The organism is Pseudoxanthomonas spadix (assembly GCF_003703395.1).
In the GTDB taxonomy this organism is placed as follows: Bacteria; Pseudomonadota; Gammaproteobacteria; order Xanthomonadales; family Xanthomonadaceae; genus Pseudoxanthomonas_A; species Pseudoxanthomonas_A spadix.
Genome location: NZ_RDQN01000003.1, coordinates 112,962 through 169,150 on the forward strand (window position 1 = coordinate 112,962; position 56,189 = coordinate 169,150).

Below are 56,189 nucleotides of genomic sequence, written 5' to 3' on the forward strand. Positions count from 1 at the left end.
CGCGGCCGATCTCGTCCATCAGCACCAGCGACTGGTGGGTGGCGTGGTGCAGGATGTAGCTGGTCTCGGCCATTTCCACCATGAAGGTGGACTGGCCGCGGGCCAGGTCGTCGCCGGCGCCGATGCGGGTCAGGATGCGGTCGATCGGCCCGATCTGCGCGCGTGCGGCCGGCACGAAGCTGCCGATTGCGCTGAGCAGCACGATCAGCGCGTTCTGGCGCATGTAGGTGGACTTGCCGCCCATGTTGGGGCCGGTGATGACCAGCATGCGCCGCGCCTGGAGCGTGTCGCTGCCGTCCAGGCGCAGGTCGTTGGGTTCGAACGGCTCGCTGCGCACCGCCTCGACCACCGGATGACGGCCGCGTTCGATCACCAGGCACGGCGCGTCGGTCAGCTGCGGGCGGTTCCAGTCCAGGGTTTGGGCGCGCTCGGCAAACGCGCACAGCACGTCCAGTTCGCTCAGGGCCAGGGCGCAGCGCTTGAGTGGTTCGATCACTTCGTTGAGCGCGTCCAGCAGCCGTTCGTACAGCACGCGCTCGCGCGACAGGGCGCGTTCGCGCGCGGACAGCACCTTGTCCTCGAAGGATTTCAGTTCCTCGGTGATGTAGCGCTCGGCATTGGCCAGGGTCTGGCGGCGGCTGTAGTGCACCGGCGCCCGGTCGGCCTGGCCCTTGCTGATCTCGATGTAATAGCCGTGGACGCGGTTGTAGCCGACCTTCAGGGTGGCGATGCCGCTGGCGGCGCGCTCGCGCGTTTCCAGCTCGATCAGGAACTGGTCGGCGTTGCTGGACAGCTGGCGCAGTTGGTCCAGCTCGACATCAAAGCCATCGGCCAGCACGCCACCATCGGTGAGCTTGAGCGGTGGCTGCTCGGCCACTGCGGCGACCAGCAGCTGCGCGGTGGCATCGTGTTCGCCCATCGAGGCGGCCAGCGCGTGCAGTCTTGGCGAATCCAGCGGGCCAAGCAGTTGGCGCAGGCGCGGCAGCTGCGCCAGGCTGTTGCGCAGGGTGGACATGTCGCGCGGGCGCGCCGAGCGCAGGGCCACGCGGGTGAGGATGCGTTCGACATCGCCGAAGGCGCGCAGCGCCTGGCGCAGCGCCTGGCCGGTACTTGTTGCGGGGTCGGCATCGGTGCCGTGCTCGATCAGGGTCTGGACCGCATGCTGGCGCTGGTTCAACACCGCGTGGTCGCGCAGCGGACGGTGCAGCCAGCGCCGCAGCAGCCGTCCGCCCATCGGAGTGATCGTGCTGTCCAGGATGCCCAGCAGGGTGTGGCGGGTGTCGCCGTCCACGCGCGTGTCCAGCTCCAGGTGGCGCCGGGTGGCCGCGTTCATCGCGATCGCCTCGCTGGATGACTCCAGCGCGATCGCGGTCAGGTGCGGCAGCTGGGACTTCTGGGTTTCCTCGACATAGCCCAGCAGCGCGCCGGCGGCGGCAATGGCCAGCGGCTTGTCCTGGATGCCGAAGCCGGTCAGGTCATGCAGCCCGAAGAACTGCAGCAGCTGGCGCCGACCGCTGTCGGCATCGAACAGCCATGGCGCGCGGCGACGGATGCCGCTGCGGGCGGCCAGAAACGCCGGCCAGCCTTCCTCATCGGGCACCAGCAGCTCGGCCGGTTCCAGGCGCGCGATTTCAGCTTCCAGCGCGTCTTCGGATTCGACCTGGTTGACCAGAAAACGCCCGCCGGCCAGATCGGCCCAGGCCAGGCCGTAGCCGCGCTTGTCACGCGAGAGCGCCATCAGCAGCGTGTCGCGGCGTTCGTTGAGCAGCGCCTCGTCGGTGACCGTGCCCGGTGTGACGATGCGCACCACCTTGCGCTCGACCAGGCCCTTGGCCAGGGCCGGGTCGCCGATCTGCTCGCAGATCGCCACCGATTCGCCCAGCGCCACCAGCCGCGCCAGATAGCCTTCGTAGGCATGCACCGGCACACCGGCCATCGGGATCGGCGCGCCACCGGAGCTGCCGCGCTGGGTCAGGGTGATGTCCAGCAGCCGCGCCGCCTTGCGCGCATCGTCGTAGAACAGCTCGTAGAAATCGCCCATGCGGAAGAACAGCAGCAGGTCCGGGTACTCGGACTTGGCTGCGAAGAACTGCTTCATCAGCGGGGTGTGTTCCAACACAGCCTTGCCGGCTGGCGAATCGTCTTTTTTTGTCATTGACTTCAGAACGTATCGCTTCTTTGTGCGGACAACCACTTGACCCGTCCCGCGCGCCCCAACGCCGTTTGGCTTGAGTCACGCCGCCATGGGCAGCGCGGCCGGTTGCCGATGGTGGGCTGCTTCGGATTGCGCCTGCGGGGTGTGCCCGATCGGCCCCGTTCCTTGCGGCGCACCTGCTCCTTGGAAGTGGCCACGGTGCGCATCGATGAACGCAGTCATGGCTTCAACCGGCAGCCCCGCTCGGACTGGACAGGATACGCCGACGCCTTGGCAGGATAGCGTTGGCCTGAACCGCTTGGGCTTTCGTGGAGGCCGGTTGAGAAGGTCCGGTTGTGGCAGCGGACCGCGCCGCTGGCTTAGCATCGGCGCGTCGATTGCGAGAAGGAGATTTGCATGTTGGGCCTGATTTCCCGTTCCAAGGATCCGTGGCCGTTGAAGTTCACGCGGCATAACTTCGAAGCGGCTTGCTACAACACGCAGCGTTGCAGCGTGGTCTACGACCGGGACCAGTTCACGCGTCGCTACGAGTTTGAAGCCTCTGGCCCTCCACCCGCTGGGGATTGGAAGCAGCGGTGGACGGCGGGAACGGGCGTCGACAAGTGTTTCCCCCCGCCTGCGCAGGTGGACTGGATCTCGCTGGACGGCACCGAACACCATGCCCGGATCGACATCGGCGCCATGTTCAAGGACCGGTTGGTGCGCCACAACGTGCCCAGGGAGGACATTCCGGAGGGCTGGCTTGCGGCCAATGCAATCGATCCGGTCTCCATTCACGTCCTGATGGAGATCAATGACCGCACGATTACGGTTTATACCCGGGCGCTAGTCGCCACCAAAGAACCTCAGATTCCTGGCAACCCTAGAAGCATGGGACGCAATGACCTGATAGAAGTCTGGACCCATACCTACTGACTCGGACAAGGAGCGCCGACATGGCGGACAACGACCAACAGCCAATCGTGCCGATGGACGATGACGTCACCTCGTTCCCCGCCGACCAAGCGCGGCTGCAAACCTTCCGGGACGCCAGCGCGCAGCTGTCACGCTTCCAGGTGCCGCGCCTGCTCGATGCGGCCAATCCGCGTGAGAAGCTCTTCTATGCCTTCTTCGACGGGACTGGCAACGACGCGGAGAAGGATCCGCTGCATGCCACCAATGTTGGACGGCTGCGCGATCGGATCATCGATCTGAAGAAAACCGATGCTCAGGTCGATTTTCACTATGTCGCAGGCGTCGGCACTCAGGACCAGGCACTTGCTCGGGCGCTGGATGGTGCGCTTGGCTACACCTACGAAACCCGCTTGGAGGAGATGTACGAGAAGCTCGTGGACAAGGCTTGGGAGTGGGATCAAGCAGAACCAGGCGTCAAGATCAGCGTCTGTTCGGTCGGCTTCAGCCGAGGCGGCACGCAGTGCGCGATCTTCACCAACCTGCTGGATCAACGCGGCATCGTCGACCCGACCAGCCGTGTCGAAGATGCCGAAGGACGCATCTCTTACACCCGCCACATCGCGCCCCCCGGACAGACGCCGCAGTCGGTGGCCCTGTTCGATCCGGTCTCCACCGGCGTGCAGGAGCTGGCCGATCGCAGACTGGCGCCGTCAGTGGTGTCCGGTTTCCAGATCACCGCGCTGGACGAACAGCGGGTGAAGTTCATCTCCGACCGCGTCATGCCGTTGGGGCTGTCCGAGGACGGACGTTTCCTCAACGTGGCGGTGGCGGGCGCGCACTCGGACATTGGTGGAAGCTACCTGCGTGATGGGTTGTCCAATCGCAGCCTCAACCTGACGGTCGATTTTCTCAACGCGCAGCGGCCAGGCGCGCCCATGTTCGAGAAGGTGCATGAGCCGGACGATCCGCGCCTGAACCGGGTGCACAACTCACACGAGGGCATGCCGATCTACCAGCTGGACCGCAAGGTCAGCCGGTCCATGCCCGAAGGCGTCAATACACGCCTGGCCCCTGAGCTGCCCGTGGCGGCCGGCCAGGTCGCCATGCCGGAGTCGGTGCCGCATGGTCCCAAGCCGCTTGCGCGGGAGCTCGCGCGTGAGGCGATGACCCAGGTGCGCATCGGTCCGGTGCCAGACCGGCCTGGCGAGCGCGCCGTGGCCAACCTGGAACGCATCGCCGCGGCCGAGGCTGCAGGCATCGGGCCGCTGACCGGCGAGCAGAAACTGGCCAACCTGGCCCGCGGGGTTGCCGGCGGGGCTGGCGTCGCGTTGGGTGTGGGCGCGACAGCCTACGACGGCGTGCAGACAGCGCGCCGCGTCTCGGAGCTGATGGAGCAGGGCAATCACACGGCCGCCCAGTCCGAGATCAACCATGCGTGGGCCAGAAACGCAGGCGGCTGGGTGGGCGGAGCTGCGGCGACCTATGCCATGGGTGCGTCCGGCTTCGTGCCTGCAGCCATCGTCGCCGGCGATGCATTGTTGATGAGCAAGGCCTTCGAACATGGTTCGGATCTGGTGGACAACCACAAGGTCTTCCGCCAGACCGACAAGGCCGGGGTGGACTGGCAGTTCACGGGGCGGGAATGGACACGCGAGGGCCAGCTCGACCGCGGCAACGGTGACGGTGACGATGCTGCCATCGACTCCTCTTTCGGCGCCAGCTACGAAAAGTCGCGCGAACTCAATGCCCATGCCAACGCGGCGGCCGTCGAACTGGCCCTGGGCAAGGTGCCGGCACCGCAAGACCCCTTCAGCGTGCCAGCCAGTGACGGCGAGCGCAGGCTGGACAATCCCGATTGGCGCTACGACGCCCGCTCCGATCAATGGTCGCGCTCGGTCAAGGTGGCATTGACGGGGGTCAATGACACGGGCGTCTACCAAACCCAGATCGCACTGCCCGAACGCAAGGTCGAACTGGACAGGCAAGCGCTGGGAATCATCCAGCACAACATCGCAAACAGCCGGGAAGCCATCGCCCAGTCATATCTGGAAAACGCCGCCGCGCAGCGGACACAGGATTTCATCGGCGTGCCTGCTGCGGTGGAAGCAGCCCGCGCCAAGCCCGATACGGTGACCGGTTCGGACAATCGCCTCTATCGCCGCGAGCAAGCCGAACAGACCGTGCAATGGGTCCGCAAGGACACTGGCGAAGCGGCAGAAGGCAACCGGGCATTGGAGCTGGAATTGACCTGGCAGGTGCGCCAGCCTGTTTTGGAGCAGGCGCAGCAGACCTTGGCCCAGTTGCAGGCCCGGCCCGCACCGACACCGGCGCAGGTGGAGCAGAACGAACTGCTGCACCGCTATCGGGTCGCAGGGACCGAGCTGAACCCTGACTTCCAGCAGGCCATCGAACTGGCCAGCCAGCGCACGCGCCAGGCGCACGGCATCACCGGTCAAGGATCGGTAAAGCTGTTGCGCAACGAGACCGGGCAGTTCGGTGCCGACAGCCCGATCGCCCACTATCAGCGGGGCACAGACGGCGTGGACCACCTGGTGGCGACCACCACCACACAAGAAATCCGGCAGGCGCTGGCTGAGGTCCGCCAGCAGCACGTCGAAACGGCAACGGCCACCTTGGCCACGGTCTCGGTGGTCGCACCCAGCACGGGTCATGGACAGTCCACTCGGCCGCCCGCGTTGACACGGGGCGAAGCGACGCCGCCGGACACGCCTACGCCACCGGCCAACGTGCCCGGCCCGGCGATGTCCGATACCGCTGGCCAGCCCGGCCCTGCGCTGCCGCAGGAGCCCCAACCCGCACCACCACATTCGCAGGAGCAGGCGACACCGGCGCCGATGCCGGCACGCTCGGCCAGCTTTACCGATCCCGGCCATGCAGGCCATGCCACCTACCAGCGCATCCTGCGCGAAGTGCATTACATGGAAGCCGGCCAGGGCATCGCCCCGGGTCCGCACAGCGAGAAGATCGCCGCTGCCCTGCTCAATGAAAGCGTGGCCAAGGGCTTGCACATCAGTCAGGTCAGGATGGGGGCGGATGGCAATGTGCGCGGCATCCAGCAGCTCAGCGCATTCGACACGCCACGCGAGGTCAGCATCGTCCCCAGGCAGGCGCAGGGGCTTTCGATGCAGGAATACGCCGTGCGGCTGGAAAGTACGCTTTCATCGCACCTGGCCGGCAAGGCGCCTGCGGCCGCGCGTGAACCTGCACAGGCTCACGCCATTTCGGCCATGTCGATGGCCGACCAGGTCATGTTCGCCCATCTGCGGCGAGGCACGCCGGGCCACATTGGCGACGATCAGGTGGCCCAGTCCATGCTGGCTGCCAAGCGGAGCGGCATCGATGACGCCAGCAAGATCGGGGGCATGACCATGGCCGGTGATCGGCTGTGGATCATTGGCACCGGTGAAGGCCAACGCGTGGCGATCGATGTCAGTCGACAGGCACCGCCGGTGCAGGACACCCTGCAGCAGCTGCAGGTGGTCAACCAGCAGCGCGAGCAGCAGCTGGCCATGGACCAGCAGCGCAGCCAGCAAGCTCCCGGGCGCGGCGCGCCAGTGATGGGTTGAGGGTTTTCAGCTGCGGCTTCAGGCAGCCAGGCTCATCGGTGCCGAACCGCGTCACTTGCCTGGCCGCGCGCCGGATGCTCGCTTGCCGTCTGGTCAACCACGGTGTCGCCTGAGGAACGAGCAAGCAGTCCGCCGATGCACGGCGCGATCCTCCGGTGCCGCTATTGCACCGGATCCAGGCGCGCAAATCGCGCCGCACCCGTGCTGGGCTTGTCCGGTGAGGGCGGTGGTGGCTTGGGTGTTGACCGGCCTTCGGCACAGAGGTCGGCACAGAAAATCGTATACATCGCCGCCAGCAGCTGCTGCACGCGCGGGTCGGCGATCCGATAGAAGATCGAACGCGACTGGCGCCGGGTGCTGACCAGCTTGTGCTGGCGCAGGTCGGCCAGTTGCTGGGACAGGGCCGGCTGACGGATGCCCACGGCCTGTTCGAGTTCGCCCACCGAAGCTTCTCCTTGCGACAGCTGGCAAAGCAGCAGCAGCCGCGAGGGGGTGGCCATCAGTCGCAGCAGTTCGGACACTTCCGGTGCCTTGGCCTTCATTTCCTCCAGTTCGGCGGCGCTGATGGCCCTCATGCCTTGCTCCAGAGGTAGTACCAGGCCTCGCCTTGGCCAGGCTGGAGCGCCAGGGCGGTGCCGGAGTCGACTGCGGCGGATTGCAACAGTCTGCCGCCCGGCTGCCAGCCCTCGGGGGTCCCGGTGTCGGTCTGGTCCACCGCCTGCAGCGCGGCGACCAGGCGCAGCAGTTCCTCGACCGAGCGGCCCACGTTCATCGGGTACCAGCTGATCGCGCGGATCACCCCCTGCGGGTCGATGACGTAGGTCGCCCGCACCGTGGCGCTGTCGCCGGCCTCGGCGCCGACCATGCCATAGCCGCGCGCAATGGCCATCGACGGGTCTTCGATCAGGGGAAAATTCACCGTCACCCCGAAGCGGTCGCGGATGTCACGGATCCAGGCCAGATGGGAGAACAGCCCGTCCACCGACAGGGCCAGCAGGTCGCAGCCGATCGCTTCGAAGCGTGGCTGGGCCGCGGAAAAGGCCATGAACTCGCTGGTGCACACCGGGGTGAAGTCGGCCGGGTGCGAGAAAAACACCAGCCAGCGGCCGCGGTAGTCCGCAAGCGACACCTCGCCAAGGGTGGTGCGCGCGTGGAAACCCGGCGCCACATCGTTCAGGCGAAGCGGAGTGGACGCATTGGCGAAAGGTTCGGTTCGAGACATGCGGGAGCCGGTGTGGGAAAGGCGCGCAAACAAGTCTAAAGCGCCGCCTGTCGACACGCGCGCTTCCAGGGGCGTCCAATAGTTGCATACTTTATGAGTATGTATAACTATAGCGCCACTCTGATCTTCATCGGTGTACATGCGCATGACTGGCGACACTCGGGATTCCGCACTCCTGCTTGCCCAATCCACCGTCGATGACGCCCTGCACGGACGCTCGCCGCGTCCGCAGGTGACGACTTTCTTCGACGAGGCCACCTTCACCGCCAGCCATGTGGTGAAGGATCCGGACAGCGCTGCCTGCGCGATCATCGACAGCGTGCTGGACTTCGACATGGCCAGCGGGCGGACCTCGCACGCCTCGGCGATGCAACTGGTCGAGTTCGTGCGCGACCAGGGACTGAAGGTGGAATGGCTGCTGGAGACCCACGCCCACGCCGACCATCTCTCCGCCGCACCGCTGCTGCAGGAACACCTGGGCGGGCGACTGGCGATCGGCTCCCACATCACCGTGGTGCAGGAAGTCTTCGGCAAGATCTTCAACGCCGGCACCGGCTTTGCGCGCGACGGCAGCCAGTTCGATCACCTGATCGCCGAGGGCGAGCGCTTCGGCATCGGTGGCCTGCAGGCCACGGCCCTGCACGTGCCCGGCCACACCCCGGCGTGCATGGCCTACGTCATCGGCGATGCGGTGTTTCCGGGCGACACGCTGTTCATGCCCGACTACGGCACTGCCCGCTGCGACTTCCCTGGCGGCAGCGCGCGCACGCTGTACCGCTCGATCCAGCGCCTGCTGGCCCTGCCGGGGCAGGCGCGGGTGTTCCTGTGCCATGACTACAAGGCGCCCGGACGCGACCAGTACGCCTGGGAGACCAGCATCGAGGCCGAGCGCAGCGGCAATGTCCACGTGCACCAGGGGGTGGACGAGGACAGCTTTGTGCAGATGCGCGAGCAGCGAGACGCCACCCTGCCCATGCCGCGCCTGATCCTGCCTTCGGTGCAGGTGAACATGCGCGGCGGACGCCTTCCCGAACCGGAGGACAACGGCGTGCGTTACCTCAAGCTGCCGCTGGACCTGCTGTGAGTACGGTACAGACCATCGCCTGGTACTGGCCGGTGGCCGGTGGCGCCCTGATCGGGCTGGCCGCCGGCGGCTACCTGATCCTGCTGGGCCGCATCGCCGGCATCTCCGGTCTGGTCGCCGCGGCCACCGGGCTGGCGCGCAACACCGCGCGCGGGCTGGCGGTGTGGTTCCTCATCGGGCTGCTCGGCGGCAGCGCCATTGCGATGCGGCTGCGCGGGATGCCGGACCTGCAGGTGACCGGCGCCTGGCCGGTGCTGGTCATCGGCGGCCTGCTAGTCGGCTACGGCACCCGGCTGGGCTCGGGTTGCACCAGCGGACACGGCATCTGCGGAATCGCCCGGCTCTCGCCGCGCTCGCTGGTGGCCACCGGCGTGTTCATGGCCTTCGGGGTGGGCACGGTCTGGGTCGTGCGGCACCTGATCGGAGGTGCGCCATGAAGGCCCTGGCCGCCTTGGCCTGCGGGTTGCTGTTCGGCGCCGGCCTGATCATCTCGGACATGGCCAACCCGGCGCGGGTGCTGGCTTTCCTGGACATCTTCGGCGCGTGGGATCCGTCGCTGGCATTGGTGATGGCCGCCGGTCTGGTGCCTTCGACCCTGGCCTACCGCTGGCACCTGCGTCGCCAGGCGCCGGTGCTGGAGGACCGCGCCCAGGTGCCCAGCGGCGGACGCATCGACGCCCCGCTGGTCATCGGCGCGGCGCTGTTCGGCATCGGCTGGGGCCTGGTTGGCCTGTGCCCGGGCCCGGCCGTGGCCGCGCTGGTGAGCGGGCGCTGGCCCTTCGTCGTGTTCGTCCTGGCCATGCTCGGTGGCATGGCCCTGTTTCGCCTTTTCCACGCGCGTCGCTGACGCAAAGGAACACCCTGCCATGACACCTCGCATGCTCGATGAGCGCCTTTCGGTGCTTCCGCAAATCCAGCCTGAGGATCTGCCGGCCCTGGCGGCAATGGGCTTCCGCTCGATCATCAGCAATCGGCCCGATGGCGAATCGCCAGACCAGCCCGCCACCGCGGAGATTGCCAGTGCCGCCAAGGCGGCCGGCCTGCAGTTCGAACACGTGCCGGTGGTCGGCGGCGCCATCTCAGATGCGGACATCGCCCGTTTCGGCACGCTGCTGGACACCTTGCCCGGCCCGGTGCTCGGGTTCTGCAAGACCGGCACGCGCGCGGCCACCCTGTGGGCGTTGTCGCAGGCGCGACAGCAGCCGGTCGCGCAGCTGCTGCAGGCAGCCGCCCAGGCAGGGTACGACCTGTCCGGGCAGGCCGAGCGGATGGCAAAGCTGGCCGCGCCGGACAAGGCGAGCTGACAGATGTACGACGTGGTGGTCATCGGCGGCGGCAGTGGCGGCCTGGCGGTGGCCGCCAGCCTGCTGCGGCGCGAATCCGGCCTGCGCATCTGCCTGCTCGAGCCGCGCCAGGAACACTACTACCAGCCCGGCTGGACGATGGTCGGCGCCGGCGTGTTCGATGCACCGCAGACCGTGCGCCCGATGGCCAGCCTGGTGCCCGCATGCATTGGCTGGAAGCAGGTGGCGGCCGAAGCCATCGATGCGCCGAATGACCGGGTCCACCTGGCTGGCGGCGGCTCGGTGTGCTACCGCGCCCTGGTGGTCGCCACCGGCCTGGAACTGGACTGGGATGCCATCCCCGGCCTGCGCCAGGCGCTGGGCCATGGCGGGGTGACCTCCAACTACCGCTTCGACCTGGCGCCCTACACCTGGGAGCTGGTCCAGAAGCTCCGCGGCGGCAAGGCACTGTTCACCCAGCCGCCGATGCCGATCAAGTGCGCCGGTGCCCCGCAGAAGGCGATGTACCTGTCAGCCGACCACTGGCGCCGACAGGGCCTGTTGTCCGATATCAACATCGAGTTCCACAGTGCGGGGCCGGCCTTGTTTGGCGTGGCCGACTACGTGCCGGCGCTGATGGAATACGTGGAGCGCTACGGCATTGAACTGAACCTTGGCTCGACCCTGGTCGCCGTGGACGGTCGCGCCAAGGTGGCCACGTTCGCCACACAGGCGGCCGATGGCGCGAGCAAGGAGAGCATCCGCCCGTTCGACATGCTGCACGTATGCCCGCCGCAGCGGGCGCCTGGCCTGATCGGCGACAGCCAGCTGGCCAATGACGCCGGTTGGCTGGAAGTGGACCCGGCCAGCCTGCGCCACCCCAGCCATCCCAACGTGTTCGGCGTGGGCGATGTCGTCGGCACGACCAACGCCAAGACGGCCGCTGCCGCGCGCAAGCACGCGCCGGTGGTGGCAGAGAACGTCCTGGCGACCCTGGCCGGCAAGCCGCTGACCGCGGTATACGACGGCTATGGCGCGTGCCCGCTCACCGTCGAGCGCGGCAAGATCGTGCTGGCGGAATTCGGTTACGGCGGCAAATTGATGCCGACCTTCCCGGAATGGCTGATCGACGGACGGCGTCCCTCGCGCCTGGCCTGGTATCTGAAGTCCGAGGCGATGCCGCTCCTGTACTGGGACGCCATGCTCAAGGGTCGCGAGTGGCTGTGCGCGCCCGATCGCGTCGCCGCCCCGGGAACCCTGTAAAGATGCCGACGCTGACGGTGTTGCAATACGTGCTCGGAATGGGTGCGGGCGTGCTGGTGGGCTTTACCCTGGGATTGGTCGGTGGTGGCGGCTCGATCCTGGCGGTACCGCTGATGGTCTATCTGGTCGGGGTGGACAACCCACATGTCGCCATCGGCACCAGCGCCCTGGCGGTGGCGGTCAACGCCGCGACCAACCTGGCCAACCACGCCCGGCGTGGCAACGTGAAGTGGGCCTGCGCGGGCGTGTTCGCCCTGGCTGGCGTTGCTGGTGCTTTCCTCGGCTCCAGTCTGGGCAAGGCCTTCGATGGACAGAAGCTGCTGATGCTGTTCGCGTTGCTGATGATCGTGGTCGGCGTGCTGATGTTGAAAAAGCGCGACGCCCAGGGCGACCCGGATGTCCACCTCAACCGGCAGAACGGGCCGCGCCTGCTGCTGGGCGGGGGCCTGGCCGGCGCGCTGTCCGGGTTCTTCGGCATTGGCGGTGGCTTCCTGATCGTGCCGGGGCTGGTGGCGGCCACGCGCATGCCGATGCTGTATGCGGTGGGCAGTTCACTGGTGGCGGTCACTGCCTTCGGCCTGACCACCGCACTCAACTACGCCCGTTCCGGCCTGGTGGACTGGGCGCTGGCAGCGGTCTTTATTGGCGGTGGCTTGTTCGGCGGACTGTTCGGGGCGCGTCTGGCCACGCATCTGTCCAGGCGGCGAGGCACGCTCAATGCCGTGTTCGCAGCACTGATCTTTGTCACCGCGCTGTACATGCTGGTCAAGTCGGCCCTGGCGATCCATGGCGCGCGTTGATCACGGTGGATTGACGATGCGGTGCGGACCCTGCGTGCGTCGGCTGCCCCGCCAGCCGCTGGTGATCGGATGGGTGTCAAAGGTGGTCGACAAGGTTGGCTTGTTTTGCAAGGGCGCCCGGCGCCGCGACTTGATTGAGGTGATCTGATGGATGCCCTGCTACTGGCGCGGGCGCAGTTTGCGTTTACCGTCTCCTTCCACTTCATCTTTCCGGCGTTTTCCATCGGCCTGGCCAGCTTCCTGATGGTGCTCGAAGCCATGTGGCTGCGCACCGGCAGCGGCCTGTACGCCAACCTCTACCGTTACTGGCTGAAGATCTTCGCCGTGGTGTTTGGCATGGGCGTGGTCTCGGGCATCGTGATGTCCTACCAGTTTGGAACCAACTGGTCGGTGTTCTCGGCCAAGGCGGGCCCGATCATCGGGCCGCTGATGGCCTACGAGGTGATGACGGCGTTCTTCCTGGAGGCCGGGTTCCTGGGGGTGATGTTGTTCGGCATCTCCAAGGTTGGCCCCCGGCTGCATTTCTTCGCGACCTGCATGGTGGCGCTGGGGACCCTGATCTCGGCGACCTGGATCATCAGTGTCAACAGCTGGATGCAGACCCCTGCCGGCTATGCGATCAATGCCGACGGGCAGTTCGTTCCGGCAGGCTCGTGGCTGCCGATCATCTTCAACCCCAGCTTCCCGTATCGCCTTGTGCACACGGTCATTGCCGCCTTCCTGACCACCTCGCTGGTGGTCGGCGCGGTCGGCGCCTGGCACCTGCTCAAGGACCGCGCCAACGCCGGCGCCCGCAAGATGTTCTCGATGGCGATGTGGATGGTGGCCATCGCCGCGCCCATCCAGATCCTGGTCGGCGATGCGCATGGCCTGAACACGCTGGAGCACCAGCCGGTCAAGGTCCTGGCCATGGAAGGTGACTACCAGCCCAGCCCGGAAGGGGCGCCACTGATCCTGTTCGGGCTTCCGGACAATGACGCAGCCAAGGTGCATGGCGAGGTCTCGATCCCCAGGATCGGCTCGCTGATCCTCAAGCACGACCCCAATGCGCCACTGCCCGGGCTGACCGATTATCCGCGCGAGTTGTGGCCGCCCACGCCGGTGGTGTTCTGGTCGTTCCGGATCATGGTCGGGCTGGGCATGGCCATGCTTGGGCTTGGGGCCCTGGGCCTGCTGGCACGGGTGCGCAAAAAGTTGTACGCCTGGCGCTGGCTGCATCGTGCGGCGCTGGCCATGGGGCCTGCCGGGTTCATCGCGGTGATCGCCGGTTGGGTCACCACCGAAGTCGGTCGCCAGCCATTCACCGTCTACGGCCTGCTGCGGACGGCGCAGTCGGCCTCGCCGCTCCATGCGCCGGCGCTGGCTGCGTCGTTGCTGGCGTTCGTCATCGTGTACTTTTTTGCCTTCGGTGCAGGCACCTACTACATCTTGCGGCTGATGGCCAAGCCTCCTCAGCCGCACGAGGCCGAGCCGGAGCGGCTCCCGCAGCACGCGGCCGGCATCACACCGGCCGCGGCCGCGGTCCGGCGGCTTCCCGGGGAGCATTGAGCATGGCAGGCGTTGATCTGACACTGGTCTGGGCAGGCATCATCGCCTTCGCCGTCTTTGCCTATGTGGTGATGGACGGCTTTGATCTTGGCATCGGCATTCTTTTTCCCAGTTTTGCCGTGGGCCAGGAGCGCGACCAGGCGATGAATTCCATCGCCCCGGTCTGGGATGGCAACGAAACCTGGCTGGTCATGGGCGGTGGCGGGCTGATGGCGGCATTCCCGGTGGCCTATGCCATCATCCTGCCGGCGACCTATCCGCTGGTGATCGCCATGCTGTTGGGCCTGGTGTTCCGCGGTGTGGCCTTCGAGTTCCGATGGCGTGATGGGCGACACCGTGCATTCTGGGATTGGGCGTTTTGCCTGGGCTCGATCATGGCGACCTTCGCCCAGGGCGTGATGCTGGGCGCGATCCTGCAGGGCATCCATGTCCAGCGCCAGGCGTATGCCGGTGGATGGCTCGACTGGCTCAGCCCGTTCTCCCTGGTCACTGGCGTTGCCCTGCTGGCCGGCTATGCGCTGCTGGGTTCGACCTGGCTCATTGGCAAGACCGAAGGCAGTGCCCAGGCGCATGCCAGGCGCCTGGCTTCCTGGCTGCTCTTGGCAGTGCTGTTTGCCATTGCAGCAGTCAGCGTCGCAACGCCATTGCTGTCACTGGAATACGCGCGTCGCTGGCTGGCCATGCCCACCGTCCTGCTCACCGCCCAGGTGCCATTGCTCACGTTGATCGTGGCCTTTGTCCTGTTCCGAAGCCTGCGCGCTGGCCGCGAGCGGGTCCCCTTCCTCATGGCGCTGGCGCTGTTCCTGCTTGGCTTCACCGGCTTGTTGATCAGCGTCTTCCCGTACGTGGTGCCGGGCGCGGTGAGCATCTGGGAAGCAGCCGCTCCGCCGGAGAGCCAGGAATTCATGCTGGTCGGTACCGCGATCATCGTCCCGGTGATCATCGCCTACACCGGTTGGTCCTACTGGATCTTCAGGGGCAAGGTCGGCACCGAGGGATACCACTGATGGAAAAGCCCGAGTCCCCGCTCTGGAAACGGCTCGCATGGCTTGCAGGCATCTGGCTGTCCAGCGTGCTGGCGCTTGGCATCGTCGCCGGCGTGCTGCGCCGATGGTTGCAGCAGTGAATGGATGCAGTCACGCCGGCTTGCATGGTTTGCCCGGTTGCGGCGAGCGCGCCTGCGCAGTACCAAGATCGGCGCGAAATGATGATGCCTGGTGTCGTGACCAGACTGCCGATCACAGTGGCTTGAAGACTGACCCTGCACAGGTCCATACCCATGAATGATCCTGCCATGCGCATCGTGCTGCATGCTTCAAGTCCGGCCAGCCTGGAACGTGCGCGCAGCAATGCCAAGAACGCCGCCGGCGCCGGCGAGCGCGCGGTCGAAGTACGGATCGTGGTCAATGGCGCGGCGGCGGTATCCAGCCTGCTCGACCAGGCTGACGCGGCGGTCGATGCGATGACCTGGGTGTGCCCCAATACCCTGCGCGGCCTGAAGCGCCAGGCGGCTGCCCCGCTGCGCGTGCTCGAAGAAGGCGCGGTGCTGGCCATCGCCCGCATGCAACAGGCGGGCTGGCACTACATCCACGCCTGAGCCGGGCTCACTTCGGGCCCAGGACGTTCTCCAGGTCTGCGCCCTGCGGCATGCCCGAGCGGGTCTGCACCTGGCCCTGTGCATCCTTGAAGACGATGGCCGGCGTGCCCTGGAAGCCCAGCGCGGTCATCAGCATGAGGTTCTGCTGCAGGGTCTTGGCCACCTCCGGCGAAACCGAAGCGGCCGGCTTGATGCCACCCTGGTCGTGGTGCTGCTCGTTGTAGGCCAGCGCCTGGGCGGGCGAGCTGGCCTGCAGGATGGCGGCGGCCTTGGTCGGGCTGTCCTGCTTGATGATCCCGACCAGCACGTGCCGCAACTGCACCTTGCCCGCTTCCACCCAGGGCCGCGAGGCGCGCCAGAAGGCGTTGCAATACGGGCAATTGGGATCGGTGAAGGTGTAGATGATCCGGGCCGCGTCCGCTTGTCCGTCCACCACCACCGTGCTGTGCTCCAGCTGCTCCCACATCTTTTGCCCAGCCGGTCCGGACACCAGCTTGCGCAGCGCTTCGGCGCCCACGTCGTTGCCCTGGGCATCGATGAGCGTGCCAACCAGTGCGTACTTGCCATCGGAGGTCAGGTAGACCGAGATCGGACGCCCGCCGGCCGATCCTGCGTAGCCGCGCAGGCCCGAGGGCGCCTCGAAGCGCCCCTGGATCTCCAGCCCCTGCTGCTCCAGCGCCTTGATCACCGCTGGCTGGTCCTGTTGCGATGCGGCCGGCTTTGCGTCGGTGCCCTGGTCGGCCTGGCCCGGCGTGCTGTTGGCGCATCCCATCGGGAGCGCCATGGACATGGCAATCAGGCTACGGCGAAGGTCAAAACGCATGCGGTGGCTCCACTTGGGTAGGTAAGGGTGTCAATCAAGAAGGGAAAGCTTGTCCTGCAGCACCGGGGCGGTGATCTCGCCCATGTGGGCGTCGACCAGCCGGCCGTTGGCGTCGAAGAACAGCGTGGTGGGCAGTCCCTGTGTCCCTGCGGCCTTCATGCTGTGCATGCCCGGATCGAGATAGACATCGCGGACCTGCAGGCCCTGGGTCTGCAGGTAGTGGCTGATGGTCGCCTGGTCTTCCCCCTGGTTGACCAGCAGGATCTGGGCGTGCGACTGGCTGGCCTGTGCGCGAGCCAGGACCGGCATTTCGCGACGGCAGGGGGGACACCAGGTGGCCCACAGGTTCAGCACGATGGGCTTGCCGCGGTGGGCGGCGAGCGTGGTCGGTCGGCCATCGAGGGTCTGCAGTGCGACCTCCGGCAGCACGATCGCTTCGCGCTGTGCCGCGCTGATCGCCCAGCCGCCGACCCACCACAGCGCAAGCGCTGCAGACATCGACACCAGCAGCGGCGCGCGTAGCCGCCGCTGGCTGCGGGTCGCCCAGCCGCCGTACAGCAGCGCCGCCGCGATCCCCCAGGGCAGGCTGAAGCCGCCGTCAGCGAAGCGCAGCAGCGAGAGCGGGTCGCTGGCGTAGCTGTCCATGCGGGTCAGCACGAAGCCCGCCCGCGCCGCCAGCAACAGCCACAGCAGCATCCAGAAGGCGACGTCGGCGCCACGCCGGGGGACGGGAGGCGCCTGGCGGCGCAGCTGCCACTTCACCAGCCCCAGCGCGATGCCGCAGCAGGCCAGTGCCAGGATCGCCACGATCGGCAGCGGGCCCAGGCTGATCATCGGCCGACACCGGCTGCGTCCAGGCGCGCGAGGAAGTCCTCGGCGCTGGTTTCGCCCACCATGCGCAGCTGCCTGCGCTCGTGCCCGTCGGGGCCGATCAGCATCAATGTCGGCGGGCCGGCGATGCCATGGCGCGACATCAGCGCCTGATCCTTGGCATCGTTCTCGGTCACGTCAGGCCGCAGCAGGGTCACCGTGGCAAGGCGCGCCTGCACGCGTGGGTCGCCGAAGACTTCACGCTCGATCACCTTGCAGCTCACGCACCAGTCGGCATAGACATCCACCAGTGTCCACCGTGCCCGCTTGCCGGCTTGGGCAACCGCCTGATCCAGGGAGGTGACATCGGCCGGCTCCTCGAACCGCAGCGGTGCACCTGCCTGGCTGGACGGCGTGCTGTCGGCGGTCCCTGCAAACACCTGGAGCGGGCGCAGCGGATCGCTGTTTCCGGCCAGGGCACCCACCAGCAGCGATACGCCGCACAGCAGGCAGATGCCCGCCAGGTAGCGCGGGGCCCAGCGACGCAGGCCCCTGCTGGCGCCAGCTTGCTCACGCGCCACCAGCAGCACGGCCACCAGCAGGAGCCAGGCACCCCACAGCGCCTGCACGCTGGCCGGATCAACAAAGCGCGCCAGCATCGAAATGGCCACGGCCAGCATCACTGCCCCAAAGGCCACGCGAATCACATCCATCCAGGGGCCGGGCCGCGGCAACACCCGCGCCCCCAGCGTGGCCACCAGGATCAGCGGCAGTCCCATTCCCAACCCCAGCGCAAACAACGCGGCGCCACCGACCATCGCGCTACCGCTCTGGCTGAGGAAAAGCAGCGCCCCGGCGAGCGGAGCGGTCATGCAGGGGCCGACGAGCGCCGCCGACAGCACCCCCAGGACCGCCGCGCCGGCCAGCTTGCCCGCCTGACTGTTGCGGCCCAGGCCATCCAGCCGCCGCGAGAGCGACGCCGGAAGCTGCAGTTCGAACGCACCGAACAGCGACAATGCCAGGATCACGAACACGCCTGCGAAAGCCGACAGGATCACCGGGTGCTGCAGCGAGGCCTGAAGGCCGGCACCAGCCAGGCCGGCGATCACCCCCAGCAGCGCGTAGGTGAGCGCCATGGCCAGCACATAGGTGCCGGCCAGCAGCGCGGTCCGGCGCATGCTGCGTTGCCGTCCCACCACAAGGCCGGAGACGATTGGCAGCATCGGCAGCGAGCAGGGCGTGAACGCCAGGAGCAGCCCCATGCCGAAGAACAGCGCCAATGACAGCGGCAAGGGTGCCTGGCGCAGGCGTGCGGCCAGCGACTGGTCCTGGGCGGCCATCGGACCGCCATTTGTCTGGGTCTGCGCGGCGCCCGCCGCCGACGGCGGCCCCGCAACCGGCATCGATGCGGGCGTGGCTGCTGCAGGGGGCGAGGCGGACTGGACGGTGTCCGCCGGGCTGCGGCCGGACCCAGCCGGCGCGTACAGGGTGTGGGTCTGCGGCGGATAGCAGATTCCACCTTCGGCGCAACCCTGCCAGCGCAGGCTGATCTCGGGCTGCGCAGGCGTTTCGATGGTCAGCGTCTGCCGGCCTTCGTAGACCCTGGTGTCGCCATAGCTGTCATCGTGGCGTGCTGTTCCCGGCGGCAGCGTCAGCGCCAGTGCGCGCCCGCTGGCATCGCTCGCGGCAAACTGGTCCCGGTACAGGTAGTAGCCTTGCGCGATCTCCAATTCCACGCGCAAGTGGCCAGGGTCGGCGGCCTCCACCTGGAATTCCACGACCTGCGCGGCAGGCAGGTAGGTCGGCTCGCCGGCCCAGGGCCGGGCCTGGGCGGCGGGCTCAAGGTGTACCGCAGTCAAGGACAGCGCGGTGGCCAACGCCAGGCGGACAACGGTGTGAGGCAAGGGCAAGCTTCCGGTGGAGGAACCGGCTCCATGCTGCCCGGGTGCGATTAAGCCAGTCTTAAGCGGCGAACCGGCGCGGCGTGGCGCGCTACAGTCTGGCGCCCATTGCCGGAGATCATGCATGCGCATCCTGCTTGTCGAGGACAACCTGCTCATCGCCAAGGGGATCGTGGCCGGGCTCGCGGCAGCGGCGATCACGGTCGATCACGTGGCCAGCGCGGCCGAGGCCGAGGCCGCGCTGGCCAGCGCCACCCACGAGGTCATCGTGCTGGACCTGGGCCTGCCCGATGAGGATGGCCTGTTGCTGCTGCGCCGTCTCAGGCAGCGCGGCGAGCAGGCGGCGGTGCTGGTGTTGTCGGCCCGCGGCGAGACCCCGGAGCGGATCGTTGGACTGGAGGCCGGCGCGGACGATTACATGGGCAAGCCATTCGACCTGGGCGAACTGGCGGCCAGGCTGCACGCCCTGCAGCGCCGCAAGGCCGGCCGCGCCGCGCAGGTCATCGAGCATGCCGGGCTGCGACTGGAGCCGGCCAGCGGCTGGGCCAGCCTGGATGGTCGTGAAATCGCATTGTCGCGGCGCGAAAGCCACCTGCTGGCTGCGCTCATGCAGGCCAATGGACGCTGCCTGAGCGCAGAGCAGCTCAAGGGCGAGCTGTATGGATTTGATGACGATGTGGAGAGCAACACGATCAACGTGCACATCCATCATCTGCGCCGCAAGCTGTGGAAGGACGTGGTGGTGACCGTGCGCGGGCTCGGCTATCGCCTCGGACACCGGCCGTGAAGTGGCTTCCCCGCAGCCTGACCCTGCGCCTGACCCTGGGCATCGGCGTGGCCCTGGCACTGCTGTGGTCGGCCTCGGCTGCGTGGATGTTGCACGACCTGGACCGCAGCATCGGCCAGGCCCTGGACCGGCGGCTGGCGATGTCGGCCGAAATGGTGGCCGGCCTGGTCGGCAACATGGGCGGTGCGCTTGCTCCGGGCAGCCGGCTGGCATCGGGCCCGGTCACCATTCCACGCCAACAGGCGGTCGCCTGCCAGGTGCGTTCGCTGCGTGGCGAGATATTGGCCACCACGGCCAATGCGCCCCAGGACGTACTCGGTCGCGGCATCCCCGGCTACGGCATGGCCATGGCCGGTGGCGTGCGCTGGCGGACCTATACCCTGGTCAGGGACGGCCTGGTGATCAGCACGGCCGACCGGATGGGCGAACGCGACGCGCTGGCGCGGCATGTCGCGCTGGTGGCAGGGCTGCCGTTTGCAATCGCCGGTCTGGGCGGATTGGGACTGCTGTGGTGGGGCCTGGGGCGTGGATTGGCCCCGCTCAGGCTGATGAGCCAGCGCATCGCCGGGCGCAGTTCAGCCCAGCCGACCGTATTGCCGACGGCGGGCATGCCCACCGAACTGGCGGCCCTGGCCGGGGTGCTCAACGAGAGCTTCGAGCGCGATGCGCGTGCCTTCGAACGTGAGCGCGCCTTTGCCAGCAGCGCAGCGCACGAGCTGCGCACCCCGCTGACGGTGATCGATACCCATCTGCAGGTCGCCCGGCTCGACGCCGGCCCGCGCGGACGCGAAGCGCTTGACGACGCCCGGCAGGGGGCCCTGCGCATGCGCGCGATCATCGAGGACCTGCTGTTGCTGGCCAGGCTCGATGCCAGCGAGCCGCTGCCGGACAATGCCGAACCGCTGCGCCTGCAGACCCTGCTCAGCACTGCCCTGGACGGCAGTGAAGCCGGCAGCGCACGGGTGGCGCTTCAGGTCCATCCAGGGCTGGCGATGCTGCACATCCCGGGGCGCGCAGCGCTGTGGACGCTGGCCCTGGCGAACCTGGTGGACAACGCGCTCAAGTATTCGGATGGGCCGGTGCGGGTCGAGGTCACGCGGGTCGACGCCACCGTGCACATCGCGGTCAGCGACCAGGGCCCCGGAATGGACCCGGAGCTGGCCACGCGCCGGTTCTGGCGACACGGTTCGGTCGAAGGCCATGGCCTGGGTTTGCCGCTGGCGCAAGCCATCGCCAAGCGGCTGGGCGGCAGGCTCTCGATCGAAAGCTCGGCCGCAGGCAGCGTCTGCGTGCTGGCGCTGCCATTGAAGTCCTGAGGGGTTGGCCGGCAGCCCGGCCGATGGGGTGGGCACTGGGCGCACCAGGCCAATCAAGCCAGCAGTTCGAAGGTGGCGTGCAGGCCATCCACTTCGGCCGACGGGGCGACCCACAGGTCGAAGGTGCCCGGTTCGACGGTGGGCTTCAGGTCCTGGCCGATGAACAACAGGTCGGCGCGGCGCAGGGTGAAGTGCACTTGCGCGCTGGCACCGGGCGCCAGTGCGACCTTGCGGAAGTCCTTCAGCTCCTGCACGGGGCGGGTGATGCTGGCCGCACGATCGTGGATGTAGAGCTGGACCACTTCCTCGGCCGCGCGCGTGCCGCGGTTGTGCACGGTGGCGCGAATGGCCAGCGTGCCCTCGGCGGTGAGCCTGCCCTCGCCGATGTCCAGCCCGCCGTATTCGATCCGGCCATAGGTCAGGCCGAAGCCGAACGGAAACAGCGCCGCATTCGGCGTGGTCATGTATCGGGTCTTGAACGCGCTCAGCTTCTCCGGATGCGGATCGGGCCGGCCGGTGATCTTGTGGTCGTAGTAGTAGGGCACCTGGCCCGATTCGCGCGGGAAGCTCACCGGCAGACGCGCGGATGGGCCGTACGTGCCAAACAGCACGTCGGCCAGCCCCAGGCCCGAGGCCGAACCCAGGTACCAGCCGACCAGCACCGCCTGCGCCTTGGGCAGCAGCTCGCCCAGCGCCAGCGCGCGGCCGTTGCCGAGCACTACCACGACCGGCTTGCCGGTGGCGGCCACCGCGTCCAGCAGGTCCAGCTGCGGCTGCGGCACGGTGATCGAGGTGCGCGAACGCGCCTCGCCCGAGTGGTCGCGCGACTCGCCGATGGCCATGATCACCACATCGGCGGCATTGGCCGCGTTGACCGCGTCCTCGATGCCGCCGGGCAGCGGGCCTTGGTAGCCGCAGCCGGCCACCACGCTCAGCTGGGTCGGATCGGTCATGGCCTGCTTCAGGCCACTGGCCAGGTCGCTGGCCGAATCGTCGCCGCCGAACAGCGTCCACGGCCCCTTGGTGCTGTCCCAGTCCTGGGCCAGCGGACCGATCAGGGCGATGTGCTGGCCGCCGGCGCGCAGCGGCAGGACCTGGTTGTCGTTCTTGAGCAGCACCACCGACTTGCGCGCCGCTTCGCGCGCCAGGGCCAGGGTTTCGGGCAGGCGCTGGCGCGAGGGCGCCGACGGCCTGATCCGGCGGAACGGATCGTCGAACAGCCCCAGCTGCGCCTTGAGCTGCAGCACCCGGCGCACCGAGGCATCCACCACCGCCAACGGCACCTCGCCGCTTTCCACCAGGTCGGGCAGGTGCTTGAGGTACAGGCCGCTCTGCATGCTCATGTCGACACCGGCCAGGATCGCCAGGCGCGCCGCGTCGCGGCCATCGCGGGCAAAACCATGCGCGATCAGCTCCTCATCGCCGGTGTAATCGGACACCACCACGCCGCGGAAATCCCATTGGCCGCGCAGCACATCGTCCAGCAGCCACTTGTTGGCCGTGGCCGGGATCCCGGAGATCTCGTTGAACGCGGCCATCGTGGTCAGTGCGCCGGCCTCGAACCCGGCCTGGAACGGCGGGAAATAGGTCTGCCGCAGCACCCGCTCGGACACGTCGGTGGTGTTGTAGTCCAGGCCGCCCTCGGCCGCGCCATAGGCGCAGAAATGCTTGGGACAGGCGGCCACCGCCTCCGGATCGGCCAGGCCGCGCTCGCCCTGGAAGCCCTGCACGCGCGCGGCGGCCATGCGCCGGCCCAGCAGCACGTCCTCGCCACTGCCTTCCACCCCGCGGCCCCAGCGCGCATCGCGGGCGATGTCCACCATCGGCGCGAAGGTCCAGTCGATGCCGACCGAGGCCGCTTCCATCGCCGCCGCGCGTGCGGTGCGCCGGGCCAGCTCCGGCTCGAAGCTGGCCGATTCGCCCAGCGGCACCGGAAAGACCGTGGTGAAGCCATGGATCACGTCGGCGGCGAAGATCATCGGGATCTTCAGCCGGCTCTGCATCGCCGCCTTTTGCAGGCGCTCGTGCCAGAGCACGTTGGAACTGTTGAACACGCCGGTGAGCTGGCCGGCGATGGCTGCGGCGATCTGCGCGGACACCGCACCGGTGAAAGTGACCGGGTTGGCCGCGGCGGCCGCGCCGTTCTGGCTGGCCGAGCTGAACAGGGTCAGCTGGCCGGCTTTCTCCTGCAGGGTCATCTTGCCGATGAGGGTGTCGATGAAGGCCGGCGCCTTGCCCGCGTCGCGGCCCAGGGCCAGGCCCATTGGCAGCTGCCAGAGCAGGGTGGCCGCGCCGGTGGCCACCAGCAGCTGCCGGCGCGTGATTCCGCCTGGTGTCATCTCGCTCCCCTTCAGAGCCTGATTGGCCGCCCCACGGCGGCGCCGGGGACGCAATGTAATCGTTTACAAGCAGGAAGCACGCCGCACTGCACGACGGCCACCCCGCAGGTCGCCGCGGCCCGATCTGGGATACTCACGGCAGTCCCTCAATGCAAGTGCCTCACCGATGCCGCCCACCGATGCCGAACTCGAACAGCTGGCCATCTCCGTCGGCCAGCAGCTGCGCGCCCAGCGCGACATGCTGGTCACCGCCGAAAGCTGTACCGGCGGCTGGATCGCCAAGGCCATGACCGACATCGCCGGGTCCTCGGTCTGGTTCGACTGCGGCATGGTGGCCTACAGCTACGAGGCCAAGCAGGCGCTGCTGGGAGTGCGCCCGCAGACCCTGGAGACCTTTGGCGCGGTCAGCCGCGAGACCGCGATCGAAATGGTCTCCGGCGCGCTGGTCAATTCCGGGGCCAGCGTTGCGGTGGCGGTGACCGGCATCGCCGGGCCGGGCGGCGGCAGCGAAGACAAGCCGGTCGGCACCGTCTGGATCGGCTGGAAACGCCGCGGCGGCTACGCCCGCGCCCAGGTCTTCCGGTTCGACGGCGATCGCGACGCGGTGCGCCGCCAGACCGTGGCCGCGGCCCTGCAAGGCCTGGAGTCGATGCTGTGAGCGGGTCCGGGCACGGTTCGCTGTGGGACACGCTGAGCAGCGTGCGCGACCTGGGCCGGATCCAGGAGATCGCCGTGGTGCTGTTGCGCTACGGGTTCGGCGATGTGGCCGCGCGCGTGGGCATGACCGGCGCGCTGGAAAAGGCGGGCCGGCTGCTGCGCATGGAGCATGCCGACCAGTACCTGACCATGCCCACGCCCGAACGCCTGCGCCGCACCCTGCAGGACCTGGGCCCGACCTTCATCAAGTTCGGCCAGATCCTGTCCACCCGCGTGGACCTGCTGCCGCCGGAATACCTGCGCGAACTGGGCCAGCTGCAGAACAACGTCCCGGCGCTGGATTTCGAACTGCTCCGGCCGCAGGTGCGCCAGGACCTGGGCTGCGAACCGGAGGACATCTTCGCGCGCATCGACACCGTGCCGCTGGCGGCCGCCTCGCTGGCCCAGACCCACCGCGCCTGGCTGGCCGACGGCACCGCGCTGGTGCTGAAGATCCGCAGGCCGGGCATCCGCGAGGTGGTCGAGGCCGACCTGCGCCTGCTGGCGCGGCTGGCCGACATCGCCGAGGCGCGTGCTCCGGATCTGCGTCGCTACCACCCGGTCGAGGTGGTGCGCCAGTTCACCGCGTCGCTGCGCAACGAGCTGGACTTCGCCGCCGAATGCCGCAACGCCGAGCGCATCGCGGCCAATTTCGCCGGCCACCCGGAAATCGTGGTGCCTGCGGTGGTCTGGCCGTTGACCAGCGAGCGGCTGAACGTGCAGGAGTTCGTCGGCGCCATTCCCGGCGCGGACATCGCCGCGGTCGAGGCCGCCGGCCTGGATCGGGCCCAGCTGGCACGCAGCGGCGCCAACATCGTGCTGAAGATGGTGCTCGAGGACGGCCTGTTCCACGCCGATCCGCATCCCGGCAACATTTTCTACCTGCCCGACGGGCGCATCGCGGTGATCGACTTCGGCATGGTCGGCCACGTCAACGCCCAGCGGCGCGGGCAGGTCGCGCGTCTGCTGTACGGACTGGTGGCGCAGCGGCCGGAGGACGTGGCCGACATCCTGATCGACTGGGCCGGCCAGGCCGAGGTCGACGAAGCGCGGCTGCAGGCCGACATCGACGAGATGATCGACCAGTACCGCGGCCTGGCGCTGAAGGACCTGCACATGGGCCGGATGCTGCTGGGGGTGTCGGCGCTGCTGCGCCAGCACGCACTGGTGCTGCCGGGCGACCTGGCGCTGATGATCAAGGCCTTCCTGACCCTGGAGGGGCTGGGCCGGCTGCTCGACCCGGACTTCGACATGGCCAGCGAGGCGCGCCCGTTCCTGGAGCGGGCGATGCTGCAGCGCTATTCGCCGCGCCGCCTGGCCAAGCGCGGCCAACGCGCCCTGGCCGGTTCGCTGGACCTGCTGGAAGACCTGCCGCGCGAACTGCGGCGGATGCTGCGCCGCTACGGGCAGGGCAAGTTCAAGCTGGAAGTGACCAGCCTGCGGCCATTCGGCAACCAGGTCGCCCACGCGGTCAACCGGCTGACCATGGGCATCATCACCGCGGCCCTGATCGTCGGCTCGTCCATCGTCATCGACAGCGGCGGGGTGGCCAGCCGCTTCCGCACTGTCCTGGGACTGGGCGGCTTCATCGGCGCGGGGCTGTGCGGAGTGGTGCTGCTGGTCTGGATCCTGCGCAGCGGCAGGCGCTGAAGCGGCTGTTCTCGCGCCTGCGGCGGCCGTGGTGGCGGGCGCGAGGTGGGTAGCGCGGGGACTTGAGGAATTCCGATCCGGCCGGGATGGGAGCAGGTCGCCGGGCTGGCCTTCGAGAATCGTGCAGATGGCTTCCAGCGTGTGCTTGCCGGACTTGCGAGCTGGCCGCGTTAGTAGTATTAATACTAATCATGGACCTCACCGCTACCCAGCAGGCGATCCTCGCCCACATTGCCGAGCGCATCGAAGCCGAAGGCATGCCGCCCTCGCAGGCCGAGATCGCCAGGGCCTTCGGCTTCAAGGGCGTGCGCGCCGCGCAATACCACCTGGAGGCGCTGGAAGCAGCTGGCGCCATCGAGCGCAGGCCCGGCCGGGCGCGCGGCATCCGGGTCCTGCACGCGCCACCGCCGGTGCAGGCCTCGATGAACTTCGCCGCGGCCAATGACTCCTCCGCGCTGCGCCTGCCGGTGCTGGGCCGGGTCGCCGCCGGCACGCCGATCGGGGCCGACGCCGACCACCATGCCTACGTGGTGCTGGACCGGGTGTTGTTCTCGCCCTCGCCGGATTACCTGCTCAAGGTCAAGGGCGACTCGATGCGGGACGAGGGCATCTTCGATGGCGACCTGATCGGGGTGCACCGCACCGGCGATGCGCGCAGCGGCCAGATCGTGGTGGCGCGCATCGATGAAGAGATCACCGTCAAGCTGCTCAAGATTGGCCGCGATTCGATCCGCCTGCTGCCGCGCAACCCCGACTATTCCCCGATCGAGGTCAAGCCGGGCCAGGACTTCGCCATCGAAGGCCTGTACTGCGGGCTGGTGCGGCCCAACCGATGAACCGCCCAGGCGATTGCGGATTTTTCCGACGCCACGCCGCGTGCTTGCCTGCTGTCCGTTCCACCCCGGCTGACGCATTTTTACAGGGGGTCGCGCCGGTCTCAGTCCGTGCGATCACCTACCCCTAGATTGCTTCCCAACAGATCACCACCCCTTTGAGGACACCGAAAATGGACGAGAACAAGAAGCGCGCCCTGGCTGCCGCCCTGACCCAGATCGAACGCCAGTTCGGCAAGGGCTCGGTGATGCGCATGGGCGACCGCGTGATCGAGGCGGCCGAAGTCATCCCGACCGGTTCGCTGATGCTGGACATCGCACTGGGCATCGGCGGCCTGCCCAAGGGCCGCGTGGTCGAGGTCTACGGGCCGGAGTCCTCGGGCAAGACCACCCTGACCCTGCAGGCCATCGCGCAGTGTCAGAAGCTGGGCGGCACCGCGGCCTTCATCGACGCCGAGCATGCGCTGGATCCGATCTACGCGGGCAAGCTGGGCGTCAACGTCGACGACCTGCTGCTGTCCCAGCCCGACACCGGCGAGCAGGCGCTGGAGATCGCCGACATGCTGGTGCGCTCCAACTCGGTGGACATCGTGGTCATCGACTCGGTCGCCGCGCTGACCCCCAAGGCCGAGATCGAAGGCGAGATGGGCGATCAGCTGCCGGGCCTGCAGGCCCGGCTGATGAGCCAGGCGCTGCGCAAGCTGACCGGCAACATCAAGCGCTCCAACACCCTGGTGATCTTCATCAACCAGCTGCGCATGAAGATCGGCGTGATGATGCCGGGCCAGAGCCCGGAAGTGACCACCGGCGGCAACGCGCTGAAGTTCTACGCCTCGGTGCGCCTGGACATCCGCCGCATCGGCGCGATCAAGAAGGGCGATGAGATCATCGGCAACCAGACCCGCATCAAGGTCGTCAAGAACAAGATGGCGCCCCCGTTCAAGCAGGTCGTCACCGAGATCCTGTACGGGGAGGGCATCAGCCGCGAGGGCGAGCTGATCGACATGGGCGTGGAAGCCAAGCTGGTCGACAAGGCCGGCGCCTGGTACAGCTACGGCGACGAGCGCATTGGCCAGGGCAAGGACAATGCCCGCACCTACCTGCGCGAAAATCCGGCCGTGGCCGCCAGGCTGGAGGCCGAGCTGCGCGAGAAGTTCCAGCCGGCCGAAGTGGCGGCCCGTGAGAACGACGAGGTCGATGTCGACTGAGCTCATCGCTGCCACGCGGGTCGGCGCTGCGGTCAGTGGCGCCGCCGCCCTGGGTGGTGCAGGGCATGCCGGGAGCAGGGGCCCGCGAGGGTGCCGCCTCCGGTCTTGTTTTCCGGCCAGGGATTTCGGTCCCGGCCGGCTGGAGGGCCGCAATGGAAGACCCTGACCCCACCGCTGCGCCTGCGCAAGACGCCGCGGCGGAAGGCCGGCGCCGGCGCAGGCCCGAGCCGACTCCGCTCCAGCGCGCCCTGTCGCTGCTGGTCCGGCGCGAACACTCGCGCAAGGAGCTCATCGGCAAACTGACCGCGCGCGGAGTCGACGGCGAGGCGGCCGCGGCGGCGGTCTCGCGCCTGGCAGGGGAGGGCTGGCAGGACGACGCGCGCTTTGCCGAGCTGCTGGTCCGCAGCCGCGCCGGTTCCGGCTACGGGCCGCGCTACATCCAGCTCGAACTGGAAACCCACGGCCTGGACGCGGCCCAGGTCGCGGCGGCCATGGCAACGTTTGAAGGTGACTGGCGCGCGCTGGCCCAGGGCCTGGTTGCGCGCCGATTCGGCCCGGACGGTCCACGGGAACTGACCGGCCAGCGCAAGGCGGCCGACCTGCTGATGCGGCGCGGCTTCGACGGCCCGACCGTGCGAGCAGTGCTGCGCGGGCAACCGGACGACTGAAGGCCATGGGGTTTGTTACCCTTTGCGGCTCAAGGTTGTCCGGGACTGGCTGCATCCGCATGTAAGGGGATCGCGGCCCGTTTTGCCAGCCGCTCGCCCAACGCAAGTTCCCACATGACCGCCCCCACCTTCAGCAGCAACCAGGTCCGCCAGGACTTTCTCGACTTTTTTCGCGGCAAGGGCCACACCATCGTGCCGTCGGCGCCGCTGGTGCCAGGCAACGATCCCACGTTGCTGTTCACCAATTCGGGCATGGTCCAGTTCAAGGACGTGTTTCTGGGCGCGGAGAAGCGCAGCTATGTGCGCGCGGCCGACGTGCAGCGCTGCCTGCGTGCCGGCGGCAAGCACAACGACCTTGACCAGGTCGGCTACACCGCGCGTCACCACACCTTCTTCGAAATGCTGGGCAACTGGTCCTTCGGCGACTACTTCAAGAAGGACGCGATCGCCTGGGCGTGGGAACTGTTGACCCAGGTCTGGAAGCTGCCGGCCGAGCGGCTGCTGGTCACCGTCTACCACACCGACGAGGAGGCCTACGCGCTGTGGCACGAGATGATCGGCATCCCGGCCGAGCGGATCGTGCGGATCGGCGACAACAAGGGCGCGCCGTTCGCTTCGGACAACTTCTGGCAGATGGCCGACACCGGCCCGTGCGGCCCGTGCACCGAGATCTTCTACGACCACGGCGCGGACATCGCCGGTGGCCCGCCGGGCTCGCCCGATGAGGATGGCGACCGCTTCATCGAGATCTGGAACCTGGTGTTCATGCAGTTCGACCGCCAGCCCGACGGCACCCTGGTGCCGCTGCCAGCGCCATGCGTGGATACCGGCATGGGCCTGGAGCGGCTGGTGGCGGTGCTGCAGCACGTGCACAGCAACTACGAGATCGACCTGTTCCAGACCCTGATCAAGGACGCCGCGCGCCTGACCGGCACCACCGACCTTGAAAACAAGTCGCTGCGGGTGATCGCCGACCACATTCGGGCCTGCGCGTTCCTGATCGTCGACGGCGTGCTGCCATCCAATGAAGGCCGCGGCTACGTGCTGCGCCGGATCATCCGCCGCGCCTTGCGCCATGGCTGGATGCTGGGCGTGCGCCAGCCGTTCTTCTTCCAACTGGTCCCGACCTTGTCGGCGCTGATGGGCGATGCCTATCCCGAGCTGCCGGCCAGGCAGGACCTGGTCGAGCGCGCACTCAAGGCCGAGGAAGAGCGCTTTGCCGAGACGCTGGACGCCGGCATGCGCATCTTCGAGGAGGTGGCCGCGCGCGCGCAGGGCAAGACCATCCCGGGCGTGGACGCATTCCGCCTGTACGACACCTATGGCTTCCCGGTCGACCTGACCGCCGACATCGCGCGCGAGCGGGGCATGGAGGTGGACCTGGCCGGGTTTGACGAGGCCATGGCGCAGCAGCGCCAGACCGCGCGCGCCGCCGGTCGGTTTGCGTCCGGCACCGGCCTGCCGGCCGAGCTGGTGGCCCAGCTCAGGCCGACCGAATTCCTAGGCTACGACTGTCTGCAGGCCCAGGACCTGCCCGTGGTCGCGCTGCTGCGCGATGGCCGCCCGGTCCAGCGCCTGGAAGCGGGCGAGTCCGGCGTGGTACTGCTGGCGCGCACCCCGTTCTATGCCGAATCCGGCGGCCAGGTGGGCGATACCGGGGTTCTGGAAGGGGAACGCGGCCGCTTCGAGGTGAGCGACACGCTGAAGCTGGCCGGACAATTCCATGGCCATGTCGGTCAGGTGAGCCAGGGTGCGCTGGCGGTTGGCGACGTGCTTTCGGCCACCGTCGATGCCCAGCGCCGCGGCGCGACCATCCTCAACCACTCGGCCACCCACCTGCTGCACGCGGCGCTGCGCTCGCTGCTGGGCACCCATGTGCAGCAGAAGGGCTCGCTGGTGGCGCCGGATCGGCTGCGCTTTGACTTCTCGCATTTCCAGCCGGTGTCGGCCAGCGAGCTTGCCGAGGTCGAACGCCGGGTCAACGCCGAGATCCGTCGCAACCACGCCGTCGAGATCCACCACATGGGCATGCAGGAGGCGCTGGAATTCGGCGCCATGGCCCTGTTCGGCGAAAAGTACGGCGAACACGTGCGCGTGCTGCGCATGGGCGAGACCTCCGCCGAACTGTGCGGCGGCACCCACGTGCAGCGGACCGGCGACATCGGCCTGTTCAAGATCGTCAGCGAAAGCGGCGTCTCCGCCGGCGTGCGCCGGATCGAGGCCGTGACCGGCCAGGGCGCACTGGACTACGTGGATGCCGAAGAGCAGCGCCTGGCCGAGGCCGCCGCGCTGCTGGGCGGCCATCCCACCGAGGTGGCTGACAGGATCCGCCAGTTGGTCGAGCGCCAGAGGAAACTCGAACGCGAGCTGGAAAGCTTCAAGGCCAAGGCTGCCGCGGGCGCAACCGCCGAGCTGGCCGGTCAGGCCACCGACCTGGATGGGATCAAGGTCCTGGCCGTGCGCCTGGAGGGCTTCGATGCCAGGGCCTTGCGCGAGGCGATGGACCGTCTCAAGCAGCAGCTGGGCGATGCGGTGATCGTGCTGGCCGGGACCAATGCCGGCAAGGCCGCGCTGGTGGCCGGCGTGAATGGCAGCGCGATGGGCCGAGTCAAGGCCGGGGAACTGCTCAGCCACGTGGCCGGTCAGATCGGAGGCAAGGGCGGTGGTCGCCCGGATCTGGCCCAGGGGGGCGGCGAGGATGGACCTGCCCTTGCCTCGGCGTTGGAGGGGATCAGGACTTGGGTGGCACAACGGCTCGCCGCCTGATCGACCTTCAAGCCTTGCGGGCCGGCATGGCCGGCCGCTACCATGTTTCACGTCCATGAACCTATCTGGAAGTGTTTTGGCAACTACCGATGCCAAACGCTTCTGCCGGCTTTAGGCTAGCCGGATTACGGAGAAATGAAATGTTGATTTTGACCCGCCGTGTCGGCGAAACCCTGATGATCGGAGATTCGGTCTCAGTCACCGTCCTCGGCGTGAAAGGCAACCAGGTGCGCATTGGCATCACCGCGCCCAAGGATGTTGCCGTGCACCGCGAAGAGATCTACCAGCGCATCCAGCGTGGCGAAGAGGCCGGTTCGGCTGAGCACGCCGACAACAATTCCTCGAACTGACGATTTTCGTTTGCCGTGCGCACCTTCAGTCGGTATCCTTGCCGGCTGCTGCGTAGGCATACGTCAGCAGCGTTGCCTGGAGTGGTGCCCGAGCGGCTGAAGGGGCTCCCCTGCTAAGGGAGTATAGGGTCAAAAGCTCTATCGAGGGTTCGAATCCCTCCCACTCCGCCAAAGCAAAAACCCGCCTTTTTGGCGGGTTTTTTGCAATTCAAGGCCAGGCGTGGGCAGGTCATGTGTTCGGGCCGGGGTGGATCGATGCGCCCAGGATAGGGTGCAGTGACGCGCGGCCATCTGCGCGTCGGCGACGCGTGCTGGCGTCCACGCACCATCGCGGCCAAAAAAAAACGGGCAACAAAAAAGCCAGCATTCGATGCTGGCCTTTTTGTCTTGATCGCATGGTGCGCCCGGAGAGATTCGAACTCCCGACCGCCTGGTTCGTAGCCAGGTACTCTATCCAGCTGAGCTACGGGCGCCTTGCGAGGAGCGAAATTATGGTGACGAAGGTCCTTTTCGTCAACCTCTTTTTCGGCCGGTTCCCGTCAAAGCCTCCGGTCCGCCAGTCAACCTGCGCGGTGGCGCCCCGCAGCGCGAACGGTGGCCAGGCAGGCCGCGCAGCTTGTCGTGCTCAGACCTTGTAGTACGTGCGATACCACTGGACAAAACGCACAATGCCGGTCTGGATCGGCGTGGAAGGGGCGTAGCCCACATCGCGCTGCAGGGCACTGACGTCGGCAAAGGTGTCCGGCACGTCACCGGGTTGCAGCGGCAGCAGGCGACGCTGCGCCTTGCGCCCCAGCGCATCTTCGAGCACTTCGATGTAGTCCAGCAGCTGCACCGGCGCGTTGTTGCCGATGTTGTAGACCCGATACGGCGCGTCTGAAGTGGCCGGATTGGGCGCGCGCGGGTCGTAGTTCGGGTCGGGGCCCGGGACGTGGTCAAGCGTGCGGATCACGCCTTCGACGATGTCGTCGATGTAGGTGAAGTCGCGCGTGTGCTGGCCGTTGTTGAACAGCTCGATGGGCTCGCCCGCCAGGATCCGCTGGGTGAACTGGAACAGGGCCATGTCCGGGCGGCCCCACGGCCCGTACACGGTAAAGAAACGCAGGCCGGTGGTCGGCAGGCGATAGAGGTGGCTGTAGGTGTGGGCCATCAGCTCGTTGGCCTTCTTGCTGGCCGCGTACAGGCTCAAGGGATGGTCGACGCTGTCTTCCACCGCGAAGGGCAGCTTGCGGTTGCCGCCATACACCGAGCTGGAAGAGGCATAGACTAGGTGCTCCACGCCGCGATGCCGGCAGGCCTCCAGGACATTCATGAAGCCCACGATGTTGCTCTGGATGTAGGCGTGCGGGTTCTGCAGCGAATAGCGCACGCCGGCCTGTGCGGCCAGGTTGACCACGCGCTGCGGGGCGAAGCCGTCGAGGGCCGCTTCGAGCGCGGCGCGATCTTCCAGCGCGCCGCGCACCATCGCAAAGCCGGGCTGTCCCTGCAGGCGGTGCAGGCGGGCCTCCTTCAGCGACGGGTCGTAGTAGTCGTTGAGGTTGTCGTAACCAAGGACGGTATCGCCGCGCTCGAGCAGGCGTTCGCTTAATCGTGCGCCGATGAAGCCGGCCGCGCCGGTGACCAGGATTTTCATGGAAGGCTCTCTCGCATTCGAACAGGAGGAGGCAGGTCAGAGGCGGTCGTCGACGTCTTCGCGCGACAGCACGCGCTGCACGTCGAACAAGGTGCCGCAGGGTTTGGCGAAGGCGCGCACCCCGGCGCCACCGAGCGCGATGAACTGGCGATGGGCCACGGCCAGGATCACCGCGTCGTAGTGGCCGGGTGCGGGCGTTTGGACCAGGTCCAGGCCGTATTCGTGCCTGGCCTGGCCAGCGTCGACCCAGGGGTCGTGCACGTCCACCGACACGTTGTACTGCTGCAATTCCTGGACGATGTCGATCACCCTGGTGTTGCGCAGGTCCGGACAGTCCTGCTTGAAGGCCAGGCCCAGCACCAGTGCCCGCGCCCCGGAGATCGGCTGCCCGCGCCTGGCCATCAGCTTGATGGTGCGCTGGGCCACGTGCGCGCCCATGCCATCGTTGATGCGGCGCCCGGCCAGGATCACTTCCGGATGGTGGCCCACATGCTGGGCCTTGTGGGTCAGGTAATACGGATCCACGCCGATGCAGTGGCCGCCGACCAGGCCCGGCTTGAAGCGCAGGAAGTTCCACTTGGTGCCGGCCGCCTCGAGGACCTCGCCGGTGTCGATGCCGAGGCGGTGGAACAGCAGGGCCAGTTCGTTGACCAGGGCGATGTTGACGTCGCGCTGGGTGTTCTCGATGACCTTGGCCGCTTCGGCCACCCGGATGCTGGGTGCGCGGTGGGTGCCGGCCTGGACGATGCTGCTGTACAGCGCATCCACGCGCGCGGCCGCTTCGGGCGTGGAGCCGGAGGTCACCTTGACGATGGTTTCCAGGCGGTGTTCGCGATCGCCGGGGTTGATGCGTTCGGGGCTGTAGCCGGCGTGGAAATCGCGGTTGAACACCAGCCCGGATTCGGCCTGGATGATCGGCACGCAGATCTCTTCGGTGGCACCGGGATAGACCGTGGATTCGAAGATCGCCAGGCCGCCGGGGCCGATGGCGCGGCCGACGGTGCGGCTGGCCGCTTCCAGCGCCCCCAGGTCCGGGCGCTTGTAGTCGTCCACCGGCGTGGGCACGGCGACGATGAACACCTCGCAGCCGGTCAGGTGGGCGGCATCGTCGGTGCAGGTGAGGCGTCCAGCCGCCTTCCATTGCTCGGGTGAGATTTCCAGCGTGTCATCCTGGTGGGCCTGCAAGGCGCGCACGCGTGCAGCGCTGATGTCGAAGCCGACCGTTTCATATTGCCGGCCGAAGGCCACGGCCAGCGGCAGCCCCACATAGCCAAGCCCGATGATGGCGATCCTGGGACTGGCGTTGGTCTGCGGCATCGATGCGGATTTCCTGCTGGACTGGCTCAGGGCCAGGTGCCATAGCATCGCATTGCCGTTCATCCGGCGCGATGGCTGCGCGTGCGGGGCAAGCCGAGGTCCCTCAGGGCAGGCAAGCGGCCAGTGCTTCAGCCACTGCCTGTGGCTGGCGCATCCACGCAAAGTGATCGGCCCTGACACCCAGGGCGCGTGCGTCCAGGATCACCGGCGGTTCGACGGTGATGGCGAACTTGCCGGTCAGGCCCTGCAGCGAACGGGCAGGCGCCAGCCAGTCCCGCGCCAGCACCACGCTGCGCACCGGCAGTGCCAGGCGCGAGAGGGCCTGTTCCAGGTCGATCTGCATGCCACGGCCGGCGTAGCGTCCGCTCAGGCCCACGCGCGACCAGTCCTCGATCAGGCCGCGTGCCTCGTTGCCGCCGAAGCCGATCCTGCGCCCCGGCAGCGCGCCATTGCGCCGGGCCAGCCAGCGCATGAAGTGGTAGGCCATCGGCAACAGCACGCCGCGTGGGCCAGGAAAACACCGCCAGTACGGCGTGCCACTGGCCACCAGCCACAGGGCATCCAACTGCGCAGGCGCCAACGCGGCCAGGCAGCACGCCAGCTGGCCGCCCAGGCTGTGCCCGCCGACGATCCGATGGGGCACATCCACCGCATCGCCCATCGCCCGCAGGCTCAACGGCAGATCCAGTTGCAACTGTTCGCGATAGCCCCAGTCGCAGCGTCGCGCTGCACGCCAGCTGCTGCTGCCGTGCCCGCGCGCTTCATGCACGAACACCGCCACGCCCAACCCCGCCAGCGTATCGGCCAGGGGCAGGTAATGCCTGGCGGCCACGCCCAGCGCCGGCACCCACAGCACGCTGGCACGCGGCCGCGCGGGAATGCGATACAGCAGTGTCCACGCATGGCCATCGGCCGCGCGCAATGGTGACTGGCCAGCAGCCACGTTCGTCATGCGCGTGGTGCGCCAGGCGAAAGCACGCCGCAGCGCAGGCCTTGCAGCGCTCTCCGGTGCAGGCGTGCGCCCGGGATCACAGCACTTCCGAGGCGTAGTCGGCCAGGCGCGAACGCTCGCCGCGACGCAGGGTGATGTGCGCGCTGTGCGCCCAGGCCTTGAAGCGGTCCACCGCGTAGGTCAGGCCCGAGGTGGTCTCGGTCAGGTACGGGGTGTCGATCTGCTCCACGTTGCCCAGGCACACGATCTTGGTGCCCGGGCCGGCACGGGTGATCAGGGTCTTCATCTGCTTGGGCGTGAGGTTCTGGGCCTCGTCCAGGATCAGGTAGCGCGAGAGGAACGTGCGCCCGCGCATGAAGTTCATCGAGCGGATCTTGATCCGGCTGGCCAGCAGGTCGTTGGTCGCCTGGCGGCCCCAGGCGCCGCCCTCCTGGTTGTGGGTGAGCACTTCCAGGTTGTCGGTCAGCGCGCCCATCCACGGGGTCATCTTTTCTTCCTCGGTCCCGGGCAGGAAGCCGATGTCCTCGCCGACGCTGACCGTGGCGCGGGTCATGATGATCTCGCGGTAGCGCTGCTGGTCCATGGTCTGGGCCAGGCCGGCGGCCAGCGCCAGCAGCGTCTTGCCGGTGCCGGCGGTGCCGAGCAGGCTGACGAAGTCGATTTCCGGGTCCATCAGTGCATTGAGCGCGAAATTCTGCTCGCGGTTGCGCGCACTGATGCCCCACACCGCGTGCTGGCCGCTGCGGAAGTCATCGACCAGGGTCAGCGTGGCCCGGCCGTCGGCGTTGACCCTGGCCACGCGCAGTTCCACTTCGTCCTCGCCCGGCATGTACAGGTACTGGTTGGGGAACCAGTCCTCCTCATCGGCCATGACCACTTCGTAGCTGGTGCGTCCGCTCTTGTCGCTCCAGGATTTCAGGTCGCTCTGGTGGCGGTGCCAGAAATCCTCCGGCAGCGCGGTGGCGCCGGTGTAGAGCAGGCTGAAATCGTCCAGCGCGCGGTCGTTTTCGTAGTCCTCGGCGACGATGCCGCTGATCGAGGCCTTGATCCGCAGGTTGATGTCCTTGGACACCAGGATCACCGGCGTGCCGGGATGTTCCTCCTGCAGCTGCAGCACCGCGGCCAGGATCTTGTTGTCCGGCGCGATCGCGCCGAAGGTCAGGCCCGGATCGACCGCCTTGAGCTGGAAGTGCAGCTGGCCGATCTGGCCGGGCTGCCTGAGGTTCAGGCTCTTGGGGTGGAGCAGGGTGATGCCCAGGGAAATGCGCGCCGCATCGGCGCCGACGATCAGCTCGTTGAGGAAGCGGCTGACCTGGCGCGCGTTGCGACTGACTTCGGACATGCCCTTCTTGGCATTGTCCAGTTCCTCGATCACCTGCATGGGCAGGAACACGTCGTGCTCTTCGAACTTGAACAGCGCGGTCGGGTCGTGCATCAGCACGTTGGTGTCCAGCACGTAGATGCGCTTGCTTCGGGTCATCGACATTTCCTGTTGGGCGGACAGCAGCAGGCCACCACAGCCCGCGTGGCGGGGTGGTGGAAGTAAAGACAAACGGTAAAGGTCACTGGGACTGGGCGGCCTTGAGCGCGTCGAGCACGGCCTGGGCGTGGCCGGGGACCTTGACCTTGCGCCACTGCGCCACGATGGCCGACTCGGGCGAGATCAGGAAGGTGCTGCGCTCGATGCCCAGCACCTGGTGCCCGTACATGTTCTTTTCCTTGATCACCTCGAAGGCCTGGCACAGCGCTTGGTCAGCGTCGCTGACCAGCGGGAAGTTGAATCCCTGCCTGGCGCAGAAGTTGTCGTGCGACTTGACCGAATCGCGCGATACACCCAGCACGCGGGCATCCAGCGCCTCGAACTGCGGCAGCAGCGCGTTGAACTCCAGGCCCTCCGTGGTGCAGCCCGGGGTGCTGTCCTTGGGGTAGAAGTACAGCACCAGCCAGTGGCCGGCGTGTTCTGCGAGGGTCGTCGAGGTGCCGCCGGACAGGGCCAGCGGCAGTTTCAGGGTGGACTTCGGAAGCGCTTTTGCGGTTGCCGTCATCTTCAGAACTTCATCGGGTCCATGATCGCGTCCAGGTTCAGATGGTCGCAGAATTCGAGGAAATCATCGCGCAGCGCGGCGATGTGCATGTTGGCCGGCACACCGATGGTCACCTGCGCGGAGAACATCTCCGCACCGGTCTGCATCGCGCGGTAGCGGGTGGACTGCAGGTTCTCGATGGTGATGCCCTGGCGGTCGAAGAAATCGGCCAGCTGGAACAGGATGCCGGGCTTGTCGGCGGCCACCACCTCGACGATGTAGGGCAGCAGGTTGGACTGCACCACCTTGGGCCCGGTGCGGTACCAGACCAGCTTCAGGCCTTCCTCGCGCTCAAGCCGGGTCATCATCGCTTCCAGCTTGGCCACCGCATCCCATGAACCGGTGGCCAGCGCGGTCACCGAGACGTCGCGACCCACCGTGGACAGGCGCGCATCAACCAAGTTGCAGCCCGAATCGGCGATGCGACGCGTCACTCCCAGCAAAGGCGACTCCGGATGGGTCGTATAGGCGTTGATCAGGAGGTGGTTTTCGTTCGGCGAGGGCCGGGGCGTGGAGTCGGTCAAAGGGGCTTCCGGCATTACAGCGAGTCTGAATGGCGCCCGGGACGGGGCCTGTGATGCGCGGCCAGCATACTTGCCCGTCCTTTCGCGCCGCAAGTAACATCGCCGCCGGTACGTGGCATTTGCGTGCGTATTCCTCCTTACAGGCGCTTCGTTTGTCCCTTCCCGGATGCATCACCGCCCTGGCCACGCCGTTTTCCGGCGCTGCCACGCTCGACCAGGATGCCTGGCGCGGCCTGCTGAACCTGCAGCTGCGCGGTGGCGTGCAGGGCGTGGCGGTGGCCGGATCGACCGGCGCGGCGGCCGCGCTGTCCGATGATCAAGATCGCGTCCTGACCTGCGAAGCGGTGCAGCTGGTCGAAGGCGCGATGCCGGTGGTCGCCGGCACCGGCCCGATGAACATCGGGACCATCGCCCAGACCCGTTCCGGGCCGCCTCCCGCCGGCGGCGTTGCCCCGGCTGTGCGCCTGGCGCCTCAGGGCGATCCTGCCGCGGTGAGCGCATGGGACGCGCAACTGGCAGAATTCCACGCCTAGCCAGGGCCTGCGCCAGAGGCGTACCGCTCGCGGCCCGACTTCAACGGCCTGAATTTTAAAAAATGGAGATTCATCCAATGCGTTTTTCCCGTGCTTCGCGTCTCGCCTTGCCAGTGGTGCTGGCGATGTCCATCGTCGGCCTGTCCGGCTGCAAGTGGTTCCACAAGGGGCCCAAGGGCGACTACGCGCTGGCCGAGCAGGAGCGTCCGCTGGAAGTCCCGCCCGACCTGAACGTACCCAGCACTGCCGGCGCCATGCAGGTGCCGACCGTGGCCACCGGCGCTGCCGCCGGCGCCGGCCAGCAGAGCGGGCCTTCGAGCGTGAACACCTCCGGCTTCAACGTGGCCGGCACCCGCGAGGAGGTCTTCACCAGGGTAGGCCAGGCGCTGGGCACGGTCGATGGCCTGACCATCGCCAGCAGCGCGCAACTGCTGGGCAGCTACGACGTGTCCTACCAGGGCCAGAGCTTCCTGGTGCGGGTCTCACCCACCGCCTCGGGGACCTACGTGTCGGCGGTCGATCCGCGCGGCGTGCCGGCCAATGGCCCGGAAGCCACCCGCCTGATGGCGGAGCTGAAGAACAAGCTCGGCGGGACCTGATCGGTCCGCCGATGGCTGCTCACGGAAAAGGCGCCGATGGCGCCTTTTCCGTTGATCCCGGTCTGGAGCCGGGGCGGGTCCCCGAGCGGGCGTGGCGGTGCGGCGCCTTCAGCGTTGCAGCAGCGGCAGCTTGCCGGGCTTGCCTTCCCAGTCGGCGGCGTCGGGCAACGGCTCCTTGCGCACGGTGATCACCGGCCAGGCCTTGGCCAGTTCGGCATTGAGTGCCACGAAGGCCTCCTGGCCGGCCGGCACGTCGTCTTCGGGATAAATGGCGTTGATCGGACATTCCGGCTCGCACAGGGTGCAGTCGATGCATTCGTCCGGGTCGATCACCAGGAAGTTGGGGCCTTCATGGAAACAGTCCACCGGGCACACCTCGACGCAGTCGGTGTACTTGCACTTGATGCAGTTCTCGGTGACGACGAAGGGCATGACAGATCCGGTGGCGCGCAACAAGGGGGCTGGCAATTCTATAGGAAGCCCCCGGCATGATTCAGGCCGGACGCAAATGAAAAGACCCGGCGTGGGCCGGGTCTGATCACTTCCAGGCAGTCGCGGTGGTGCTCCCTAGGGAATTCGAATCCCTATTTTAGCCTTGAGAGGGCCACGTCCTAACCGTTAGACGAAGGGAGCGTTTTGGCCGCGAGCGCTTAGCTGGTTAGTATATCGGCAGCGTTGGCCCCCGGCAATCGGGTCGGCCGCTCAAATACACGGAAGCCGCAATCATCACCGCCGAACTCCAGCCCATCGTCATTCCCCGCGAGGCGCACACCATCTCGCGTCGGGATATCAGTCCCAATGCCCTGCGCGTGCTGTATCGCCTGCGCGATGCCGGCTTCTCGGCATATCTGGTCGGTGGCGCGGTCCGCGACCTGCTGGTCGGGCAGCACCCGAAGGATTTCGACGTGGCCACCGACGCCACGCCCGAGCAGATCAAGCAGCAGTTCCGCAACTGCCGGCTGATCGGCCGCCGCTTCCGCCTGGCGCACGTGGTGTTTGGCCGCGAGATCATCGAGGTCGCCACCTTCCGCGCCAACAGCGACGACGGCAGCGGCGACCGCGAAACCCACGAGGATGGCCGGCTGCTGCGCGACAACGTCTACGGCTCGATCGAGGACGACGCGATCCGCCGCGACTTCACCGCCAACGCGCTGTATTACGCGATCGAGGATTTTTCGGTGCGCGACTACTGCGGCGGTTTCGAGGACGTGATGGCGCGGCGGCTGCGGCTGATCGGCGATCCCGAACTGCGCTACCGCGAAGACCCGGTGCGGATGCTGCGCGCGGTGCGCCTGGCGGCCAAGCTGGGTTTCACCATCGATGGGCCCACCGCCGACCCGATCCCGGTGCTGGCCCCGCTGCTGGCCGAGGCCGCGCCGGCGCGGCTGTTCGAGGAGATCCTCAAGCTGTTCCTGTCCGGCAACGCGGTGGCCAGCTTCCAGGGCCTGGAGCACAGCGGCCTGCTGCCGGTGCTGCTGCCGGAAAGCGCCGCGGCGCTGCAGTCCAACCGCAGCGGTGCGCTGCGCGCGATGTTGCTGGAAGGCCTGGCCGGCACCGATGCGCGGGTGGCCAATGACGAGCCGGTCTCGCCGGCGTTCCTGTTTGCACTGTTGCTGTGGCCGGCGTACTGCAAGGCGCTGATCGGCCTGCAGGCGCAGGGCGTCCATCCGGAAGAGGCCGCGCGCCGGGCCGCCGACCGGGTCACCGTGCACCAGCTCAATACCATCGCGCTGCCACGGCGCTTCTCGCTGCCGATGCAGGAAATCTGGCTGCTGCAGTCGCGCTTCTCCCAGCGCCAGCGCAAGCGGGTCACGCGCCTGCTGGCCCATCCACGCTTCCGCGCGGCGTTCGATTTCCTGGTGCTGCGCCAGTCGGCCTCGCCCGACCATGCGGCCGACGTGGAGTTCTGGACCCAGGCCCAGACCCAGACCAACGAGGAGCTTGCCGCGACCCTGGGCGTGGAGGTGCCCGGCGACAGCTACACCGACGAAGATGCGGTGCCGTCCAAGCGCCGCCGGCGCCGTCGTCGTCGCAGTGGCGCTGCGGGCGCAAGCGGGGAATGAGCATGGTGGTCACGGCCTGCATCGGCCTGGGGGCGAACCTGGGCGATGCGGCCGGCACGGTGCGCGCCGCATTGTCCGCGATCGGCGCGCTGCCCGGCACCACGCTGGTGTCGGCTTCGCCGCTGTACCTCACCCTGGCCTGGGGCATGCAGGCGCAGCCGGATTTCATCAACGCCGCCGCGCGCGTGGACACCACGCTGGACGCGCCGGCGCTGCTGGCCGCGCTGTTGGAGATCGAGCGCCAGTTCGGCCGCCAGCGCAGCGGCGAGCAGCGCTGGGGCCCGCGCACGCTGGACCTGGACCTGTTGCTCTACGGCGATGCGATGATCGAACTGCCTGGCCTGCAGGTGCCGCATCCGCGCCTGCATGAGCGCGCCTTTGCGCTGGTGCCGCTGGCCGATGTGGCGCCGGAACTGCGCATCGCCGGCCACGGGACGGTGCGGGAAGCTGCATTGCGCGTGGGCCATGACGCCATCCGGGTGATCAGTGGATAATGCGCGGCGATGAGTACCCACGCCGACAGCAAGCCCTGGACCGTTCCCGCCCTGCGCCAAGCCAAGCAGGCCGGGCAGAAACTGGTGATGTTGACCTGCTACGACTACGGCTTCGCGCGCACGCTTGACGCGGCCGGCGTGGATCTGATCCTGATCGGCGACTCGCTGGGCATGGTCGTGCAGGGCCACGATTCGACCCTGCCGGTGACGGTGGAGGCGATGGTCTACCACACGCGCATCGTCGCCCGCGGGCTGGCGCGCGCGCTGCTGGTGGCCGACCTGCCGTTCCAGGCCGATGCCACGCGCGAACGCGCCCTGGTTGCCTCGACCCAGCTGCTGCAGGTCGGCGCGCAGATGGTCAAGCTCGAAGGCGCTGGCCACAAGCTGGAGGTCATCCGCTTCCTGGCCGAGCGCGACATCCCGGTGTGCTCGCACCTGGGCCTGACCCCGCAGTCGGTGCTGTCCTTCGGTGGCTACAGGGTGCAGGGCCGCGAGGAGGCGGCGGCCGAAAAACTCCTGGCCGATGCCATCGCCGTGGCCAATGCCGGCGCCAGCCTGCTGGTGCTCGAGTGCGTGCCATCCGCGCTGGCCGCGCGCATCACCGCCGCGGTGGACATCCCCACCATCGGTATCGGCGCCGGCGCGCAGTGCGATGGCCAGGTGCTGGTGCTGCACGACCTGCTGGGCCTGGAGATGGGCCATCGCCGGCCGAAGTTCGTCAAGGATTTCCTGGCCGAAGGTGGCTCGGTCGCCGGCGCCGTGCGCGCCTATGCCGCCGCGGTGCGCGAGGGCAGTTTTCCCGATGCCGCGCACTCGTATTGATCGCGCCGTTTTCCACGATTCCCCACGCGCGGACAGGGCGCTCATGATCGAAACCATCACCGAACTGGACGCCCTGCGCGCCCGCGTCATGGGCTGGAAGCGCCAGGGCCTGCGGGTGGGCTTCGTGCCGACCATGGGCAACCTGCACGCCGGCCATTACTCGTTGATCATGCTGGTCCGGCAGTACGCCGATCGCGTGGTGTCCAGCGTGTTCGTCAACCCGACCCAGTTCGGGCCCAACGAGGACTACACCCGCTACCCGCGCACGCCCGATGCCGACACGACGGGACTGGAAGGCGCCGGCTGCGACGTGCTGTGGTTGCCCACGGTCGAATCGATGTATCCGTTCGGCATCGAGCTGGCGGCCAAGGTGCACGTGCCGGGCGTGAGCTCGGTGCTGGAAGGCGAATGCCGCCCGGGTCATTTCGATGGCGTGTGCACCGTGGTCAGCCGTCTGTTCAACCAGGTCGTGCCGGACGTGGCCGGCTTCGGCAAGAAGGACTATCAGCAGCTGGCCGTGATCCGGCAGATGGTCACCGACCTGGCGTTCCCGATCCAGATCCTGGGCGGCAGCATCGTGCGCGAGGCCGATGGCCTGGCGATGAGCTCGCGCAACCAGTACCTGTCGGCCCAGGAGCGCCCGCGCGCGGCCGAGATCCGCCGCACCCTGCAGCAGATGCGCCAGGCCATGCTGGCCGGCACCGCGCGGGCGGAGGTCGAAGCGGCCGCGCGCGCGCACCTGACCGCTGCCGGTTTCCAGGTCGACTATGCCGTGGTGCGCCGACCGGACCTGTCCGAGCCGGGGCCGGCGGACACCGGTGCCCGGGTGGCGCTGATTGCCGCGCGCCTGGGCCGCACGCGCCTGATCGACAACCTGGAATTCTAAAAGGCGCCAGCGCTTGCACGGCCGCGTGCGGCGGGCGCTGCTAGACTCGCCGGCCTGTGTTCCCGGGGTCGATACGACCATGCAACTGAGCCTGCTCAAGACCAAGATCCACCGCGCCACCGTCACCCATTCGGAGCTGAATTACGAAGGCTCGGTGGCCATCGACGGCCACCTGCTCGACGCCGCCGGCATCCGCGAGTTCGAGCAGGTGCACATCTGGGACGTCACCAACGGCGCCCGCTTCAGCACCTATGCGCTGCGTGCCGACGAAGGCAGCGGCATCATCTCGCTCAATGGCGGCGCGGCCCGGCACGTGCAGGTCGGCGACATCATCATCATCGCCGCCTTCGCCGCGATGAGCGAGGCCGAAGCCGACCTGTTCAAGCCCACCCTGGTGTACGTGGACGGGCACAACCGCATCACCCACACCAACCAGTCGATTCCAAAGCAGGCCGCCTGATGACGAACTTCAACGCGTTGCGCTCCGACGCTGCACGCCTGCGCGGTGTGCGCGCGCCGGACTTGCTGGAACAGGACCCTGCGCGCGCCTCGGAGTTCGCCCTGCGGGTCGGGCCGCTGTACGCCAGCTTCGCCCGCCAGGGCTACGACCGCCAGGCCCTGGCCGCGCTGCATGCGCTGGCCGCCGAGCTGGACCTGAAGGCCGCCTACCAGCGCCTGTTCTGCGGTGAAGTGGTCAATCCCACCGAAGGCCGCGCCGCATTGCACACCGCGCTGCGCAGCAACCTGACCCAGGGCAGGCTCGCGCAGCAGGCCCATGCCGAAGCGGCCAGGGTGCGCGCGTGCATGGGCCAGCTGGTGGCCGCGCTGGAAGCCAGCGAAGTCACCGACATCGTCAGCGTCGGCATCGGCGGCTCGGACCTGGGTCCGCGCCACGTGGTCGATGCGCTGGGTCCGCTGCAGCCGAAGCTGCGCGTGCACTTCATTTCCAATGTCGATGGCGCCGCCGCCCAGCGCACGCTGGCCGGGCTGGATCCTGCGACCACCGCGGCGATCCTGATCTCCAAGACCTTTGGCACCCAGGAGACCCTGCTCAACGGCCGGATTCTGGCCGACTGGCTGGGCGGCAGCGAGCGCCTGTATGCGGTCAGCGCCAACCCGCAGCGCGCATCCGATGCATTCGACATTCCATCCGAGCGCGTGCTGCCGATGTGGGACTGGGTGGGCGGGCGTTATTCGCTGTGGTCGGCGGTGGGGTTTCCGATTGCGCTGGCGATCGGCTTCAGGAACTTCGAGGCGCTGCTGGAGGGCGCGGCGCTGATGGACCAGCACGTGCTGGAGGCCCCGGCCGAATCCAACCTGGCCATCCGCCACGGGCTGACCGCGATCTGGAACCGCAATGTGCTCGGCCACGCCGCCCATGGCGTGATGACCTATGACCAGCGCCTGGCGTTGCTGCCCAACTACCTGCAGCAGCTGGTGATGGAGAGCCTGGGCAAGTCCACGCGCATCGATGGTAGCCCGGTGGACTGCGAGACGGTGCCGGTGTGGTGGGGCGGGCCCGGCACCGACGTGCAGCACAGCTTTTTTCAGGCGTTGCACCAGGGCACCCAGATCGTGCCGCTGGATTTTGTCGGCACCATCCACAACGACGACCCGTACACCGAAAACCACATCGCGCTGCTGTCCAACCTGCTGGCCCAGTCCGAAGCGCTGGCCAATGGCCAGGCCAGCGATGATCCGCACCGCAGCTACGCCGGCGGCCGCCCCAGCACCATGATCCTGCTCGACGCACTGACCCCGCAGTCGCTGGGCGCGCTGATCGCCATGTACGAGCACAGCGTCTACGCGCAGTCTTTGGCCTGGGGCATCAACGCCTTCGACCAGTTCGGCGTGGAGCTGGGCAAGCAGCTGGCCAGCGGCCTGCTGCCGGCACTCAAGGGCCAGGCCCAGGCCGATGACCCGGTCACCGGGGCGCTGCTGGAGCAGATCCGCACGCGTTGAACCGTAGGGCGGGTCTTGACCCGCCATCGCGATATCGTTGAATTAACGGCGGCGGGTCGAGACCCGCCCTACGCCTCTGACGATCGTCAGGCCTCGTGTTGCGCCAGCGCCCAGGCCACGTGCTCGCGCACCAGCGGCGAAGCATCGTCGCGGCGCGAGGCCAGCGCCTGGAGCACCGCCGGCGAGCTTGGTGCATTGCCCAGCGCCACGGCGATGTTGCGCAGCCAGCGCTGGTGCCCGCTGCGGCGGATCGCCGAGCCTTCGGTGCGGGTCAGGAACTCCGCTTCGTCCCAGGCGAACAGCTGCGGCAGCGTGGCCACGTCCAGGTCATTGCGGGCGCGGAAGTCCGGCTCGTCGGTGCGCCTGGCGAACTTGTTCCAGGGACATACCAGCTGACAGTCGTCGCAGCCGAAGATGCGGTTGCCGATCGGCTTGCGCAGCTCGATGGGGATCGGGCCTTCGTGTTCGATGGTCAGATAGGCGATGCAGCGGCGCGCGTCGAGCCGGTGCGGGGCGATGATCGCCTGCGTGGGGCACACATCGATGCAGCGCACGCAGCTGCCGCAGTGGGCGCTGGCCGGGGTGTCCACCGGCAGCGGGATGTCGACGTAGATCTCGCCCAGGAAAAACCACGAGCCGCCGTGCCTGTCGATCAGGCAGGTGTGCTTGCCGATCCAGCCCAGCCCTGCGTTGCGGGCCAGGGCGCGCTCCAGCACCGGCGCCGAATCGACGAACACCCGATGGCCCATCGGCCCCACTTGCTCCTGCAGGCGCGTGGCCAGTGTCTGCAGGCGCTTGCGCATGAGCTTGTGGTAGTCGCGGCCCAGCGCGTAGCGGGCGACGTAGGCGCGCTCGCCGTTGGCCAGCGTGGCCCAAGCCTGGCTGCTGTCATCGTGGCCGTAGTCCAGGCCGACCGAGATCACCCGCAGCGTGCCGGGGATCAGTTCGGCCGGGCGCGAGCGCATGTCAGCATGCCGCGCCATCCAGTCCATCGAGCCGTACAGGCCTTCGGCCAGCCAGCTGCGCAGGTGCTCCTGGTCCTGGCCGAGCTCCACGCCGGTGATGCCGCAGCGCTGGAACCCCAGCTGGCGCGACAGCGTGCGCGCCTGCGCAGCCAGCGCGTGCAGGTCGATCGGCGTGGCAGAGCAGGCACTCATGCGCGCAAGTATAGAATCGCGCGCCATGACCGCCTTGATTCCCCTGCACGGCAGCGCCGCGGCGCGTGCCCTGGACCAGCAGGCCAGTGCGCGGCTGGCCGGTGGTGCGTTCGAGCTGATGCAGCGCGCCGGCCACGCGGCCTGGCGGCAACTGCAGGCGCGCTGGCCCGATGCGCAGCGCCTCACCGTGGTCTGCGGGCCGGGCAACAACGGCGGCGACGGCTACGTGCTGGCCCTGGCCGCACTGCAGGCACGCCGCGCGGTGGTGGTGCTGCGCCTGGAAGAGCACACCCCGCGCACCGACCTGGCCCAACGCGCCTGCACCGCCTACCTCGCCGCCGGGGGCGCGATCGCGCTGTTCCCTGAGCAGTTTCCGGCGGCCGAGGTGGTGGTCGATGCGCTGTTCGGCATCGGCCTTGCGCGTGCGCCAGAAGGGCAGGCGCAGCGGCTGATCGAGGCGATCAACGCGCAGCCGGCGCCGGTGTTTGCCCTGGACGTGCCCAGCGGCATCGATGCCTCGCTGGCGACGGCGCCGGGTGTGGCGGTGCGCGCGCAGGTGACCCTGCAGTTCATCGTGCGCCACCACGGCCTGTACACCGGCGCCGGCCTGGAACACGCCGGCGAACTGGCGTTCGATGCGCTCGAAGTGCCCGCCGACCTGGTGCAGATGTCCGCACCCAAGGCCCTGTTGCTGACCCCGCAGCTGCTGCACACCTGGCTGCGGCCGCGCCGCCGCGACACCCACAAGGGCGAAAGCGGCCGGGTGCTGTTGATCGGCGGTGACCTGGGCCATGGCGGGGCGATCGCGATGACCGCCGAAGCCGCGCTGCGCAGCGGTGCCGGGCTGGTCAGCGTGGCCACCCGCAAGGCGCATGTCGGCCCGCTGCTTGCCCGTCGCCCGGAAGCGATGACCTACGCGGTGGAATCGGGCAGCGACCTGCAGCCGCTGCTCGATGCGGCCGATGTGGTCGCGATCGGCCCGGGGCTGGGCCAGGGCGACTGGGGCAGGGCCCTGCTGCGCCTGGCGATGGAGGCCGGCAAGCCGCTGGTGCTCGATGCCGACGCGCTCAACCTCATCGCGGCCAATCCGCGCCCGCTGGGCGATGCGATCCTCACCCCGCATCCGGGCGAAGCGGCGCGCTTGCTCGGGCGTACACCCAGGGAAGTGCAGGCCGACCGCTTTGGCGCCATCGCCGAGTTGTGCACGCGCCTGCACGCGACCGTCGTGCTCAAGGGTGCCGGTAGCCTGATCGCCAGCGAAGGCCAGCTGCCGCGCGTGATCGCCGCAGGCAATCCCGGCATGGCCACCGGCGGCATGGGCGACGTGCTGACCGGGGTGATCGCCGCCCTGCGCGCGCAGGGCCTGCCGTCGCTCGAAGCGGCCAGCGCCGGCGCCCTGCTGCACGGCATGGCCGGTGATGCCGCAGCCAGGCGCGGCCAGCGCGGCCTGCTGGCCAGCGACCTGTTCGAGCACCTGCAACCGCTGTCCAACCCGCAGCCGCGTTGATGCAGTTGCACCTGGCCACGGTCGAGGACACCGCCCGGCTGGGCGCTGCGCTGGCCCAGACCCGGCCGCCGCTGGCCGCCGTCCATCTGCATGGTGACCTGGGCGCCGGAAAATCCACCCTGGCGCGGGCGCTGCTGCGCGCCCTGGGCGTGACCGGCGCGATCCGCAGCCCGACCTACACCCTGGTCGAGCGCTATCCCATCGCCGGCGGCGAGGCCTGGCATCTGGATCTGTATCGGTTGGGCGATGCCAGCGAGCTGGATTTCCTGGGCCTGGACGAGGCAGTGGCCACGCTGTGGCTGATCGAATGGGCGGAAAAAGGCCGCGGCGGCCTGCCCCCGCCGGACCTTCAGATCCACCTGGCCATCGACGGCCAAGGGCGCAGTGCGCGTCTGCTGGCCGGCTCCGAGTCGGGCCGTGCCTGGCTGGCGCAACTGGCCGAAAGTGCCATTTAGAAGGTTCTTCTGTTGGCTGGCCGAGGAAGTTCAGGCAGGTCACGGATTATTAAGGGAAAAACGGGTTGCATTAGCAGGTCGTTAATGCTTGAATCCGGGGCATGCCAATGGGGAAAGCCGCAATCGCACTTGCCTTGGGGGGCGCTGTCCTGCTCCAGGGTGGCCTGTCGCCCGCGTTTGCCGGGCAGGTCAGTGGCATCGACCTGAGCAACGGTGTCACCGGTACCCGCGCGGAAATCACCCTGCAGGGGGCCGGCAAGTTCAAGATCCTGTCCCTGGCTGGCCCCGACCGCCTGGTCGTGGATCTGCCTGAGTCGTCGGCGCCGAAACAGCTCAAGCTGCCCGCGCCCACCGGGGTTGTCACCGCGGTGCGCACCGGCCAGCCCGTGCCGGGGACCGTGCGCGTGGTGTTCGAGCTGGCCTCGCCGGTCAAGGCCATGACCCCGCATATCGAGGGCAGCGGTGCGCAGTCGCGGCTGGTGATCGCGTGGCCCGGCGACGGCCAGCCGCCCGCGGCTGCACCTGCAAGGGCCGTAGCGCCGGCCGCTGCGCCGCAGGTCTCGGCCGCCCGTGCAACCTCGTCGCTGGCCGCCGAGGTGGTGCGTCAGGCCACCGCAGCCCCACCCGAACCAGCCGCCGCCATGCCGGCGCCCACGCCTACGCCGACGCCGCCCTCGGCCTCGCAGCAGGCGCCGGCTGCTGCTCTGGCCATGGCCATGCCCGGCGATCTTTCGCCGGCCGCCATCCTGGCCGGTCAACCGGTGCCGGGTATCATCGTGCCTGCGCCGAGCAAGCCGCAGACCGTCGCCCCGGCGGTGACCATCGCCACCGGCCGTCCCGCGCCGAGCGAACCGCAGACCGTCGCCCCCGGGGTGACCATTGCCACCGGCCGACCGGCGCCGGTCGAACCCAAGACGACCGTGGCCGATCAGCCGGCCACCACCCTGCCGCAGCCCAGGCTGGCCATGCGCGCCGGCATGCGCCCGCTGGTGATCGCCATCGACGCCGGCCACGGTGGCCAGGACTCGGGCGCGATCGGCCCGACCGGCAAGTACGAGAAGAACGTGACCCTGGCCATCGCCCGCGAACTGGCCCGCCAGATCGATGCCACGCCGGGCCTGAAGTCCTACCTCACCCGCAATGGCGACTACTTCATCCCGCTCAACCAGCGGGCGGTGAAGGCGCGTGCCGCGCATGCGGACATGTTCATCTCGATTCACGCCGATGCCGCGGAAAACCGCAGCGCCAGCGGTTCGTCGGTGTATGTGCTCTCGCTCAAGGGCGCCACCTCGCAGCGCGCGCGCTGGCTGGCCGACAAGGAAAACGCCTCCGACCTGATCGGCGGCCGCAGTCTGCAGAGCGTGGACAGCACCCTGGGCTCGGTCCTGATCGACCTGGCCCAGAGTGGCCACATGAAGGCTTCCGAGGACGCTGCTGGCCACGTCCTGGCCGGCCTCAAGCAGGTCGGCAACGCGCACAAGACCAGCCTGGAAAAGGCCAACTTCGCGGTGCTGCGCACCTCGGACATGCCGGCGATGCTGGTGGAGACCGCATTCATCTCCAACTACAGCGAAGAAAGGCAGCTGACCGATCCCAGCTTCCAGCGCGGGATCGCCAGGGCGGTGCTTGGAGGCGTGGAAACCTATTTCAGCCGCTCGCCGCCGCCGGGCACGCTGTTCGCCGCGCGCGCGCAGGCCGCTTCGACTGGCAGTGCCGGCGGCGGCGCGCCATAAGCCGCCGGGCCCAGTCGGCTATCATCGAGGCTGGCTTTTCTCCTTCGCGCCGCGTGCGCGTGATGCCCGTGCCGATCCGCCAGCTGCCCGAGACCCTGATCAACCAGATCGCCGCCGGTGAAGTGGTCGAACGACCCGCCTCGGTGGTCAAGGAGCTGGTGGAAAACGCCCTGGACGCCGGCGCGCAGCGGGTCGACATCGATCTGGAGGAAGGCGGCATCGGCCTGATCCGGATCCGCGACGACGGCGGCGGCATCGCCCCTGAGGAGCTGGCGCTGGCGCTCTCGCGCCACGCCACCAGCAAGATCGCCTCGCTGGACGATCTGGAAGCCGTGGCCACGCTCGGCTTCCGTGGCGAAGCGCTGCCGTCGATCGCCTCGGTCAGCCGCCTGTCGCTGAGCTCGCGCCGTGCCCATGACGCACACGGCGCGACCCTGCAGGTCGACGGCGGCCGCCTTGGCCAGGTCGGTCCGTGCCAGCACGGGCAGGGCACCACGGTGGAAGTGCGCGAGCTGTTCTACAACGTGCCGGCAAGGCGCAAGTTCCTGCGCGCCGAACGCACCGAACTAGGCCATATCGAAGAATGGCTGCGCTCGCTGGCATTGGCGCGGCCGGACGTGGAGCTGCGCGTCTCGCACAACGGCCGGGCCTCGCGTCGCTACAAGGGCGGCAGTCAGGCCGAGCCGGCCCTGCGCCTGCACGAAACCCTGGGTCAGGATTTCGCCAGCCAGGCGCTGCGCGTGGAGCACAGTGCTGCCGGCCTGCGCCTGCACGGCTGGATTGCGCAGCCGGCCTATTCGCGCGCCAGTGCCGACCAGCAGTACCTCTACGTCAACGGCCGCCCGGTGCGCGACCGCAACATCGCCCACGCGGTCAGGTTGGCCTATCAGGACGTGCTCCATCACGGCCGCCAGCCGGCCTATGTGCTGTTCCTGGAGCTGGATCCGGCGCGGGTGGATGTCAACGTGCATCCGGCCAAGCACGAGGTGCGCTTCCGCGAGTCGCGCATGATCCACGACTTCGTCCACCGCACCCTGCACGAAGCGCTGGCCGCAACGCGCGCCGGCGTGGCCGGCGGCGTCGAGCAGGCGCCGGTGCAGGCGATGCCGTTCGCGCAGGCGGCCTACGGCGTGCCCGCAGCGGCGGCGCTGCCGCAGCCCCTGCAGTGGACCGGCGCCCGGCAGTCGCCACTGGGCCTGCGCGTGGCCGATGCCCCCAGCGCGTATGCGGCGCTGTACAACAGTCCGTCGCCGCGCACCGCCGAACCGGCGCCGGTGTCGCCGATGCCAGCCAACGATGGCGAAGGCGGCACTCCACCGCTGGGCTACGCGCTGGCCCAGCTGCACGGCATCTACATCCTGGCCGAAAACGCGCAGGGCCTGATCGTGGTCGACATGCACGCCGCGCACGAGCGCATCGGCTATGAACGCCTGAAGAGCGCGCACGACGGCATCGGCCTGACCGCGCAGCCCTTGCTGGTGCCGATGACCCTGGCCGTGGCCGAACGCGAAGCCGATGTCGCCGAGCGCGAAGCGGCCACCCTGACCGAACTGGGTTTCGACCTCACCCGCAGCGGCCCGCAGACCCTGATCGTGCGCAGCGTGCCGGCATTGCTGGCCCATGCCGAACCCGGCGCGCTGCTGCGCGACGTGCTGGCCGACCTGCGCGAACATGGCCAGAGCCGGCGCGTGGCCGCCGCGCGCGACCAACTGCTGTCCACCATGGCCTGCCACGGCGCGGTGCGCGCCAACCGCAGGCTGACCTTGCCCGAAATGAACGCACTGCTGCGCGACATGGAAATCACCGAGCGCTCCGGCCAGTGCAATCACGGACGCCCGACCTGGGCACATTTCGGCCTGGCCGAAATCGACAAGTGGTTTCGACGGGGACGCTGATGAAACGCGCGACGGAAGCATGCCTGGTCGCGCTGGCCCTGGTGCTGGCAGGCTGCAGCGACAAGCCCGCGCCACAGGCGGAACAGGCGCCGACTGCCGACACCACCTTCCTGGCCGACAACGCCATCTGGCAGACCGAGCGGCGCAACGCGCTGCTGGCGCCCGATGGCTGGACCAGCCTGGTCGGCCTGCACTGGCTGGAACTGAAATCCCACTACATCGGCAGCGGTCCCGGCAGCGGCATCAGGCTGGAAGTCGGCCCGCCCAGGCTGGGCCTGGTCCAGCAGCTGGGCGGCAAGGTGTACTTCACGCCCGAGCGCGGCGTGGCGATGACCGCCGACGACCAGCCGCTGACCCGCCGCATCCAGTTGATCGACGACCAGTCCGGCAAGGCGACGGTGATCGGCTTCGATGACGGTGCCAACCAGATGACCCTGATCCGCCGCGGCTCGCGCCTGGGCCTGCGGATCAAGAGCGCCAACGCACCGGCGCGGCTGCAGTTCACCGCGCTTGAATACTGGCCGCCCGACCCGTCGTGGCGAATCCAGGGCAGGTTCATCGCCAGCGCGCCGGGCAGCACGTTGACCTTCACCGACATGGTGGGCAATACCGTGGCCGCGCCCAGCCCGGGCGTGATCGAGTTTGAGCGCGATGGCAGGCCGTACCGGCTGACCGCGATGGAGGGCGAGGACGGCGGTCTGTTCCTGGTCATGGCCGACCGCACCAGCGGGCATGGCTCGTATCCGGCCGGGCGGTTCCTGGACGCGCCGGCGGCCGATGCATCGGGCAAGGTCGTCCTGGACTTCAACCGCGCCTACAACCCGCCGTGCGTGTTCACCCGCTTTGCGACCTGTCCGTTGCCGCCGGCCGAAAACCGGCTGGACCTGCTGGTCGATGCGGGCGAGAAGATCTACACCGGGCCGGTGGGCTCGCACTGACTCAAGGCGATTGCAAGGCATGTTCCTGCGTTGTTGTGTGCTGACCGGCCTGCTGTGTGTGGCAGCGTGGTCCTTCGCTGCGTCCGTGGCGCCGCCGGTGCCGCTGCTGTGGAAGGTCAGCCATGGCCAGCACACGCTGTACCTGCTGGGCTCCTTCCACCTGCTTACGCCGCAGGACTATCCGCTCGCGCCCGAGGTGCAGGCGGCCTTCGCCGACGCCGAGCAGCTGCTGCTGGAGCTGTCCCCGGAGGAACTGGATTCGCCCGCGCTGGGCCAGGCCATGCTGGCCGCCGCGCAGCTGCCGGCGGGCGATTCGCTGCAGCGCCACCTCAAGCCAGCCACCTGGAAGGCGTTGCAGGCCTATGCGCAGGCCAACAACCTGCCGCTGGATTCACTGCAGCACCTGGAGCCGTGGCTGGTGGCCACCTCCATCAGCCTGCAGGAGATGGCCAGGCAGGGCCTGGATGCGCAGCTCGGCCTGGACCTGCATTTCGGCAACCTGGCCAGGCAGGAAGGCAAGCCGGTGGCCGGCCTGGAACTGGGCCAGGAGCAGATCGACATGCTCGATGGCATGTCGCCGGCCGAACAGGAGCAGTACATGGCCGAGACCCTGGACGATGCCGGCAGCAGCGGCGTCCGCGAAACCCAGCGCCTGCACGCGGCCTGGCGCGCCGGCGACGTGCAGGCCCTCAGCGAGGGCCTGGCCGCCGACATGAAGCGCCAGTACCCGGCGCTCTATCAGCGCATCAACGTCGCCCGCAACGACGCCTGGCTACCCAAACTCCAGGCCCGCCTCGATGGTCCCGGGCACGAGGACACCCTGGTCGTGGTCGGCGCCCTGCACCTGCTGGGCAGCGACGGGGTGGTCGAGAAGCTGCGGGCCAGGGGCTACGCGGTGGAGCGGATCTGCAAGGCCTGCAAGCAAGCGGATTGATCGAGCGCCCAGCCCGGCCGGTGTCCACTTCGAATCAGCCTCTCAGGCCGCCGGCACCATTTGGATGCAGTCCACCGGGCATGGCGGCAGGCACAGCCCACAGCCGGTGCACAGGTCCTCCAGCACGGTGTGCATGAACTTGGCGCCGCCGACGATGGCATCTACCGGACAGGCCTGGATGCACTTGGTGCAGCCGATGCAGTCGGCCTCCGTGATCAATGCGACCTGCGGTGGCAGGTGCTGACCGCGCTGGCGATCGAAAGGCTGCACCGGGACCTTGAGCAGCCGTGCCAGGGCGCGGGCGCCCTCGTCACCGCCCGGCGGGCAACGCTCCACGCCGGCTTCGCCGCGGGCCATGGCCTGGGCATAGGGACGACAGCCGTCGAAACCGCATTGGCCGCATTGGGTCTGCGGCAGCAGGCGGTCCAGGCGTTCGACCAGGTCGGCAGGCAAGGCGCTCACGGCTGGCGAAGGCTGCACGGTGCGCCGCAGCAGCGATGCGCTCAGCGCACCGGCATGCCGGGCTGGGCGCTGTCGTCGGCACTGAGCAGCGCCAGCGCGTCGCCGTCGAAACCGGCCGACAGGATCATCCCTTCGCTCACCCCGAAGCGCATCTTGCGCGGGGCCAGGTTGGCGATGAACACCACGCTGCGGCCGACCAGTTTTTCCGGCTCGCCGTAGCTGGCGCGGATGCCGGAGAAAATCTGGCGCTTGCCCAGCGCGCCTGCATCCAGTTCGAAGCGCAGCAGCTTGTCCGAGCCTTCGACCAATTCGCAGGCCAGCACCTTGCCGACGCGCAGGTCGAGCCTGGCGAAATCGTCCATGCCGATGAAGGCCGCGCCGTCCGCGGCAGGCGCCGGAGCCTGCACGGTGTCCTTGTTCTTGTCCTGCGGCTTGGCCGCCAGCGCAGGCGGGGTGGCGAGGGTATCCGTGGAAGCCTCGGTCATGGCGTCGATCAGTTTCGGATCAATGCGGGTGAACAGCGGCGTGTAGGGTTGGATGACGTGCGCGGTCAGCGGTGCGTCCAGGTCGGCCCAGGTCTGCACGGGCGCGGACAGGAAGGCCTCGGCTTCGGCACTGGTGCGCGGCAGCACCGGCTTGAGCGCGGCCGCCAGCACCCTGAACAGGTTCAGGCCCTGGCTGCACACGGCCTGCAGCTGGGCGTGTGCGCCTTCCTGCTTGGCGATGACCCATGGCTTTTGCTCGTCGATGTACCGGTTGGCCTCGTCGGCCAGCGCCATGATCTGGCGAATCGCCGCGGCGGCATCGTTGCGCTCGTAGGCCTCGCGGATCGGTGCCAGGGCCTGGACGAAGCGGGTGTACTGGGCGGGGTCGGGCAGCGCGTCGGCCAGCTTGCCGTCGAAGCGCTTGCCGATGAAGCCGGCGCAGCGGCTGGCCAGGTTGACGAACTTGCCGACCAGGTCCGCGTTCACGCGGGCGACGAAATCGCCCAGGTTCAGGTCCAGGTCGTCGGTGCCGCCGGAGGACTTGGCCGCGAAGTAATAGCGCAGTGCTTCCGGCTCCAGGCCCACATCCAGGTAGGTCCGGGCCATGACGAAAGTACCGCGCGACTTGGACATCTTGGCGCCGTCGATCATCAGGTAGCCGTTGACGTGCAGGCGCGTGGGCGGGCGGTGGCCGGTGCCGTGCAGCACCGCCGGCCAGAACAGGCCGTGGAAGTTGACGATGTCCTTGCCGATGAAATGGTGCAGCTCGGTCTGGGTACCGGCGGCCAGGTGCGACTGGAAGTCCTCGCCGATGCGCGCGCACAGGTTCTTGAAGCTGGACAGGTAGCCGATCGGCGCGTCCAGCCAGACGTAGAAGTACTTGCCCGGATGGCCGGGAATCTGGAAGCCGAAATACGGCGCATCGCGCGAGATGTCCCACGCACGCAGGCCGCCTTCGGCATCCAGCCATTCCATCAGCTTGGCCTTGACCCCGGGGCGGGCGACCTCGCCGGCCAGCCACTGCCGCAGGAAACCGTCGAAGTGGCCGACCTCGAAGAAGAAGTGCTCCGAATCGCGGATCTCCGGCGGCACGCCGGACAGCACCGAGCGCGGCTGGATCAGTTCGGTCGGGGCGTAGGTGGCGCCGCAGTGCTCGCAGTTGTCGCCGTACTGG

51 protein-coding genes, 3 tRNA genes and 1 pseudogene (2 of these 55 cut by a window edge) are annotated in these 56,189 nt (G+C 68.3%); 36 read left to right on the forward strand and 19 right to left on the reverse strand.

The features are described 5' to 3' along the window. Nucleotides 1-2,155, reverse strand: partial view of a DNA mismatch repair protein MutS gene (gene mutS, locus D9R12_RS05720; RefSeq protein WP_122228964.1) — the 5' portion only. The gene continues 497 nt to the left of window position 1, outside the view; 2,155 of the gene's 2,652 nt are visible here — the first part of the coding sequence; its start codon is at nt 2,153-2,155; the stop codon falls past the left edge of the window. Between the two features lie 396 nt (nt 2,156-2,551). Here mutS and D9R12_RS05725 point away from each other — a divergent pair, with 396 nt between their 5' ends. Both D9R12_RS05725 and D9R12_RS05730 read left to right on the forward strand, forming a co-directional pair. Further along, a complete protein-coding gene (locus D9R12_RS05725) occupies nt 2,552-3,070 on the forward strand; it encodes a hypothetical protein (protein WP_122228966.1) in 519 nt (172 codons plus the stop codon). Between the two features lie 20 nt (nt 3,071-3,090). Further along, nucleotides 3,091-6,636 (forward strand): T6SS phospholipase effector Tle1-like catalytic domain-containing protein, encoded by a 3,546-nt coding sequence (locus D9R12_RS05730; protein WP_122228968.1) that lies wholly within the window; start codon nt 3,091-3,093, stop codon nt 6,634-6,636. Nucleotides 6,637-6,899: 263 nt separating this feature from the next. Here D9R12_RS05730 and D9R12_RS05735 read toward each other — a convergent pair. Together D9R12_RS05735 and D9R12_RS05740 are read right to left on the reverse strand one after the other, a co-directional pair. Then, a pseudogene (locus tag D9R12_RS05735) lies at nt 6,900-7,178 on the reverse strand (metalloregulator ArsR/SmtB family transcription factor); the annotation flags it as partial. A gap of 29 nt (nt 7,179-7,207) precedes the next feature. Then, the gene (locus tag D9R12_RS05740) at nt 7,208-7,858 is read right to left on the reverse strand and encodes a peroxiredoxin (protein WP_170159161.1); all 651 of its coding nucleotides are present in this window, start codon (nt 7,856-7,858) and stop codon (nt 7,208-7,210) included. A 145-nt stretch (nt 7,859-8,003) separates the two neighbouring features. Here D9R12_RS05740 and D9R12_RS05745 point away from each other — a divergent pair, with 145 nt between their 5' ends. From D9R12_RS05745 to D9R12_RS05790, 10 genes are all read left to right on the forward strand, one after another. Next, a complete protein-coding gene (locus D9R12_RS05745) occupies nt 8,004-8,942 on the forward strand; it encodes an MBL fold metallo-hydrolase (RefSeq protein WP_122228972.1) in 939 nt (312 codons plus the stop codon). 14 nt (nt 8,943-8,956) lie between these two features. After that, nucleotides 8,957-9,379 (forward strand): YeeE/YedE family protein, encoded by a 423-nt coding sequence (locus D9R12_RS05750; RefSeq protein WP_210538892.1) that lies wholly within the window; start codon nt 8,957-8,959, stop codon nt 9,377-9,379. Continuing rightward, nucleotides 9,376-9,789, forward strand: coding sequence for a DUF6691 family protein (locus D9R12_RS05755; RefSeq protein WP_122228976.1), 414 nt, complete (start codon nt 9,376-9,378; stop codon nt 9,787-9,789). Before D9R12_RS05750 ends, D9R12_RS05755 begins: the two co-directional genes overlap by 4 nt. A gap of 19 nt (nt 9,790-9,808) precedes the next feature. Then, nucleotides 9,809-10,246 (forward strand): protein tyrosine phosphatase family protein, encoded by a 438-nt coding sequence (locus D9R12_RS05760; protein ID WP_244671887.1) that lies wholly within the window; start codon nt 9,809-9,811, stop codon nt 10,244-10,246. Between the two features lie 3 nt (nt 10,247-10,249). Continuing rightward, complete coding sequence (locus tag D9R12_RS05765; RefSeq protein ID WP_122228980.1) at nt 10,250-11,488, forward strand: NAD(P)/FAD-dependent oxidoreductase; 1,239 nt, start codon at nt 10,250-10,252, stop codon at nt 11,486-11,488. A 17-nt stretch (nt 11,489-11,505) separates the two neighbouring features. Next, nucleotides 11,506-12,288 (forward strand): sulfite exporter TauE/SafE family protein, encoded by a 783-nt coding sequence (locus D9R12_RS05770; protein WP_210538894.1) that lies wholly within the window; start codon nt 11,506-11,508, stop codon nt 12,286-12,288. A gap of 147 nt (nt 12,289-12,435) precedes the next feature. Continuing rightward, nucleotides 12,436-13,836, forward strand: coding sequence for a cytochrome ubiquinol oxidase subunit I (locus D9R12_RS05775; protein ID WP_122228984.1), 1,401 nt, complete (start codon nt 12,436-12,438; stop codon nt 13,834-13,836). A 2-nt stretch (nt 13,837-13,838) separates the two neighbouring features. Next, nucleotides 13,839-14,843 carry a cytochrome d ubiquinol oxidase subunit II gene (cydB, locus tag D9R12_RS05780; protein ID WP_122228986.1) on the forward strand — a complete coding sequence of 335 codons (1,005 nt, stop codon included), beginning with the start codon at nt 13,839-13,841 and terminating at the stop codon, nt 14,841-14,843. After that, nucleotides 14,843-14,962: a DUF2474 domain-containing protein gene (locus D9R12_RS05785; protein ID WP_014160172.1), complete on the forward strand. Its 120-nt coding sequence runs from the start codon at nt 14,843-14,845 to the stop codon at nt 14,960-14,962. The genes cydB and D9R12_RS05785 overlap by 1 nt, the downstream gene beginning before the upstream one ends. A 153-nt stretch (nt 14,963-15,115) precedes the next feature. Continuing rightward, on the forward strand, nt 15,116-15,433 hold the full coding sequence (locus tag D9R12_RS05790) for a DsrE family protein (RefSeq protein ID WP_122228988.1): 318 nt from the start codon (nt 15,116-15,118) through the stop codon (nt 15,431-15,433). A 7-nt stretch (nt 15,434-15,440) separates the two neighbouring features. Here D9R12_RS05790 and dsbG read toward each other — a convergent pair whose 3' ends face one another. From dsbG to dsbD, 3 genes are all read right to left on the reverse strand, one after another. Continuing rightward, nucleotides 15,441-16,223 carry a thiol:disulfide interchange protein DsbG gene (gene dsbG, locus D9R12_RS05795; protein ID WP_244671888.1) on the reverse strand — a complete coding sequence of 261 codons (783 nt, stop codon included), beginning with the start codon at nt 16,221-16,223 and terminating at the stop codon, nt 15,441-15,443. Between the two features lie 63 nt (nt 16,224-16,286). Continuing rightward, nucleotides 16,287-17,090 (reverse strand): TlpA disulfide reductase family protein, encoded by an 804-nt coding sequence (locus D9R12_RS05800; RefSeq protein WP_122228990.1) that lies wholly within the window; start codon nt 17,088-17,090, stop codon nt 16,287-16,289. Then, nucleotides 17,087-18,970, reverse strand: a complete 1,884-nt coding sequence (gene dsbD / locus D9R12_RS05805; RefSeq protein WP_170159163.1) for a protein-disulfide reductase DsbD — start codon at nt 18,968-18,970, stop codon at nt 17,087-17,089. Before dsbD ends, D9R12_RS05800 begins: the two co-directional genes overlap by 4 nt. Nucleotides 18,971-19,091: 121 nt before the next feature. Here dsbD and D9R12_RS05810 point away from each other — a divergent pair, with 121 nt between their 5' ends. Both D9R12_RS05810 and D9R12_RS05815 read left to right on the forward strand, forming a co-directional pair. Next, nucleotides 19,092-19,754 (forward strand): response regulator, encoded by a 663-nt coding sequence (locus tag D9R12_RS05810; RefSeq protein WP_014160179.1) that lies wholly within the window; start codon nt 19,092-19,094, stop codon nt 19,752-19,754. Further along, on the forward strand, nt 19,751-21,070 hold the full coding sequence (locus D9R12_RS05815; RefSeq protein ID WP_122228994.1) for a sensor histidine kinase: 1,320 nt from the start codon (nt 19,751-19,753) through the stop codon (nt 21,068-21,070). Before D9R12_RS05810 ends, D9R12_RS05815 begins: the two co-directional genes overlap by 4 nt. A 53-nt stretch (nt 21,071-21,123) precedes the next feature. On the opposite strand, the gene D9R12_RS05820 is transcribed toward D9R12_RS05815, so the two are convergent. Then, a complete protein-coding gene (locus D9R12_RS05820; RefSeq protein WP_122228996.1) occupies nt 21,124-23,409 on the reverse strand; it encodes a glycoside hydrolase family 3 N-terminal domain-containing protein in 2,286 nt (761 codons plus the stop codon). Between the two features lie 166 nt (nt 23,410-23,575). Here D9R12_RS05820 and D9R12_RS05825 point away from each other — a divergent pair, with 166 nt between their 5' ends. From D9R12_RS05825 to D9R12_RS05860, 8 genes are all read left to right on the forward strand, one after another. After that, the gene (locus D9R12_RS05825; protein WP_014160182.1) at nt 23,576-24,067 is read left to right on the forward strand and encodes a CinA family protein; all 492 of its coding nucleotides are present in this window, start codon (nt 23,576-23,578) and stop codon (nt 24,065-24,067) included. A gap of 20 nt (nt 24,068-24,087) precedes the next feature. Further along, entirely contained in the window at nt 24,088-25,755 is a 1,668-nt protein-coding gene (locus D9R12_RS05830) for an ABC1 kinase family protein (protein ID WP_043291010.1), read from the forward strand. 191 nt (nt 25,756-25,946) lie between these two features. Further along, nucleotides 25,947-26,591: a transcriptional repressor LexA gene (gene lexA / locus D9R12_RS05835; RefSeq protein WP_014160184.1), complete on the forward strand. Its 645-nt coding sequence runs from the start codon at nt 25,947-25,949 to the stop codon at nt 26,589-26,591. Nucleotides 26,592-26,761: 170 nt separating this feature from the next. Continuing rightward, nucleotides 26,762-27,796, forward strand: coding sequence for a recombinase RecA (recA, locus tag D9R12_RS05840; RefSeq protein ID WP_014160185.1), 1,035 nt, complete (start codon nt 26,762-26,764; stop codon nt 27,794-27,796). A gap of 152 nt (nt 27,797-27,948) precedes the next feature. After that, entirely contained in the window at nt 27,949-28,464 is a 516-nt protein-coding gene (locus D9R12_RS05845) for a regulatory protein RecX (protein WP_122228998.1), read from the forward strand. A gap of 114 nt (nt 28,465-28,578) precedes the next feature. Continuing rightward, the gene (gene alaS, locus D9R12_RS05850; protein ID WP_122229000.1) at nt 28,579-31,230 is read left to right on the forward strand and encodes an alanine--tRNA ligase; all 2,652 of its coding nucleotides are present in this window, start codon (nt 28,579-28,581) and stop codon (nt 31,228-31,230) included. Nucleotides 31,231-31,370: 140 nt separating this feature from the next. After that, a complete protein-coding gene (gene csrA, locus D9R12_RS05855; RefSeq protein WP_014160188.1) occupies nt 31,371-31,580 on the forward strand; it encodes a carbon storage regulator CsrA in 210 nt (69 codons plus the stop codon). A gap of 78 nt (nt 31,581-31,658) precedes the next feature. Next, nucleotides 31,659-31,751, forward strand: a tRNA-Ser gene (locus D9R12_RS05860). 225 nt (nt 31,752-31,976) lie between these two features. Here D9R12_RS05860 and D9R12_RS05865 read toward each other — a convergent pair. The 7 genes from D9R12_RS05865 to D9R12_RS05895 all read right to left on the reverse strand — a co-directional run bounded on the left by D9R12_RS05865 (nt 31,977) and on the right by D9R12_RS05895 (nt 38,105). After that, nucleotides 31,977-32,053, reverse strand: a tRNA-Arg gene (locus D9R12_RS05865). Nucleotides 32,054-32,205: 152 nt separating this feature from the next. Then, a complete protein-coding gene (locus D9R12_RS05870; protein ID WP_122229002.1) occupies nt 32,206-33,213 on the reverse strand; it encodes an NAD-dependent epimerase in 1,008 nt (335 codons plus the stop codon). Between the two features lie 36 nt (nt 33,214-33,249). Beyond that, the gene (locus tag D9R12_RS05875; protein ID WP_122229414.1) at nt 33,250-34,530 is read right to left on the reverse strand and encodes a nucleotide sugar dehydrogenase; all 1,281 of its coding nucleotides are present in this window, start codon (nt 34,528-34,530) and stop codon (nt 33,250-33,252) included. A 103-nt stretch (nt 34,531-34,633) separates the two neighbouring features. Then, a complete protein-coding gene (locus D9R12_RS05880) occupies nt 34,634-35,482 on the reverse strand; it encodes an alpha/beta hydrolase family protein (protein WP_170159164.1) in 849 nt (282 codons plus the stop codon). Nucleotides 35,483-35,558: 76 nt separating this feature from the next. Further along, nucleotides 35,559-36,962 carry a PhoH family protein gene (locus tag D9R12_RS05885; RefSeq protein WP_014160192.1) on the reverse strand — a complete coding sequence of 468 codons (1,404 nt, stop codon included), beginning with the start codon at nt 36,960-36,962 and terminating at the stop codon, nt 35,559-35,561. 82 nt (nt 36,963-37,044) lie between these two features. Continuing rightward, complete coding sequence (locus tag D9R12_RS05890; protein WP_122229006.1) at nt 37,045-37,527, reverse strand: peroxiredoxin; 483 nt, start codon at nt 37,525-37,527, stop codon at nt 37,045-37,047. A gap of 2 nt (nt 37,528-37,529) precedes the next feature. Further along, a complete protein-coding gene (locus tag D9R12_RS05895; RefSeq protein WP_122229008.1) occupies nt 37,530-38,105 on the reverse strand; it encodes a glycine cleavage system transcriptional repressor in 576 nt (191 codons plus the stop codon). Nucleotides 38,106-38,242: 137 nt separating this feature from the next. On the opposite strand from D9R12_RS05895, the gene D9R12_RS16025 reads away from it, so the two are divergent. Both D9R12_RS16025 and D9R12_RS05905 read left to right on the forward strand, forming a co-directional pair. Then, nucleotides 38,243-38,623 carry a dihydrodipicolinate synthase family protein gene (locus D9R12_RS16025; protein ID WP_122229010.1) on the forward strand — a complete coding sequence of 127 codons (381 nt, stop codon included), beginning with the start codon at nt 38,243-38,245 and terminating at the stop codon, nt 38,621-38,623. A gap of 77 nt (nt 38,624-38,700) precedes the next feature. Beyond that, complete coding sequence (locus D9R12_RS05905) at nt 38,701-39,222, forward strand: hypothetical protein (protein WP_014160196.1); 522 nt, start codon at nt 38,701-38,703, stop codon at nt 39,220-39,222. A gap of 108 nt (nt 39,223-39,330) precedes the next feature. On the opposite strand, the gene fdxA is transcribed toward D9R12_RS05905, so the two are convergent. Further along, on the reverse strand, nt 39,331-39,654 hold the full coding sequence (gene fdxA, locus D9R12_RS05910) for a ferredoxin FdxA (protein WP_014160197.1): 324 nt from the start codon (nt 39,652-39,654) through the stop codon (nt 39,331-39,333). Between the two features lie 126 nt (nt 39,655-39,780). Next, nucleotides 39,781-39,855: transfer RNA gene (locus D9R12_RS05915), tRNA-Glu, on the reverse strand. A gap of 32 nt (nt 39,856-39,887) precedes the next feature. Here D9R12_RS05915 and pcnB point away from each other — a divergent pair. The 6 genes from pcnB (at nt 39,888) to pgi (ending at nt 45,449) form a co-directional block, all read left to right on the forward strand. Next, entirely contained in the window at nt 39,888-41,285 is a 1,398-nt protein-coding gene (gene pcnB / locus D9R12_RS05920) for a polynucleotide adenylyltransferase PcnB (RefSeq protein WP_425479062.1), read from the forward strand. Between the two features lie 2 nt (nt 41,286-41,287). After that, nucleotides 41,288-41,779: a 2-amino-4-hydroxy-6-hydroxymethyldihydropteridine diphosphokinase gene (gene folK / locus D9R12_RS05925; RefSeq protein WP_122229014.1), complete on the forward strand. Its 492-nt coding sequence runs from the start codon at nt 41,288-41,290 to the stop codon at nt 41,777-41,779. Between the two features lie 9 nt (nt 41,780-41,788). Then, a complete protein-coding gene (gene panB, locus D9R12_RS05930) occupies nt 41,789-42,601 on the forward strand; it encodes a 3-methyl-2-oxobutanoate hydroxymethyltransferase (protein WP_014160200.1) in 813 nt (270 codons plus the stop codon). Between the two features lie 43 nt (nt 42,602-42,644). Further along, nucleotides 42,645-43,487 carry a pantoate--beta-alanine ligase gene (gene panC, locus D9R12_RS05935; RefSeq protein ID WP_014160201.1) on the forward strand — a complete coding sequence of 281 codons (843 nt, stop codon included), beginning with the start codon at nt 42,645-42,647 and terminating at the stop codon, nt 43,485-43,487. A 79-nt stretch (nt 43,488-43,566) separates the two neighbouring features. Then, complete coding sequence (gene panD, locus D9R12_RS05940; protein ID WP_122229016.1) at nt 43,567-43,947, forward strand: aspartate 1-decarboxylase; 381 nt, start codon at nt 43,567-43,569, stop codon at nt 43,945-43,947. Next, the gene (gene pgi / locus D9R12_RS05945) at nt 43,947-45,449 is read left to right on the forward strand and encodes a glucose-6-phosphate isomerase (protein WP_122229018.1); all 1,503 of its coding nucleotides are present in this window, start codon (nt 43,947-43,949) and stop codon (nt 45,447-45,449) included. Before panD ends, pgi begins: the two co-directional genes overlap by 1 nt. Before the next feature lie 86 nt (nt 45,450-45,535). Here pgi and queG read toward each other — a convergent pair whose 3' ends face one another. Continuing rightward, entirely contained in the window at nt 45,536-46,606 is a 1,071-nt protein-coding gene (gene queG, locus D9R12_RS05950; RefSeq protein WP_122229020.1) for a tRNA epoxyqueuosine(34) reductase QueG, read from the reverse strand. Nucleotides 46,607-46,631: 25 nt separating this feature from the next. Here queG and D9R12_RS05955 point away from each other — a divergent pair, with 25 nt between their 5' ends. The 6 genes from D9R12_RS05955 (at nt 46,632) to D9R12_RS05980 (ending at nt 54,068) form a co-directional block, all read left to right on the forward strand. Then, nucleotides 46,632-48,113, forward strand: coding sequence for an NAD(P)H-hydrate dehydratase (locus D9R12_RS05955; RefSeq protein ID WP_122229022.1), 1,482 nt, complete (start codon nt 46,632-46,634; stop codon nt 48,111-48,113). Continuing rightward, the gene (gene tsaE, locus D9R12_RS05960) at nt 48,113-48,568 is read left to right on the forward strand and encodes a tRNA (adenosine(37)-N6)-threonylcarbamoyltransferase complex ATPase subunit type 1 TsaE (protein WP_122229024.1); all 456 of its coding nucleotides are present in this window, start codon (nt 48,113-48,115) and stop codon (nt 48,566-48,568) included. Before D9R12_RS05955 ends, tsaE begins: the two co-directional genes overlap by 1 nt. A 107-nt stretch (nt 48,569-48,675) precedes the next feature. Next, nucleotides 48,676-50,301, forward strand: a complete 1,626-nt coding sequence (locus D9R12_RS05965; protein ID WP_122229026.1) for an N-acetylmuramoyl-L-alanine amidase — start codon at nt 48,676-48,678, stop codon at nt 50,299-50,301. Nucleotides 50,302-50,363: 62 nt separating this feature from the next. Further along, complete coding sequence (gene mutL, locus D9R12_RS05970; RefSeq protein WP_122229028.1) at nt 50,364-52,196, forward strand: DNA mismatch repair endonuclease MutL; 1,833 nt, start codon at nt 50,364-50,366, stop codon at nt 52,194-52,196. Then, nucleotides 52,196-53,134, forward strand: coding sequence for a DUF1684 domain-containing protein (locus D9R12_RS05975; RefSeq protein ID WP_122229030.1), 939 nt, complete (start codon nt 52,196-52,198; stop codon nt 53,132-53,134). Before mutL ends, D9R12_RS05975 begins: the two co-directional genes overlap by 1 nt. A gap of 19 nt (nt 53,135-53,153) precedes the next feature. Beyond that, nucleotides 53,154-54,068 carry a TraB/GumN family protein gene (locus D9R12_RS05980; protein WP_122229031.1) on the forward strand — a complete coding sequence of 305 codons (915 nt, stop codon included), beginning with the start codon at nt 53,154-53,156 and terminating at the stop codon, nt 54,066-54,068. Between the two features lie 42 nt (nt 54,069-54,110). On the opposite strand, the gene rnfB is transcribed toward D9R12_RS05980, so the two are convergent. Together rnfB and metG are read right to left on the reverse strand one after the other, a co-directional pair. Further along, on the reverse strand, nt 54,111-54,521 hold the full coding sequence (rnfB, locus tag D9R12_RS05985; RefSeq protein ID WP_244672011.1) for an Rnf electron transport complex subunit RnfB: 411 nt from the start codon (nt 54,519-54,521) through the stop codon (nt 54,111-54,113). A 50-nt stretch (nt 54,522-54,571) separates the two neighbouring features. Further along, nucleotides 54,572-56,189, reverse strand: the 3' portion of a protein-coding gene (gene metG / locus D9R12_RS05990) for a methionine--tRNA ligase (protein WP_122229416.1). The gene runs 449 nt beyond the window's last position; the window shows 1,618 of its 2,067 coding nt (coding positions 450-2,067); its start codon lies off the right edge, out of view — the gene reads right to left on this strand; it ends in the stop codon at nt 54,572-54,574.

What these genes read in the sequence shown, in the direction of transcription:
- D9R12_RS05980 (WP_122229031.1), top strand. Translation starts at nt 53,154, where the DNA reads ATGTTCCTGCGTTGTTGTGTGCTGACCGGCCTGCTGTGTGTGGCAGCG.
- recA (WP_014160185.1), top strand. Translation starts at nt 26,762, where the DNA reads ATGGACGAGAACAAGAAGCGCGCCCTGGCTGCCGCCCTGACCCAGATC.
- pgi (WP_122229018.1), top strand. Translation starts at nt 43,947, where the DNA reads ATGACGAACTTCAACGCGTTGCGCTCCGACGCTGCACGCCTGCGCGGT.
- D9R12_RS05800 (WP_122228990.1), bottom strand. Translation starts at nt 17,090, where the DNA reads ATGATCAGCCTGGGCCCGCTGCCGATCGTGGCGATCCTGGCACTGGCC.
- D9R12_RS05825 (WP_014160182.1), top strand. Translation starts at nt 23,576, where the DNA reads ATGCCGCCCACCGATGCCGAACTCGAACAGCTGGCCATCTCCGTCGGC.
- alaS (WP_122229000.1), top strand. Translation starts at nt 28,579, where the DNA reads ATGACCGCCCCCACCTTCAGCAGCAACCAGGTCCGCCAGGACTTTCTC.
- panC (WP_014160201.1), top strand. Translation starts at nt 42,645, where the DNA reads ATGATCGAAACCATCACCGAACTGGACGCCCTGCGCGCCCGCGTCATG.
- D9R12_RS05810 (WP_014160179.1), top strand. Translation starts at nt 19,092, where the DNA reads ATGCGCATCCTGCTTGTCGAGGACAACCTGCTCATCGCCAAGGGGATC.
- D9R12_RS05740 (WP_170159161.1), bottom strand. Translation starts at nt 7,858, where the DNA reads ATGTCTCGAACCGAACCTTTCGCCAATGCGTCCACTCCGCTTCGCCTG.
- queG (WP_122229020.1), bottom strand. Translation starts at nt 46,606, where the DNA reads ATGAGTGCCTGCTCTGCCACGCCGATCGACCTGCACGCGCTGGCTGCG.
- folK (WP_122229014.1), top strand. Translation starts at nt 41,288, where the DNA reads ATGGTGGTCACGGCCTGCATCGGCCTGGGGGCGAACCTGGGCGATGCG.
- lexA (WP_014160184.1), top strand. Translation starts at nt 25,947, where the DNA reads ATGGACCTCACCGCTACCCAGCAGGCGATCCTCGCCCACATTGCCGAG.
- dsbG (WP_244671888.1), bottom strand. Translation starts at nt 16,223, where the DNA reads ATGTCCATGGCGCTCCCGATGGGATGCGCCAACAGCACGCCGGGCCAG.
- cydB (WP_122228986.1), top strand. Translation starts at nt 13,839, where the DNA reads ATGGCAGGCGTTGATCTGACACTGGTCTGGGCAGGCATCATCGCCTTC.
- D9R12_RS05870 (WP_122229002.1), bottom strand. Translation starts at nt 33,213, where the DNA reads ATGAAAATCCTGGTCACCGGCGCGGCCGGCTTCATCGGCGCACGATTA.
- tsaE (WP_122229024.1), top strand. Translation starts at nt 48,113, where the DNA reads ATGCAGTTGCACCTGGCCACGGTCGAGGACACCGCCCGGCTGGGCGCT.
- D9R12_RS05880 (WP_170159164.1), bottom strand. Translation starts at nt 35,482, where the DNA reads ATGACGAACGTGGCTGCTGGCCAGTCACCATTGCGCGCGGCCGATGGC.
- D9R12_RS05745 (WP_122228972.1), top strand. Translation starts at nt 8,004, where the DNA reads ATGACTGGCGACACTCGGGATTCCGCACTCCTGCTTGCCCAATCCACC.
- D9R12_RS05820 (WP_122228996.1), bottom strand. Translation starts at nt 23,409, where the DNA reads ATGACACCAGGCGGAATCACGCGCCGGCAGCTGCTGGTGGCCACCGGC.
- D9R12_RS05760 (WP_244671887.1), top strand. Translation starts at nt 9,809, where the DNA reads ATGACACCTCGCATGCTCGATGAGCGCCTTTCGGTGCTTCCGCAAATC.
- fdxA (WP_014160197.1), bottom strand. Translation starts at nt 39,654, where the DNA reads ATGCCCTTCGTCGTCACCGAGAACTGCATCAAGTGCAAGTACACCGAC.
- csrA (WP_014160188.1), top strand. Translation starts at nt 31,371, where the DNA reads ATGTTGATTTTGACCCGCCGTGTCGGCGAAACCCTGATGATCGGAGAT.
- D9R12_RS05725 (WP_122228966.1), top strand. Translation starts at nt 2,552, where the DNA reads ATGTTGGGCCTGATTTCCCGTTCCAAGGATCCGTGGCCGTTGAAGTTC.
- D9R12_RS05765 (WP_122228980.1), top strand. Translation starts at nt 10,250, where the DNA reads ATGTACGACGTGGTGGTCATCGGCGGCGGCAGTGGCGGCCTGGCGGTG.
- D9R12_RS05775 (WP_122228984.1), top strand. Translation starts at nt 12,436, where the DNA reads ATGGATGCCCTGCTACTGGCGCGGGCGCAGTTTGCGTTTACCGTCTCC.
- D9R12_RS05785 (WP_014160172.1), top strand. Translation starts at nt 14,843, where the DNA reads ATGGAAAAGCCCGAGTCCCCGCTCTGGAAACGGCTCGCATGGCTTGCA.
- D9R12_RS05890 (WP_122229006.1), bottom strand. Translation starts at nt 37,527, where the DNA reads ATGACGGCAACCGCAAAAGCGCTTCCGAAGTCCACCCTGAAACTGCCG.
- mutL (WP_122229028.1), top strand. Translation starts at nt 50,364, where the DNA reads ATGCCCGTGCCGATCCGCCAGCTGCCCGAGACCCTGATCAACCAGATC.
- panB (WP_014160200.1), top strand. Translation starts at nt 41,789, where the DNA reads ATGAGTACCCACGCCGACAGCAAGCCCTGGACCGTTCCCGCCCTGCGC.
- D9R12_RS05730 (WP_122228968.1), top strand. Translation starts at nt 3,091, where the DNA reads ATGGCGGACAACGACCAACAGCCAATCGTGCCGATGGACGATGACGTC.
- D9R12_RS05790 (WP_122228988.1), top strand. Translation starts at nt 15,116, where the DNA reads ATGAATGATCCTGCCATGCGCATCGTGCTGCATGCTTCAAGTCCGGCC.
- D9R12_RS05905 (WP_014160196.1), top strand. Translation starts at nt 38,701, where the DNA reads ATGCGTTTTTCCCGTGCTTCGCGTCTCGCCTTGCCAGTGGTGCTGGCG.
- D9R12_RS05845 (WP_122228998.1), top strand. Translation starts at nt 27,949, where the DNA reads ATGGAAGACCCTGACCCCACCGCTGCGCCTGCGCAAGACGCCGCGGCG.
- D9R12_RS05965 (WP_122229026.1), top strand. Translation starts at nt 48,676, where the DNA reads ATGGGGAAAGCCGCAATCGCACTTGCCTTGGGGGGCGCTGTCCTGCTC.
- D9R12_RS05955 (WP_122229022.1), top strand. Translation starts at nt 46,632, where the DNA reads ATGACCGCCTTGATTCCCCTGCACGGCAGCGCCGCGGCGCGTGCCCTG.
- D9R12_RS05875 (WP_122229414.1), bottom strand. Translation starts at nt 34,530, where the DNA reads ATGCCGCAGACCAACGCCAGTCCCAGGATCGCCATCATCGGGCTTGGC.
- D9R12_RS05885 (WP_014160192.1), bottom strand. Translation starts at nt 36,962, where the DNA reads ATGACCCGAAGCAAGCGCATCTACGTGCTGGACACCAACGTGCTGATG.
- D9R12_RS05975 (WP_122229030.1), top strand. Translation starts at nt 52,196, where the DNA reads ATGAAACGCGCGACGGAAGCATGCCTGGTCGCGCTGGCCCTGGTGCTG.
- D9R12_RS05895 (WP_122229008.1), bottom strand. Translation starts at nt 38,105, where the DNA reads ATGCCGGAAGCCCCTTTGACCGACTCCACGCCCCGGCCCTCGCCGAAC.
- panD (WP_122229016.1), top strand. Translation starts at nt 43,567, where the DNA reads ATGCAACTGAGCCTGCTCAAGACCAAGATCCACCGCGCCACCGTCACC.
- D9R12_RS05755 (WP_122228976.1), top strand. Translation starts at nt 9,376, where the DNA reads ATGAAGGCCCTGGCCGCCTTGGCCTGCGGGTTGCTGTTCGGCGCCGGC.